At 36.5% G+C, this 57671-nt stretch carries 49 protein-coding genes and 1 tRNA gene (1 of these 50 only partly in view); 17 read left to right on the plus strand and 33 right to left on the minus strand.

From position 1 onward, the window contains the following. Positions 1–10: 10 nt before the first annotated feature. Complete coding sequence (locus ME5_RS07220; RefSeq protein ID WP_008039781.1) at positions 11–2896, plus strand: SPOR domain-containing protein; 2886 nt, start codon at positions 11–13, stop codon at positions 2894–2896. A 76-nt stretch (positions 2897–2972) separates the two neighbouring features. Here ME5_RS07220 and ME5_RS10650 read toward each other — a convergent pair whose 3' ends face one another. Continuing rightward, entirely contained in the window at positions 2973–3134 is a 162-nt protein-coding gene (locus tag ME5_RS10650) for a hypothetical protein (protein ID WP_008039783.1), read from the minus strand. Positions 3135–3381: 247 nt separating this feature from the next. Here ME5_RS10650 and ME5_RS07225 point away from each other — a divergent pair, with 247 nt between their 5' ends. Beyond that, entirely contained in the window at positions 3382–4479 is a 1098-nt protein-coding gene (locus ME5_RS07225; protein WP_008039785.1) for a branched-chain amino acid aminotransferase, read from the plus strand. Between the two features lie 292 nt (positions 4480–4771). Here ME5_RS07225 and glpX read toward each other — a convergent pair whose 3' ends face one another. From glpX to ME5_RS07245, 4 genes are all read right to left on the minus strand, one after another. Further along, positions 4772–5761: a class II fructose-bisphosphatase gene (gene glpX, locus ME5_RS07230; RefSeq protein WP_008039787.1), complete on the minus strand. Its 990-nt coding sequence runs from the start codon at positions 5759–5761 to the stop codon at positions 4772–4774. 164 nt (positions 5762–5925) lie between these two features. Next, a complete protein-coding gene (locus tag ME5_RS07235) occupies positions 5926–7248 on the minus strand; it encodes a homoserine dehydrogenase (RefSeq protein WP_008039788.1) in 1323 nt (440 codons plus the stop codon). 3 nt (positions 7249–7251) lie between these two features. Then, the gene (locus ME5_RS07240) at positions 7252–8445 is read right to left on the minus strand and encodes an LL-diaminopimelate aminotransferase (RefSeq protein WP_008039789.1); all 1194 of its coding nucleotides are present in this window, start codon (positions 8443–8445) and stop codon (positions 7252–7254) included. Positions 8446–8482: 37 nt separating this feature from the next. Continuing rightward, positions 8483–8824 carry a hypothetical protein gene (locus ME5_RS07245; RefSeq protein WP_008039790.1) on the minus strand — a complete coding sequence of 114 codons (342 nt, stop codon included), beginning with the start codon at positions 8822–8824 and terminating at the stop codon, positions 8483–8485. A gap of 413 nt (positions 8825–9237) precedes the next feature. On the opposite strand from ME5_RS07245, the gene ME5_RS07250 reads away from it, so the two are divergent. Both ME5_RS07250 and ME5_RS07255 read left to right on the plus strand, forming a co-directional pair. Further along, positions 9238–10278, plus strand: coding sequence for a YcbK family protein (locus ME5_RS07250; RefSeq protein ID WP_425338813.1), 1041 nt, complete (start codon positions 9238–9240; stop codon positions 10276–10278). Positions 10279–10351: 73 nt separating this feature from the next. After that, a tRNA-Glu gene (locus tag ME5_RS07255) sits at positions 10352–10426 on the plus strand. A gap of 315 nt (positions 10427–10741) precedes the next feature. On the opposite strand, the gene ME5_RS07260 is transcribed toward ME5_RS07255, so the two are convergent. The 6 genes from ME5_RS07260 to ME5_RS07285 form a co-directional block, all read right to left on the minus strand. After that, entirely contained in the window at positions 10742–11143 is a 402-nt protein-coding gene (locus tag ME5_RS07260; RefSeq protein ID WP_008039793.1) for an SUF system Fe-S cluster assembly protein, read from the minus strand. Then, entirely contained in the window at positions 11136–12380 is a 1245-nt protein-coding gene (locus tag ME5_RS07265) for an aminotransferase class V-fold PLP-dependent enzyme (RefSeq protein ID WP_008039795.1), read from the minus strand. Before ME5_RS07265 ends, ME5_RS07260 begins: the two co-directional genes overlap by 8 nt. A gap of 10 nt (positions 12381–12390) precedes the next feature. Then, positions 12391–13653, minus strand: coding sequence for a Fe-S cluster assembly protein SufD (gene sufD, locus ME5_RS07270; RefSeq protein ID WP_008039797.1), 1263 nt, complete (start codon positions 13651–13653; stop codon positions 12391–12393). Positions 13654–13670: 17 nt separating this feature from the next. Further along, complete coding sequence (gene sufC / locus ME5_RS07275) at positions 13671–14426, minus strand: Fe-S cluster assembly ATPase SufC (protein WP_008039799.1); 756 nt, start codon at positions 14424–14426, stop codon at positions 13671–13673. Between the two features lie 60 nt (positions 14427–14486). Then, a complete protein-coding gene (sufB, locus tag ME5_RS07280) occupies positions 14487–15998 on the minus strand; it encodes a Fe-S cluster assembly protein SufB (protein ID WP_008039802.1) in 1512 nt (503 codons plus the stop codon). Between the two features lie 173 nt (positions 15999–16171). Further along, positions 16172–17329, minus strand: coding sequence for a cysteine desulfurase family protein (locus ME5_RS07285; protein ID WP_008039804.1), 1158 nt, complete (start codon positions 17327–17329; stop codon positions 16172–16174). A gap of 187 nt (positions 17330–17516) precedes the next feature. Here ME5_RS07285 and ME5_RS07290 point away from each other — a divergent pair, with 187 nt between their 5' ends. Continuing rightward, the gene (locus tag ME5_RS07290) at positions 17517–18191 is read left to right on the plus strand and encodes an alpha/beta hydrolase (protein ID WP_008039806.1); all 675 of its coding nucleotides are present in this window, start codon (positions 17517–17519) and stop codon (positions 18189–18191) included. Between the two features lie 174 nt (positions 18192–18365). Here ME5_RS07290 and ME5_RS07295 read toward each other — a convergent pair whose 3' ends face one another. Then, on the minus strand, positions 18366–19496 hold the full coding sequence (locus ME5_RS07295; RefSeq protein ID WP_035000185.1) for an anhydro-N-acetylmuramic acid kinase: 1131 nt from the start codon (positions 19494–19496) through the stop codon (positions 18366–18368). Positions 19497–19594: 98 nt separating this feature from the next. On the opposite strand from ME5_RS07295, the gene tyrS reads away from it, so the two are divergent. Further along, on the plus strand, positions 19595–20851 hold the full coding sequence (tyrS, locus tag ME5_RS07300; protein ID WP_008039809.1) for a tyrosine--tRNA ligase: 1257 nt from the start codon (positions 19595–19597) through the stop codon (positions 20849–20851). 89 nt (positions 20852–20940) lie between these two features. Here tyrS and ME5_RS07305 read toward each other — a convergent pair whose 3' ends face one another. Then, positions 20941–24126: a YhdP family protein gene (locus tag ME5_RS07305; protein ID WP_245256506.1), complete on the minus strand. Its 3186-nt coding sequence runs from the start codon at positions 24124–24126 to the stop codon at positions 20941–20943. 370 nt (positions 24127–24496) lie between these two features. On the opposite strand from ME5_RS07305, the gene bcp reads away from it, so the two are divergent. After that, positions 24497–24970 (plus strand): thioredoxin-dependent thiol peroxidase, encoded by a 474-nt coding sequence (gene bcp / locus ME5_RS07310; RefSeq protein ID WP_008039819.1) that lies wholly within the window; start codon positions 24497–24499, stop codon positions 24968–24970. A 60-nt stretch (positions 24971–25030) separates the two neighbouring features. Further along, complete coding sequence (locus ME5_RS07315; protein WP_008039821.1) at positions 25031–25267, plus strand: hypothetical protein; 237 nt, start codon at positions 25031–25033, stop codon at positions 25265–25267. Between the two features lie 161 nt (positions 25268–25428). On the opposite strand, the gene prfB is transcribed toward ME5_RS07315, so the two are convergent. From prfB to ME5_RS07330, 3 genes are all read right to left on the minus strand, one after another. Further along, positions 25429–26557, minus strand: a protein-coding gene (gene prfB, locus ME5_RS07320; RefSeq protein WP_196793515.1) for a peptide chain release factor 2 whose coding sequence is annotated in 2 segments (ribosomal slippage) — positions 25429–26487 and positions 26489–26557 — 1128 coding nt in all. Because the reading frame shifts where the segments join, the coding sequence is not laid out codon by codon here. Between the two features lie 143 nt (positions 26558–26700). Then, positions 26701–29172 (minus strand): penicillin-binding protein 1A, encoded by a 2472-nt coding sequence (locus ME5_RS07325; RefSeq protein ID WP_008039823.1) that lies wholly within the window; start codon positions 29170–29172, stop codon positions 26701–26703. 169 nt (positions 29173–29341) lie between these two features. Next, positions 29342–30568: an N-acetylmuramoyl-L-alanine amidase gene (locus tag ME5_RS07330; protein WP_008039824.1), complete on the minus strand. Its 1227-nt coding sequence runs from the start codon at positions 30566–30568 to the stop codon at positions 29342–29344. 593 nt (positions 30569–31161) lie between these two features. On the opposite strand from ME5_RS07330, the gene ME5_RS07335 reads away from it, so the two are divergent. The 4 genes from ME5_RS07335 (at position 31162) to ME5_RS07350 (ending at position 36897) form a co-directional block, all read left to right on the plus strand. Continuing rightward, complete coding sequence (locus ME5_RS07335) at positions 31162–33936, plus strand: Rne/Rng family ribonuclease (RefSeq protein ID WP_008039825.1); 2775 nt, start codon at positions 31162–31164, stop codon at positions 33934–33936. A gap of 436 nt (positions 33937–34372) precedes the next feature. Continuing rightward, positions 34373–35086, plus strand: coding sequence for a transcriptional repressor LexA (lexA, locus tag ME5_RS07340; protein WP_008039826.1), 714 nt, complete (start codon positions 34373–34375; stop codon positions 35084–35086). 408 nt (positions 35087–35494) lie between these two features. After that, entirely contained in the window at positions 35495–36238 is a 744-nt protein-coding gene (locus ME5_RS07345; RefSeq protein WP_008039827.1) for an arginyltransferase, read from the plus strand. A 29-nt stretch (positions 36239–36267) separates the two neighbouring features. Next, on the plus strand, positions 36268–36897 hold the full coding sequence (locus tag ME5_RS07350; RefSeq protein WP_008039828.1) for a YrbL family protein: 630 nt from the start codon (positions 36268–36270) through the stop codon (positions 36895–36897). A gap of 307 nt (positions 36898–37204) precedes the next feature. Here ME5_RS07350 and ME5_RS07355 read toward each other — a convergent pair whose 3' ends face one another. The 11 genes from ME5_RS07355 to ME5_RS07400 form a co-directional block, all read right to left on the minus strand. Then, complete coding sequence (locus tag ME5_RS07355; RefSeq protein WP_008039829.1) at positions 37205–38635, minus strand: cytochrome c; 1431 nt, start codon at positions 38633–38635, stop codon at positions 37205–37207. Further along, on the minus strand, positions 38636–40225 hold the full coding sequence (locus ME5_RS07360) for a GMC family oxidoreductase (protein ID WP_245256507.1): 1590 nt from the start codon (positions 40223–40225) through the stop codon (positions 38636–38638). A 2-nt stretch (positions 40226–40227) separates the two neighbouring features. Then, the gene (locus ME5_RS07365; RefSeq protein ID WP_008039831.1) at positions 40228–40926 is read right to left on the minus strand and encodes a sugar dehydrogenase complex small subunit; all 699 of its coding nucleotides are present in this window, start codon (positions 40924–40926) and stop codon (positions 40228–40230) included. Positions 40927–41118: 192 nt separating this feature from the next. Beyond that, positions 41119–41361, minus strand: a complete 243-nt coding sequence (locus tag ME5_RS07370) for an SDR family NAD(P)-dependent oxidoreductase (protein ID WP_008039832.1) — start codon at positions 41359–41361, stop codon at positions 41119–41121. Continuing rightward, complete coding sequence (locus ME5_RS07375) at positions 41358–41549, minus strand: Rossmann-fold NAD(P)-binding domain-containing protein (protein ID WP_008039833.1); 192 nt, start codon at positions 41547–41549, stop codon at positions 41358–41360. The genes ME5_RS07370 and ME5_RS07375 overlap by 4 nt, the downstream gene beginning before the upstream one ends. 36 nt (positions 41550–41585) lie before the next feature. Next, complete coding sequence (locus ME5_RS07380) at positions 41586–42071, minus strand: amidohydrolase family protein (protein ID WP_008039843.1); 486 nt, start codon at positions 42069–42071, stop codon at positions 41586–41588. A 183-nt stretch (positions 42072–42254) separates the two neighbouring features. After that, positions 42255–42413, minus strand: coding sequence for a hypothetical protein (locus ME5_RS10655; protein ID WP_008039844.1), 159 nt, complete (start codon positions 42411–42413; stop codon positions 42255–42257). Positions 42414–42451: 38 nt separating this feature from the next. Then, positions 42452–43729 (minus strand): L-fuconate dehydratase, encoded by a 1278-nt coding sequence (locus ME5_RS07385; protein WP_008039845.1) that lies wholly within the window; start codon positions 43727–43729, stop codon positions 42452–42454. 67 nt (positions 43730–43796) lie between these two features. Beyond that, on the minus strand, positions 43797–45083 hold the full coding sequence (locus tag ME5_RS07390) for an MFS transporter (protein WP_008039846.1): 1287 nt from the start codon (positions 45081–45083) through the stop codon (positions 43797–43799). A 73-nt stretch (positions 45084–45156) separates the two neighbouring features. Next, positions 45157–45999 (minus strand): fumarylacetoacetate hydrolase family protein, encoded by an 843-nt coding sequence (locus ME5_RS07395; protein WP_008039847.1) that lies wholly within the window; start codon positions 45997–45999, stop codon positions 45157–45159. Positions 46000–46017: 18 nt separating this feature from the next. Continuing rightward, positions 46018–46770 (minus strand): SDR family oxidoreductase, encoded by a 753-nt coding sequence (locus tag ME5_RS07400; RefSeq protein WP_008039848.1) that lies wholly within the window; start codon positions 46768–46770, stop codon positions 46018–46020. 121 nt (positions 46771–46891) lie between these two features. Here ME5_RS07400 and ME5_RS07405 point away from each other — a divergent pair, with 121 nt between their 5' ends. Then, positions 46892–47608, plus strand: coding sequence for a FadR/GntR family transcriptional regulator (locus ME5_RS07405; RefSeq protein ID WP_008039849.1), 717 nt, complete (start codon positions 46892–46894; stop codon positions 47606–47608). A gap of 51 nt (positions 47609–47659) precedes the next feature. Here the strand turns inward: ME5_RS07405 and ME5_RS07410 are convergent, their stop codons facing one another. Next, positions 47660–48013, minus strand: coding sequence for a winged helix-turn-helix transcriptional regulator (locus ME5_RS07410; protein WP_008039850.1), 354 nt, complete (start codon positions 48011–48013; stop codon positions 47660–47662). Between the two features lie 98 nt (positions 48014–48111). Here ME5_RS07410 and ME5_RS07415 point away from each other — a divergent pair, with 98 nt between their 5' ends. Then, a complete protein-coding gene (locus tag ME5_RS07415) occupies positions 48112–49281 on the plus strand; it encodes an MFS transporter (protein WP_008039851.1) in 1170 nt (389 codons plus the stop codon). A 145-nt stretch (positions 49282–49426) separates the two neighbouring features. Here the strand turns inward: ME5_RS07415 and ME5_RS07420 are convergent, their stop codons facing one another. Together ME5_RS07420 and ME5_RS07425 are read right to left on the minus strand one after the other, a co-directional pair. After that, the gene (locus ME5_RS07420) at positions 49427–50617 is read right to left on the minus strand and encodes a GNAT family N-acetyltransferase (protein WP_008039852.1); all 1191 of its coding nucleotides are present in this window, start codon (positions 50615–50617) and stop codon (positions 49427–49429) included. Positions 50618–50791: 174 nt separating this feature from the next. Further along, a complete protein-coding gene (locus ME5_RS07425) occupies positions 50792–51547 on the minus strand; it encodes a YbaY family lipoprotein (protein ID WP_008039854.1) in 756 nt (251 codons plus the stop codon). A gap of 194 nt (positions 51548–51741) precedes the next feature. On the opposite strand from ME5_RS07425, the gene grxB reads away from it, so the two are divergent. The 3 genes from grxB to ME5_RS07440 all read left to right on the plus strand — a co-directional run bounded on the left by grxB (position 51742) and on the right by ME5_RS07440 (position 54080). Then, a complete protein-coding gene (gene grxB, locus ME5_RS07430; RefSeq protein WP_008039856.1) occupies positions 51742–52389 on the plus strand; it encodes a glutaredoxin 2 in 648 nt (215 codons plus the stop codon). Between the two features lie 48 nt (positions 52390–52437). Then, a complete protein-coding gene (locus ME5_RS07435; RefSeq protein WP_008039858.1) occupies positions 52438–52788 on the plus strand; it encodes a DMT family protein in 351 nt (116 codons plus the stop codon). Positions 52789–52865: 77 nt separating this feature from the next. Continuing rightward, complete coding sequence (locus ME5_RS07440) at positions 52866–54080, plus strand: NADP-dependent isocitrate dehydrogenase (protein WP_008039860.1); 1215 nt, start codon at positions 52866–52868, stop codon at positions 54078–54080. Positions 54081–54548: 468 nt separating this feature from the next. On the opposite strand, the gene cbiB is transcribed toward ME5_RS07440, so the two are convergent. The 3 genes from cbiB to ME5_RS07455 all read right to left on the minus strand — a co-directional run. Further along, on the minus strand, positions 54549–55529 hold the full coding sequence (gene cbiB, locus ME5_RS07445; RefSeq protein WP_008039862.1) for an adenosylcobinamide-phosphate synthase CbiB: 981 nt from the start codon (positions 55527–55529) through the stop codon (positions 54549–54551). Between the two features lie 12 nt (positions 55530–55541). Beyond that, positions 55542–56777 carry an MFS transporter gene (locus ME5_RS07450; RefSeq protein WP_008039864.1) on the minus strand — a complete coding sequence of 412 codons (1236 nt, stop codon included), beginning with the start codon at positions 56775–56777 and terminating at the stop codon, positions 55542–55544. Between the two features lie 159 nt (positions 56778–56936). Continuing rightward, positions 56937–57671, minus strand: the 3' portion of a protein-coding gene (locus tag ME5_RS07455) for a cobyrinic acid a,c-diamide synthase CobB (protein ID WP_008039866.1). The gene runs 561 nt beyond the window's last position; the window shows 735 of its 1296 coding nt (coding positions 562–1296); the start codon falls outside the window, past its right edge; its stop codon occupies positions 56937–56939.

Consider the following 57671-nt stretch of genomic DNA (forward strand, 5'->3'; position numbering starts at 1 on the left):
GAGAAACACTATGACAGAGAATGATCGCAACACCTCCCGTTCAACCGGGCAAGTACCAAAAGATAATGATCCACTTTTGGAACTTACGCGTTTGTTTGACTTTGAGCGCACAAACCCTTCAGATGCATCTGATGACGATACGGATGAATCTTCATTTCATCCCACATTGCAAGAAAATGATGAGAATGTATCGACTGACGAAGCTGTTTTATCAGACAATGATCTCACGGATGAGTTTGATTTATCCTTTTTGGAAATGGATTTAGAAGAAAGCTTAAACGCTGACCTTCCATTTGAATCTGAAAACATCACTGACAGTGAACGAACACTTGATCATTCATCTGATGCATATACATCTTCAACTCATCACGCAGAAGAAACAAAAAAAACTATTGATAGTTCTTTTGATGAACTTTATGATATGCCTTCTTTCACGCCAAAAACGCGTTTTAAAAGCACTGAAATGGAATTAAACGAGGAATCTGATCATTCTCCTCTATATAACAATAACACTGATGAAAAAATTTCGTACCAAAAAATATCCTCATCATTTCCTTTAGATGATATTCATAATTTTCAAGAACACAGCACTAAAACAAATATATATTCTTCAAATTCTAAAGAAAACACTGAAAAATCTGAATTTACTGAATTTTCATTTAATGTCGCTGATGAAGAAGATTTATTTTTATCTTTTAATGAAGATACAAAAGATCACAATGATGATGAAAATTTAAATGATGCTGAATCTTTTTTTAACGACGATGCATTTGATAATTTCGTCGCTCAAGGTCTAAAAGACGATGAAGTTCATCAAAATAAAATATTTAAAGATTTTAATTATAATGCTGATTTGAAACAATCTAATCATAATTATACACAAACAGATCATAGTAATGATATTACAGACATAGAAAATGAAGACAGTTTCGATACTGAGCTTGAAAATTTACTTTTAACAGATCCTTTGCCAGTTGAAAATGAGACTTCTCTTTTAGATACAAACAACGATCAAAAGTCATTGGATACATTCTCGTTTGAAGAAGATTTTGATCTTACATTTGAAAAAGAAACACTATCTACAGATCACCAAAACATTTCTCAGTCTGAAGTTAACGTTTTGCTTGATGAAGAAGATCCATTTGGTTTTGATGATATATTTTCTGATATGAGTAATTATGAAAATAACGATTCAAATGATAAAAAAACACCTGAATCATATGACCAATCATTTGCATCTGAAACCTTATCGCCATCAAACAATGATACATCATATTTTAAACAACCAGAAACTTATAGAGCAAATGAACATTTTCAACAAACAGATCAAAATTCCAATTTGGAAACAGACAATGAATTGATCGCTGAACTTTCTATGTCTTTGAAAGTTGATGCTAATGAAGATACATTTGAGCCATTACAAGACGAAAATCATCACTCTAGTTTTTCTCAGTCGAAACAAAATCAATCTTTTGTAGCTTCAGAACCATTAAATCCATCGACTGAATTGCCCCTCCCAGACAATTCTATTCCTGATGTTGATACATATAAATTTGCTGATAACATTGTTGAAACAACTGAAATACCTGATTTACCAAATATTTCTTATGAAGAAGAATTACAAAGACCATCACATGACGACTTTGAAAATGAGTTTTCTGAAGTATTTAGCGTTGGCAACAGAACAACACCATTAGAACAAACTCATACAGACACTTCATACCAAAACGAATTTTATCAAGAAACAACTTTTGAGCAAAATAATGATTTTGAAGAAAGTCAAATAAAATTTGAAATTGGTCATGACGAAAACTACGAAACAAATACAGCCGATTCTTTTGGTCAATTTCCGCATTTTGAAGACGCGATAAATCATGCAGAAGTGGATTTCATACCAGCTCATTTAACAAAAACTTCAACGACACGAAAAGTAGTGCTCGGAAGTGTAATCTTTTTGCTTGTTATTGGTGTCGCATATGCAGCTTCTAAATTTTTCTCATCATCTGATAATACAGATTCAGCAATGATAATCCAAGCTGACCAGACCCCAATTAAAGTTCATAATGATACAACACAAGCTCAAAACAATGCGGCAAATAATCAGGACGTTTATAATCAAGCGACTGGATTAGAAACGTCAACGATTGGAACACAAAATTCTCTTATAGACAAATCAGAAACACCAGAAGATCTCGCAGCATTAAACGAACAAGTCCCACAAACAGATGACTCTTATATGGATCCGTCAAACATTGAAGACGCTATAGCTGCAGCATCAAATCAAACGGTTCCCACACGTGAAGTTCAAACTGTTACAGTCAATCCAGATGGAACGGTCTCATCAGTGTCACCTGTTGTTGAAAACAATACACCTCAAAATCCATTAAATGATAATAAAATAATTACTACACAAACAAATAACCAAGTCTCAGCTAACGCAATTCTTAATAATACGATTTCAAATGGAACAAATACAAATGTTCATATTTCTTCTATAAATCAACAAAATACACAAGGTATTATAGCTGATGCATCACATACTGGTAACTCACAACAAGTGACGCAAACGACAACGACACCACCACAACAAAATAATCAAACGACATCACAAGCAAATGATGCAAGTGAAAATACATCTTCATCCAATACTTCAGGAGGGTACTATGTCCAGATTGCGTCGCACCCTACACAAAATCTCGCACAAACATCTCTTAATAAAGCAAAATCCCAATATAATACAATTATAGGAAATTTGCCAATGAACATAGAATCGGCAGAAATACCTGGTAGAGGAACTTATTATCGCGTGAGAATTCAAGTGGGTCCTAGAGATAACGCCATTTTGGTCTGCCAAAAAATTAAAGAGGCTCATGGTACGTGTTTTGTTGGGCGCTAGGTTAAAATTATTTAAAGTTTTTTAAAAATAATAAAACATTTTTTCAAACAATGCGAGATTTTGGAGTCATCACAGATTATTTAAAAAATATATCAGTTATTCCAATTGCAACAATAAGTACGACAATCGTACCAATAATAGGTATCATAGATCTTATTACCGATTTTTCTTTTATTTCATCATCTTTTGTACGAGATGTTTCGTTTTTTTGAAAATTTTTATTTTTCGGTATTATCATATTATCACCTTTTTATTAAAAAGTCACAATCGCAGCTTCATTTATTTTATTTAATTTGCAAAAATGAACAAAACGACAGAAAGTTCCTATAAAGACAACTTTTAATAAAAAATACGATCAAATCCAATTGATAAACGCTATTGTAGATTTTATTGACACACGAAGCCTACAAACATTAAAGTAAACAGCTAAGGCTCTTTAATAGACACAATTTTATTAAAAGAGATTTATATATAAGGCTTAAAAAATGACAACGTCTAACCCAAACATTTCATTTACAATACAAAAAAATACATCTTCATTAACAGATACACAACGCAGCGAATTGTTAAAAAACCCTGGTTTTGGTCAGGTATTTACAGATCACATGGCGCGAGCAGACTGGTCAGAAGAAAAAGGATGGCATAATGCACAAATAAGTGCAAAAAAACCTTTTGAAATCGACCCTGCAAGCGCGGTCTTACATTACGGACAAGAAGTTTTTGAAGGTTTAAAAGCTTATAGAGCTAAAGATGGTCGTGTGTTATTATTTCGCCCTGAAGAAAACGCCAAGCGTCTACAACAATCTGCCAAACGTCTTGCCATGCCGCAAATACCTGAAGAAATGTTTTTAGAAGCGATTTACAAGCTTGTTGATATTGATAAATTATGGATTCCGAATACACCCAATAGTAGCCTTTATTTGCGTCCCTTTATGTTTGCAAATGAAAATTTCTTGGGAGTAAGACCCGCAAAAAACTATATTTTTTGTGTCATAGCCTCACCTGTCGAAACTTACTTTAAAAATGGATCGGCAGCAGTCAATGTTTGGCTTGAAACAGAATATAGTCGTGCAGGACCAGGAGGAACAGGGTCGGCAAAATGCGGTGGAAATTACGCTTCTAGTCTATTGGCACAAAACAATGCCTACGCAAATAAATGCGATCAAGTTCTTTTTCTTGATGTTATAGAACACAAATGGATCGAAGAATTAGGAGGCATGAATGTGTGTTTTATTACTCAAGATAATCATTTCATAACACCACCACTTGATGGCACAATTCTTCCTGGTATTACACGGGATGCTATTTTAAAAATTGCCCGAGATCAAAATTTAATCGTTGAAGAACGTCCATATTCCTTTGATAATCTTAAGCAAGATGCAAAAAGTGGATATTTAAAAGAGGTATTTGCCTGTGGTACGGCCGCTGTTATAACTCCTATAGGATGCTTTAAATATAAAGATGGTGAGACTATCATTGGTAATGGTGAGGGTGGACTCATCACACAAAACATAAAAAAAGAATTGGTCAGCATTCAAACAGGTGAAAAACAAGATAAATACGGTTGGGTGAAAGAAATTTAATTTTGGTCCAATCAATCGTCAATAGTTCATATTATTATTTCGTATTTAAAAACTCTCAAGTCTCTGAGACGACATTTGATAGGTTCTGCTTACTTATGAAATAATATACTTATATTAATTATTCGCGTTTTATTCTCATTAAAACAAAGATTAAAAAATAAGTTAAAAAAGACTAATCGAATTCTTTCAGTCTTTTTATATACGATAAAAAACGGCATATTATATAAATATGCCGCCTCATAACTTTTATTTTTTATTGTTTCAACTTATTAATGAAATCGATAAAATGACCTTACTGAAATTTTTCATGATCTTGATGACGCGCTTTAATTGTACGAACAGTACCAGAATGAGACCGCATAACAATTGTTTCTGTTTGGATATAATTGCGTGTAAACTTAACACCAGAAAGCAAATTACCATCGGTAACACCAGTCGCAGCAAATAAGACATCACCTTTTGCCATTTCATCTTTTGTATAAATTTTATTTGGTTCTGAAATTCCCATTTTTGCCGCTCTGGCTATTTTTTCATCAGTATCCAAGATAAGTCGGCCCTGCAATTGCCCACCAAGGCAACGCAATGCCGCAGATGCCAATACGCCTTCGGGCGCGCCACCAATCCCCATAAAAATATCAATACCTGTCTCATCTGGATCCGTTGTATGGATAATTGCAGCAATATCAACATCATCAATAAGACGGATCGAAGCACCAAGACTACGGACTTCTTCAATCATTTTTTCATGACGAGGTCTATCCATAATGCAAGCTGTGATGTCACGAACATCAACACCTTTAGCCTTTGCCAATGAACGAATATTTTGTGTAGGAGAAGCATCCAAATCAACTGTACCCTCAGCATAGCCCGGTCCTATTGCAATTTTTTGCATATAAACATCTGGAGCATTTAACAAATTGCCTTTTTCAGCAATAGCAACAACGGCAAGAGCATTGGGTAAATTTTTTGCACAAATTGTTGTTCCTTCTAAAGGATCAAGGGCAATATCAACGGCAGGACCCTTTTTTGTTCCGACATTTTCACCAATATAAAGCATTGGCGCTTCATCTCTTTCCCCCTCACCAATCACCACTGTACCATCAATTGGCAAACGGTTAAGTTCCTTACGCATACCATCAACAGCTACCTGATCGGCAGCTTTTTCATCACCACGACCTCTTATACGTGCTGCCGCCACGGCTGCTCTTTCCGTAACACGTACAAGTTCGAGAGTTAAAATACGATCAAGACCGCGAGAATTTTGTTCAGCTGTTTTTGGCATAAGAAGAATCCTAACGAATTAACATGATAAATAAATACCACACTATGATGTGATATCAAGAATACCTCTTTTGCCAAAGACAATAGCCACTGACAAGGGGTATGGCTTATATTTTCCAGATTAACCAATTTTTGCTAAATAAGCAGGAAAATATTTTTTTAGTATTAAGCAGAACTCGGTCTTTCAATTCTAATCATTTGGGGTTTATCAATTAAATGGCCATCTTCTGTAATTGTTAAAAGCGCTTTACGAACAGCAGCTTCAGTTGTTTCATGGGTGACCAATATAATGGTTTTGGTGTTTGGTAAACAATCCTTTTCCATAGGACGTTGAACTATAGATTCCAATGAGATTTGATTATCAGCCATACGTTTTGCAACAGTTGCAAAAACACCCGCTCTATCGTGAACGGTTAAACGAATGAAATACCCCCCTGCATGAGCGCGCATACGTGCTTTCTTATAAGGGTTTAACATCACAGCGGGACGTCCAAAAACAGGACCATTTTGAAATCCAGGCCTTGCTTTTGCAATATCAGCAATATCTCCAATTACAGCTGAAGCTGTTGCATCACCCCCTGCCCCGGGTCCAGATAAAAGCAAATCTCCCAACAAATCTGTTTGAATAGAGACTGCATTTGTAACATCTTGAACTTGCGCAATGACAGAAGATGTTGGCACCATAGTTGGATGCACACGTTGTTCAATGCCAGTATGCGTTTTTAAAGCAACGCCAAGCAGTTTTATTCTATATCCAAGATCGTCTGCAGCCTGAATATCTGCTAATGATATATTGCTAATACCTTCTCTATATATATTTTCAAGAGAAATGACACTTCCAAAAGCTAAACTCGTCAATAAAGCTAACTTATGAGCAGTATCATGACCCTCTATATCAAAAGTGGGATCAGCTTCTGCATAACCAAGTTTTTGTGCTTCTATAAGACAATCCTTAAATGACATGCACTCATTTAACATACGCGTTAAAATGTAATTGCAGGTTCCGTTCAAAATACCATAAACACGCGAAATAGTATTTCCTGTTAAAGACTCACGCATAGCCTTTATAACTGGAATTCCACCAGCAACCGCTGCTTCAAAATTAAGAAGAACCCCTTTTTTTTCTGCAATCTTTGCTAAAGCAACACCATGCTTTGCTAATAAAGCTTTATTAGCTGTAACAACATGATGTCCTTTTTTTAAACCACTTTCAACACAGGCGCGTGCGATACCCTCTTCACCACCAATTAATTCAACAATAACATCAACTTTATCACTAATTGCCAGTGAAAGTGGATCATCAAACCACTCTATATTTTGAAGGTTTATTCCACGATCACGCTTTTTATCACGAGCACTTACAGCAACAACGTTTACTGGTCGTCCACATTGACTTTTCAGCAACTCTTGTTTTTCTTCAAGAAGACGAACGACAGAACTCCCAACCGTTCCTAATCCTAAAACACCCACCTTTAAAGGATCTGACATAACCTATATTGCCTCATGTTCATTATTTGAAAAAAAACGTTTTATATTACGAGCCGCTTGCCTTAACCGATGTTCATTTTCTACAAGTGCAATGCGAACATGATCATCACCATGCTCACCAAAACCCACTCCAGGTGCCACAGCAACATCAGCCTTTTCGATTAAAAGCTTTGAAAATTCCAAAGATCCAAGATGTTTATATTTTTCAGGAATCGGCGCCCAAGCAAACATCGTTGCTTCTGGGGGGGGAACGTAAAAACCTGCACGTTTAAAACTTTCAACCATAACATCGCGGCGCTTGCGATAAGTTTCACGGACATATTCTATATCAGAGCCACTACCATTAAAGGCTGTTGTCGCAGCAACTTGAATGGGTGTAAATGCTCCATAATCAAGATATGATTTCACCCGCGTAAGGGCTGCGATTAGTCGTTCATTACCAACCGCAAATCCCATGCGCCAACCCGGCATGGAAAAAGTTTTAGACATTGAAGTAAATTCAACTGCTACATCAATAGCACCGGGAATTTCCAAAACAGAAGGTGGTGGTGTTGTCCCAAAATATATTTCAGCATAGGCAAGATCTGATAGCAAAATGATGTCATGTTTTTTAGCAAAAGCCACAATATCACGATAAAAATCTAAATCCGCAACATATGCAGTTGGATTAGAAGGATAATTAAGAATAACAGCAATTGGTTTGGGAATCGAGTGTTTTACGGAACGCTCTAAAGCTCTCATAAATTCTTCACCAGGCGTGGCAGGCATAGAACGAATAACACCACCAGACATAATAAATCCAAAAGAATGGATAGGATAAGTTGGGTCAGGACATAAAACAACATCGCCAGGCGCCGTTATGGCTTGTGCCATATTTGCAAAACCTTCTTTTGAGCCTAATGTGGCCACGATTTGCGTATCAGGATCAAGATCAACACCAAAACGGCGTTTATAATAATTTGCTTGGGCACGACGCAACCCTGGAATGCCGCGTGAGGTTGAATATCTATGAGTGCGCGGATCTTGCACAACTTCTGTGAGTTTATCAATCACCTTTTGTGGTGTTGGAAGATCAGGATTTCCCATTCCAAGATCAATAATATCAGCACCACGCGCTCGAGCTGCTGCTTTTAAACGATTAACCTGTTCAAAAACATAAGGTGGTAAGCGACGAATTTTATGAAAATCTTCCGACATTTACGGATCCATTAAGTAAAAAAAATTTTGACATTCTTTATTGTTCACCTTGCTCAATTTTTCGCAAAGTTTCTTCAGCTTCTCGCAAAGCATCTTCCTTTGTTTTTGATTGATTCAAGGCTGGTTGCATAGAAGGACTTGACACATTCCTAAGAGCGCGTGCTTTATTATCAAGACTTTCGGTCAATTTTTGGCGTTCTTCTTCCGAAAATTGTTCTGTTGCTGCTTTGGGCCTGATTGTAAACTTCGGGTATTGACCTTGACGATTTGCACCCGGTTGATCCGTCACGGCAAACTCTGTTCCCCGAGCACAACCGACAATCACGAATCCAAACACACAAAGGCTAACTCCACGTGCCAAAATTGATGGCTTAAACATATGTATTTATTCCTGCAAACATCTATAATTTTTATATCATTCAGCTATTAACGTGCCAAGGTCAAGAGAGGATATTTAGTCTAAACCCAGTTTTTAAACACAAATTAAAAATGAATCATAAAAGAAACGTAAAATAGATATATTAAGCCTTTTTGTAATATTATATACGCCATTGAATGAAGAAACATTATATTTTACAGGCACAGCTAAAGACTTTATGCTGCAATAATTATTTAAAATTTAGTGATATTTTTATGAATGAGAGATTGTTTTTGCTTACGATAATATTCCATCGTCGCTTAAAAAGGAAAACACATGAACTTTCATGTCGTCACTTTTTTTTAGGATGTGTCAGTTTTTTCGCTCTTTCTATGCTAAATGGCTGCACAACTTCACAAAGCCTCTCTGATCAAATGATCGAGATAGCACAATCTGAGCAAAAAAATATTAAAAGCTCAGATCAAACAACACATTTCTCTGATGACAACACATTACAAAAAACGGCTACAAATGAACAAATAACCACGCCGGATCAAAATCAAACAGATGATATGGAGCAATCAATTCTTACGACAGATGCGTCTCATGTAGACGATCACACTATGCAGACTGATTCGTCCCCTCCAAAAAGAACATCTTTATTTTCATTTAGTCGCAAAGCTAAGAATCCAACTTTGCAACAAAAAAATATTGAATCTAAAAATGATCAATTATCCAATGATATGCGTGATAATAAAACTATGAACAATACATTATTAGGCAGTGAAGCACCATCAACTGATAAAACCAACGATGAAAACGTTCAAATAACACCAGTTCGCAATCAAAACAGTCAAAAACAAGGTAGCATTATGCGTCTTTTTGGACAAAACAAAGGAAACAAACCGCAGTCACCAAATATCCAAAAAGATACCTTAGCTCTTGCAGAACCACTAAAAAAAGGTCCTCGTGACTATAATGATGAACTACCCGGTGTACGTCCTAATGCAGGAATTGTCATACAACATAGAACCACACAATATGATGATACAGATATTGATGCGAATGAAAGCGATTCAGATACTGTATACACACTTGCTTCTGTCGGTATTTACGGTCGTTCTTTACCTAATGGATTAAAAGTTGCACGTAAAGATGTTGAAGTTGCCTGTCTTAAACCACAACTTATTACCTTATTAAAAAACGTTGAAAGACGATTCGGAAAACCCGTCATTATTACATCAGGTTATCGCAGCCCATCGCACAATCGCAAAGTTAATGGCGCAAAAAGATCTCTTCATATGTCTTGTTCTGCCGCCGATATACAAGTACCTGGAGTTAATAAGATGGAAGTTGCCAATTATGTTCGCCGTTTACCAGGACGCGGTGGAGTTGGCACGTATTGCCACCAATCTATCCATGTCGATATCGGACCAAAACGGGACTGGAATTGGAGTTGTTCAGCAAAAAAATGATTTTTTTTAAAAAAAATTGATTATAGGGCTTGCGAAGAAAAACTAACCTCTCTATAAGCCCTTTCACTGGTCCGCGCCCATCGTCTAGCGGTTAGGACGCCGCCCTTTCACGGCGGAAACAGGGGTTCGATTCCCCTTGGGCGTACCAGTATTTTTTTAAATTTATATTTATTGATTGAAATGGCAAATCGAACGCATTTAAAAAACGATTGTCATAAAAGATTTAGAATATTTGCTTTATAGCGTTTTAATAAAAGATATTATATTACGTTTTACAAATAAGTACTGAGCAAATTATTGTTTATTCATAAAATAACATTCATTGTTACATTACTAGGGTTACTATATATTGAGGTAATTATAATGATTTTATAATTATAAAGAAATGGATGAGCATATTTCTATCCTAAATCACTAAATTCAGCGTTATAATTCTTTTGCCAATTTTGTTTATAGAATTCTTCTAATACCATCCAACAGCAACTTGCGCTTCTTCAGACATACGTTCAGGCGTCCAAGGGGGGTCAAATGTCATGTTGACTTCGACAAAAGCAACGCCTTCTACTGCGCTGACTGCATTTTCTACCCAACTTGGCATTTCACCAGCAACAGGACAGCCTGGTGCCGTCAGGGTCATATCAATCTTCACGGAGCGATCGTCTTCAATATCGATACGATAAATCAGTCCCAACTCATAAATATCAGCAGGGATCTCTGGATCGTAAACTGTTTTCAAAGCGGCTATGATATCATCAGTTAAACGATCAAGCTCAGCAGCAGGAATCGTTGAAATATAAGGTTGCACCTCACCATTCCATGAACCCACTGGTTCAGCAGCACATACAGTGTTCAAAGCATCAGTCATTAAAAAAAATCCTTGCCTTCTCAATGGCATCAACCAATTGGTCAATATCATCATAATTATTATACATTGCTAATGAAGCACGACATGTTGATGAGACTCCAAACCGTTGTAATAAAGGTTGAGCACAATGCGTTCCCGCACGTATAGCAACACCTTGTCGATCTATATACATAGAAACATCGTGCGCATGAATGTTCTTAATATTAAAGGAAAATATTCCACCCTTATCGGGTGCATTACCGAAAATTTGCACATTTTCAATCTTAGAGAGCTTGTCATGAGCATAATGTGCAAGTGCTTTTTCATACAAAAATAATGATTCTCTTCCTATTTGCATCATATATTTAAGAGCAGCACCCAATCCAACAGCTTCAACGATCGGTGGAGTACCTGCTTCAAAACGATGTGGTGGCGCATTATACGTTACGCTATCCATCCGTACTTCTTCGATCATTTCACCGCCACCTTGAAATGGACGCATGGCCTCAAGGCGTTCTTTTTTTCCATAAAGAACACCAATACCCGTTGGTCCATATAATTTATGACCCGTCATAACATACCAATCACAATCAAGATCTTGTACGTCAACTGGCAAATGAACTGCACCTTGTGCACCATCAATCAAAACTGGAATATCATGCTCATGCGCAATTTTAATCATTTTTTTTATCGGAAGAATGGTGCCTAGCATATTCGACATATGCGTTATTGCGACCATGCGTGTACGATCAGATAAAGCTTTTTGAAACGCTTCCAAGTCAATGGCACCATTTTCATCCACGGGAATAAAAACGAGCTTTGCCCCCTTAATTTCTCTGATAAAATGCCATGGAACAATATTAGAATGATGTTCCATAATAGTAATAACGATCTCTTGATCTTTTCCTATATGAGGCATGCCCCAACCATAGGCAACTGTATTAATCGCTTCAGTGGCGTTTTTCGTAAAAACGATAGTGTCAGGGCTTGGAGAATTTAAAAATTGTGCTGTGATTTTGCGTGCATTTTCATATGCATCCGTTGCCGCATTCGATAGATAATGCAGACCACGATGAACATTGGCATATCCTGTTTCATAAAGCGCATTCATCGTATCAAGAACAATTTGTGGCTTTTGAGCAGACGCACCATTATCAAGATAAGCCAGTCGTTTTCCATAAACTTTTGTTTGTAATATGGGAAAGTCGCGACGAATTGCCTCAACATCATAGGTCATAGTTGATGAATTCACCGCCATATTTGTCTTCCTATAAATTACGCTCTAACCAAGAATCTATGATGCTTTCTAAAACACCTTGCTGATCTTCCTGAGCGATATCATCAATCAATTCAGAAACAAATGCTTTTACAAGAAGTCCTCTTGCTAAAGGTAAGGGAATACCCCTTGCCATCAGATAAAATAAATGATTGTGATCAATCTCTGCAACCGTTGCGCCATGTCCACAAGCAACATCATCAGCAAAAATTTCTAATTCTGGTTTTGCATTAAATTCAGCAAAATCAGACAAAATAAGACTATTACATGCCATCCGAGCATCTGTTTTTTGTGCTTTTTGTGAAACCTTAATCATACCTTGAAAAGCACCCTTTGCATGATCGGTCACGACATTACGAATAATTTCGTTTGATGTACTTTGTTCCTCACTATGGCGCACCACCATCGTAATATCACTATGTGTTTTATCAGCAAGAAGATTAATAACACGCAATTGAAAATCTGATTTTTCTCCTTGTAATTCGACTTCAATTTCTTGTCGGTTAAGTTGGCTCGCAACATTAATAACATAAAGAGTAAGCTTTGCACCCTTTGCCAAAACAGATTGAAACTTCGAAAATCGTAAAGAATGATCATCACGATCACGCACAATAACCCAACTGACTTCACTATTTTCGGCTATTGTCAATAAGTTGATAGAGCTAGTGAGAGAAAGTTGATCATCGCCCAAATCACGTTCAACAATGGTCACTCTACTATCACCACCAATTGTAACATGAGAACGACTATGCGATTGCCCTTTCGTATGGATGTTTTGTAGCTCAATTGGATTTTCAAAATTTGTTTTTGCGTTTATATTTATAAGCCAACCGTCAGTGACAAAAGCCGTGTTTAATTGGCCAATAAAATCATCTTGAGCTATTTCTTCATTGAATACATACTGATCTTGCGCCAAAGCTTCGGCCAAACGGTATGAATTCACCCCTTCTAGTTGAGGATTATTAAGCGTTTTTCCGTTAAATGTTGCAAAGATTGGAGACTTTGAAAATAAAGGCGTAACCGCACTGCCTTTGTCTTCATTTTCAAATGCAGGTATCGTTTTTATAAGTGTTGGTAGATCTGTATAATGCCAATATTCAATCTTACGAGAAGGGATCCCAACCTCTTTCATCTGTTCAATAACATTATCACGAGCGGAAATGACAGATGCCCCTCCTGGAAGACTTCCAAGACTTGAATGATAACACTCTATCAGCGATGACAATATATGGGGCATTTCGAGCTGTTTATCCACGCTTATGCTCCCTTTTATCAAGCTGCTTCGCCGATTATATCGGCATAACCATTATTTTCTAAATGCAATGCTAAAGATTTATCACCACTTTTAATGATACGACCTTTATAAAGAACGTGAACGCTATCAGGCACAATGTAGTCTAATAAACGCTGATAATGCGTTATCACTAAAAATGAACGATTTTCATTTCGCAAAGCATTCACACCATCTGCAACAATTTTTAAAGCATCAATATCCAGCCCTGAATCTGTTTCGTCCAGCACGCAAAGATTGGGTTGTAATAAAGCCATTTGAAGAATTTCTGCCCGTTTTTTTTCTCCGCCAGAAAAGCCAACATTCAAGGGACGTTTCAACATATCCATGTCCATTTCCAATGTTGCAGCATTTTCTTTAACCATTTTTAAAAATTGTGGAATTTTCAACTCTTCTTCACCACGGGCTTTGCGCTGTGAATTCATGGCCACTTTTAAGAATTCCATTGTTGCAACACCTGGAATTTCCATAGGATATTGAAATGCCAAAAATACGCCCAGTGCTGCACGTTCAGCAGGATCTAAATCCAACAAAGAATGCCCATTATAAAGAATTTCTCCCTCTGTAACTTCGTAATCGTCACGTCCTGCTAAAATATATGAAAGTGTTGATTTGCCTGATCCATTTGGCCCCATAATTGCAGCCACTTCCCCATCATTTACGGTAAGATTTAAACCGCGAATAATTTCTGTTTCAGTTTCAGCAATACGTGCGTGAAGATTTTTAATTTCTAACATAGTTTAAATCCTATTTTTCAGCAGCGTTCGAAAACGCCGTAATACTTCCTCGCTTGGCGTTTATCCAACACTGCCTTCAAGACTAATTCCAATCAGCTTTTGAGCTTCGACAGCAAATTCCATCGGCAATTCTTGAATAACTTCTTTCACAAAACCATTCACAATCAAAGCAATCGCCTCTTCTTCAGGAATACCGCGCTGCATCACGTAAAAAAGCTGATCCTCAGAAATTTTTGATGTAGTTGCTTCGTGCTCAAATTGCGCTGTCGCATTTTTTGCTTCAATATAAGGTACAGTATGTGCACCACATTCATTACCTATCAAAAGGCTGTCACATTGCGTGAAGTTTCTTGCATTCGCCGCTTTACGATAAGCGGTCACCTGTCCGCGATAAGTATTATTTGAAAATCCAGCAGAAATTCCCTTCGAAATGATACGGCTTGATGTATTTTTTCCCAAATGGATCATCTTTGTTCCAGAATCAATTTGTTGATGGCCATTGGAAACTGCGATTGAATAAAATTCACCTCTTGAGTTGTCACCGCGCAACAAACATGCTGGATACTTCCAAGTTATAGCCGATCCAGTTTCAACTTGCGTCCATGATATTTTCGAATTATCACCGCGGCAATCACCCCGTTTGGTCACAAAATTATAGATCCCACCGTTGCCATCTTTATCTCCCGGGTACCAATTTTGGACGGTCGAATATTTGATTTCTGCATCCTTCATTGCCACAAGTTCAACAACTGCGGCATGAAGCTGATTTTCATCACGTTGAGGTGCAGTACAGCCTTCAAGGTAAGAAACATAAGCCCCTTCATCCGCAATAATAAGTGTGCGCTCAAACTGTCCTGTGTTGCGTTCATTAATCCGAAAATAAGTTGACAGTTCCATAGGGCAACGAACACCTTTAGGAACATATACAAATGAACCATCTGTAAAGACAGCAGCATTTAATGCCGCATAATAATTATCTCCAGCAGGAACTACAGATCCTAAATAGTCTTTTATAAGATCTGGATGTTCACGAATTGCTTCTGAAATAGAACAAAAAATAACGCCTGCTCTTGCTAACTCTTCTTTAAAAGTCGTAACAACTGATACAGAGTCAAATACAGCATCAACAGCAACACGACCCGATGAATATATACTGTCATCCATAGCTGAGGGTTCTGTTTGTTTGCGAACACCTGCCAATATTTCTTGCTCTTTTAAAGGGATACCAAGCTTTTCGTATGTTTTTAAAAGCTCTGGATCAACTTCATCTAATGATTTAGGCCCAGTTTGATTTTTAGGTGCAGCATAATAATAAAGATCTTGAAAATCAATTTTAGGATAGTTCAATTTTGCCCATTTAGGTTCAACCATATCCAACCAACGACGAAATGCTTGCAGACGCAAATCCAGCATCCATTCTGGTTCACTTTTCTTTGAAGAGATGAAGCGAATAATATCTTCGTTTAAACCTTTTGGTGCCTTATCCGTTTCTATATGCGTTTCAAAGCCATATTTATATTGATCAACATCAATATCACGCACTTGGCTGATAGTTTCCTGCACTGCAGGCATGAGCGTTCTCCATCCTGGCCGGGTCAAAGTTCGGCAGTTGTCGACTATATTTATTCGCAAACAAACGTATTTATAGTCTAATTTAGGATTAATTGAACCAGACTTCAATAATAAAACATGATAAATCTAGTCAAGGTTATCATTTGCTTTTTAAAACAATTCTAAAGTAGATTTCAAGTGGTCTTTTTTATTTTTTTATGAACAATCAATTTTTCAACTGTTTCAATGAAACGATCAATATCCCGAAGATTTGTCGTCCAGCCAGTTGAAACGCGAATAGCCCCTTCAGCGATTTCAAGTCCCATTGCCGTTAAAACACTACTTTGTTTAACTTTACCTGAAGAGCAGGCTGAACCAGCAGAAACAGAAAATCCCGCAAGATCTAATCCTATTTGCAATGTTTCAGCTTTAATGTCAGACACAAAAAAATATGTTGTGTTTGGCAATCGTGGAGTATTATCCGCAATAATTGTCACATCATTACTGAGCGCACGAAGCTTTGATTCAAGATGATGGCGCAAATTTAGCGCTTTTTTATACTCATCATCTGAAGGTTCTTTTGCCATCGCTTCGCCAAAAGATGCAATGAGAGGCAAAGCTTCCGTTCCACTGCGAAATCCACGTTCTTGCCCACCCGCAACGATAAGCGGTATCGGCATTAACATTTCACCTTTAGATACAAAAGCACCCACCCCTTTGGGGCCGCCTATTTTATGAGCTGCCAATATAAAAAAATCACCTCCAAATTCGTTTATATCAACAGAAGATTTCCCAATATATTGTACCAAATCAACGATAAGAACACCACCAGATTTTTGAACAATTTGAGCCATTTCTTTTATAGGTTGCAAAACACCAGTTTCACCATTTGCAGCTTGGATGGCAACCAGTGGCAAACCTTTACTTTTATCATGATTTTCAAGCTTTTGGATCAAATCAATTTTATTTATAAGACCTTCTTGATCCACCTTAATGTATGTTCGATCATTAACTGCAAAACGCCCACCTTCATAAATACATGGGTGTTCCGTCGATCCAATATAGAGATGAGAAAAAAACACGTCGTTACGCCCCATCTTAAAATGAGGCGTTAAAAGTGTCATTGCTGCTTCACTGGCACCTGATGTAAAAACGACATTATCTGGACGTGTCTTTAATCGATCAGCAATTTGACGCCGAGCTTTTTGTAACAAAGCTTTTGAGGCACGTCCTTCCTGATGAACAGAAGAGGGATTGCCAAATAAATCAAGCGCTTCAATGAGGGTGAGACGAGCTTCATCTGACAAGGGTGTTGTTGCATTAAAGTCGAGATAACAGCGTTGCAATGACATAATTTCATCCTAAACATCAAATTTTTCAGTTTTATTTTCAATAATTAACGCAATTTTCTTGAAATGTGCACCCATAACAGACTATCTAGGCTTAAGAAAACACACCAAGGTCAAATACGGCATTAAATTATCATCGTTTCACAATACAATAAAATGTGAAGTGAGCCGTTATAGTAAGGAGCGCTTTATGCCTGAAGTTATTTTCAATGGTCCAGCTGGTCGTTTAGAAGGGAGATATCAACCTTCTTATGAAAAAAATGCACCAATTGCCATTGTTTTGCATCCCCATCCTCAATTTGGCGGAACCATGAATAATAAGATTGTATATGATCTTTTTTATATGTTTCAGCAGCGTGGATTTACGACATTACGATTTAATTTTAGAAGCATCGGTCGTAGCCAAGGAGAATTTGATCATGGTGCAGGCGAACTTTCTGATGCAGCCGCAGCTTTAGATTGGGTTCAGGCTTTGCATCCTGATTCTCAAAATTGTTGGATCGCTGGTTACTCATTTGGTGCGTGGATTGGTATGCAACTTTTAATGCGACGCCCAGAAATAGAAGGATTTATTTCTGTTGCACCACAACCCAATATTTATGATTTTTCATTTTTAGCTCCCTGCCCTTCATCAGGCTTAATTATACATGGTGACAATGATCGTGTAGCACCTTCTAAAGATGTGCAAGGTCTTGTTGATAAACTAAAAACACAAAAAGGTATCACCATTACTCAAAAAACTCTTGAAGGTACTAATCACTTCTTTTCAGGTCAGGTTGAAACTTTAATAAAAGATTGTTCAGAATATCTTGATCGTCGCATGGCTGGAGAATTGTCAGAACCAAGAATGAAGCGATTACGCTAATAACGTATTTTTTAAGATTTTCTAACTAAAATGCATAAAATAAAAATGACTTATTAAAACATGTAGAAAATTTAAAACTTTATGTTTTAATAAGTAATTGTTTAAGAATGTCATAAAATTCTAGGCACATATTTATTTAAAATACATTCCAGCTATTAATATTTGGAATGGAATTTATCTCGTATTTTGGGGCGAAACCCAGACACCACCGCTCACAGGATGTGAGGTTCCTGTGGTTGTGTGATATGTCAAGGGAAGGTGATAAAAAGACCGAATGGCAAGATAAGCCCAAGCTTCTGCCTCCATAAAGTCAGCATGAAAACCCATATCTTCTGCTGTAAATAATTTACTTTGAAATTTACCTGCAAACCATTGTAACCATTTCATAATTGACAAATTATGAACACCGCCACCAGAAACAATTAATGTCTTGGGCAAACGCGAAACATGACGAAATGAGTGAAAAATACCATAAGCAGTTATATAACTTAGTGTCGCTGCACCGTCTTCAACATTGACGTCATCCGTAGAAAGTGACTGAAAACTGCGCCAATCCAAAGAACGAGGTACCGCATCTTGAAAATAGTCATGTTTCAGATAGTACTCAATGATATTTTTATTAAGCTTTCCTCTTATCCCAATCTTACCATTTTTATCAAAAAACTTTTTTGTCTTTTGACGTATCCATTGATCGATGAGTGCATTACCAGGTCCACAATCAAATGCATAAATTTTCTCACCATCAATCCATGTTGTATTGGCAATTCCGCCAATATTGACAAAAGCGATCGGATTATGAATAGAAGAAGATAATTTTTTTGCTAGAGCTTGGTGATAAGCTGGAACAAGTGGTGCACCCTGCCCACCATGCTTCATATCATTTGCTCGCATATCAAAAACAACATCAATACCAGTCTTATCGGCTAGCCATTGTCCATCACCAATTTGAACTGTAAGTGCTTGATCAGGTTTATGTAACAGCGTTTGTCCATGAAAACCTATAAAATCAACATTTTGGGATTTCATTCCTGCTCTGTTTAATAATCCATGCACCGCTGTTACATGTTTTTCAGTCAATTCACGTTCAATTTTTTTAAGATTTCCAGGACGTTCAAGACGATTTTTAATATCTCGTGAATCATCAAGACTTGCTTTTAATGATTTTTGGAATGATTTTTCATATGAAAGAGAAAAATGCGCAAGAATATCAACTTTATCATAACCATCACTTTTCAACAGTGCGGCATCAATTCCATCCATTGAGGTACCACTCATTAAGCCTATCGCCATTTTTATGGAAGACATGATCTGCTTTCTTGTTAATTACGTTTATTTTATGATAAATCGAATTTTATAAAATTTACTTATCGTTTTCTCTAAGGTTTTATCAAGGAACAAAATTAATGTCCCGTTTCAAATCCGAATTTTTAAATATTATGAATGAACGCGGTTTTATTCATCAAATGTCTGATGAAAAAGGATTAGATGATCTCTTTAACACAGAGATTGTCACGGGTTATATTGGTTTTGATCCGACAGCCAACAGTCTTCATGCTGGTGGGCTCATTCAAATCATGATGTTGCATTGGATGCAAAAAACTGGTCATCGTCCTGTTGCACTCATGGGTGGCGGCACTGGTATGATTGGTGATCCATCTTTTAAAGATGAGGCAAGACAACTTTTAAGTGTTGAAAAAATTGCTGAAAATATTGCTGGTATTAAAAAAGTATTTTCTCACTATATCACTTTTGGTGATGGACCCACTGATGCTTTGATGGTCAATAATGCAGATTGGCTTAAAGATTTAAATTATCTTGAATTTTTACGTGATGTTGGGCAGCATTTTTCCGTCAATAGAATGTTATCATTTGACTCGGTGAAATTACGCCTAGAACGTGAACATTCTCTCTCCTTCCTTGAATTTAATTATATGATATTACAAGCCTATGATTTTGTTGCTTTAAGCAAACATTATAATATGCGCTTACAAATGGGCGGTTCTGATCAATGGGGAAATATCGTGAACGGTATTGAACTTGGCCATCGTATGGGATCAAAACAACTTTATGCCCTCACCTCCCCTTTATTAACCACATCTTCAGGTGCAAAAATGGGGAAATCATTAAACGGAGCAGTTTGGTTAAACGCTGATCTTCTTTCTCCTTATGATTTTTGGCAATATTGGCGAAATACAGAAGATGCTGATGTTTCAAGATTTTTAAAACTCTATACAACTTTACCTATGGATGAAATTACCAAATTATCCGCTTTAAAAGGGTCTGAACTTAACGATGTTAAAAAAATATTAGCAACGGAAATAACAGCATTATTGCACGGAAGAGAGGCGGCTGATAAAGCCGCAGAAACTGCACGTCAAACATTTGAAGAGGGCAGTTTAGGCTTTGATTTACCACGAATTTGTGTTGAAAAATCAAGATTAAACAATGGTATTGGTCTGCTCGCATTATTAGTGCAATCGGGTCTTGCAAAATCAAATGGTGAAGCACGTCGTCATGTCCAAGGTGGTGGTGTGCGTATCAATGGTAACGCAATTGACGATGATACTTATATCGTTTGTGATAAAGATTTAAATGACCAAGATATTATCAAGCTATCATTTGGAAAAAAACGTCATGTCATCGTTGAAATAGGCGGATAGCCTATTTCAACGAAATAAGAGAAAAAATATGACTTTTTTCTCTTTATCTTATCTACGCTTTATTTTATTTAAAATGATTAACGTATTTCTCATTGAAATTCAAAAATAGACCGAAAAATACCAGGCGCAATTGCTGAGATCGGGTTTACAATTACTTGTGGTTTTTTGGTATTTCCTTCTATTTTAAATGTTATACCAAATAAACCACGATCACGTCCATTTCCTAAGACGTGACCAATCAATGGTACTTCACCAAATAAACGATTTAAACCATATGCTGGCATAAATGTTCCGGTTATCGACATATTTCCAGCTGAATCATAAACAATCCCTTGAAAGGTTGCGCCGACTTTTGGTCCTCTTACAACCCCTTGATCTAAAACAAGATAATTACTTCCTTTACCAATATTGGCAAATGCTACATCAAAATCAACACGCGAACTATCTATTTGACCATTAACATCATCATTAAAACTTCTACTATTTTGCGATGGGCTCGATGAAACTAATTTTGCGAGTTTATCTTCGTTAACAACAGAAAAATTTGCAACACGAACAGGACCAGATAAAGCTGTATTTTGTGATGAGGTTAAGCTTGCACTGAGGTACCCACCGCGGACTTTATCATAATAGTTCATGAATCTTAGAATAGCACCAGCATTACCGCTTGTGACGTCAATATTTTGTTGTCCTTGTCCATTTGAAATATGAACATTCACAGGTAAATTATTTTGTGTATTTGCTGTTGCTTCAATATTAAGACCGATGTTTGGTTGAATATTCACTGAAGCATTAAGAGTGTTTAGCTCTTCATCATAAAAACCCAAAACTTTGGCTATGTTTGCTTTTATTGAAATGGCTTCATTACCTGAAGTGTTTGATGAAGGTTTCCCCATTTTTTGTATAAGGGCTCGTGCATCAAAACTTTGTCCACTTATTGCAAGATCATAAGATTTTGTATTTCGACGAATTGTTAGACTTATATCATCATTTCGACTTAAATTTGCTTTTGTAAAAGTGGCACTCGAAAGTTTTTTATTAACAATATGTATTGCACCATTTACTTGCAGATTTAATCCTGAAAGCTCAAAATTTTCAATTGTATATGCTGATTGATTGGATATATCTGCAGGAATATCTAAGGAGACATTGGTCGCAACACCTTTACCTTTTTTCCATCCAATCCAAGGAATATCAACATCAGCATTTGTCAAATCAGATTGAATGTGACGTTTCCCATTGATTTGCGAACCAATATTAACTGTTATTGGACCTGATAGAAAATTATTTAAAAATGGGAAATATTTTGTTCGAATATTATCATCAATATTTAAACTTATTTTCTCACTTTTTTTTATTTTTGAATTTGTGAATGGTTGTACGATTTCTAGATTTGCGGGCAGTTCATTTAATAATGCTGATGCCTCAATTTTGGCCCCAAGTTTATCAATGATTGCATGCCCATTTGCTTGTGAAAGAAGAATACCATTCATAGGCTCGGCAAGCGTTAAATCTGAAAAAGCAACATCAGCAGTATAGCTTATTTGTCCACGCGGTGTATCACGTGTGACAGGAAAACGTAAATTCAGCTCAACGTTTATATCCCCAGTTGCTTTATCTGGATCAAAAGGTAAGCGTGAACGGGCATTGATAGGTTTATATTGAATAATTTCACCTGCCGATGCAACCGAACCGTGCGCCATAAGATTCATTTCTGCATATACTGGACGCTGAAAGCTCCAAGGAATAACCATAACGCCTTTTGAAGCGTCTAATCTTTTACCATCAGAAAGATACGCTGTTGCTTTTTTTAAATTAAGTGTCGTTGTCGCACCATCAACCGCTATCGTGCCTGAAATATCATGTAATGATGGTAAATCACCAACCAAATTCGCACGCGTCTCTCGTATCTTACCTCGCATACGAAATTCATGTTCACTTAATAATGGCGCTGGTTGTCCTGGACGAAAAAAACCAAGTGGCAAAGCAATTTCAATTGTGCCATTTTCTATCTTACCGCCAGAAATATTCGCGCCAATCCATCGTCTTGCTCCAGCTGCAATATTAACTGGCCAAAGTTGTTTGGCCGCACTGACATCCATATGAGGTAGGATGAAACTAAAATTCGTTTCAGGACTTCCCTCTCCAAATCTTAAATTACCGTGTCCAATCAAATTTCCAAAATTTGTCTGGATTGTCATTTGGTCAAATATTGCTTTTTTATCCAATGCATTAAATTGACCAGCAATATTTAAAGAAAAGGATAAAGGCTTTTCTGGCATATCACGCGTCGATGCGACAGCCTTATTTGAAATAATATTAAAGCCATAATCATTTTCAGGTTTATGACCTTGTTCTAAAACAGGTAATAATCCAATCGTCCCTTCTAAAGGAAGGTAAACGCCGCCCAGTGTTAATTCAGAATGGGTTATATTTATATTTCCACTTTGAGGTTTATGCAGCATTGTAATATCGAAATTTGCAGGGATATTTTGTGCTACGCCTAAATCCAATTCACCTTTTTTCATTAAAACATGCAATTCGATAGTGGGCGCTTCAGTAATTGATTGCCGCGTTGCATGTAATTGAATGTCAGTATTACCTTTAAGACGAAAGTGACCGTTATTTATTTGTCCATTTGGCAAATAAGGCGATACACCATCTGCTGCACCCAAGTGAAGAGGTATTGATCGTAGACCTAAAACAATATTTTTTGCCGATTGATTTTGATAATCAGCATGCCCCATCATTTCAAAAGCATGACCATCCCAACTTAAACGCGAAGTGAGAGTAGTTATATCGGATTTGTGCAAAAAACGTAAATCATCAATATGAAGCGGTATACTATCAGTTGCTGGCAAACGAAAAGAAACATTTTTCAAAACTATAACATCTACTGACATACGGCGAAGTGCATCTGCCCCCATATCAAATGATGGAAAAAGTGTATATATAGCAGCATCAGGATCAATGCGACCAAACTGATCTTTGGGCAACTTATTAATAAAATTATTATCTTTGCTTGGAGGAAGAATAATATTGGTATCATGAAGTTCAATTTGATCCATTTGCAATTGCCCTAAAAGCAATCCCAATGAAGATAAACCAACTTTGATCGATCCGATTTTATCCACCTGAAAATCATAACGAATATCACGTAGTGTTACATTTTGTGCTTCAAATGCAATATGATAATTTTCATCCAATGATAAGCGCACATCGGAAACTTTAATATCAGCGATATCTTTGAGTTGTCGCGATAAAACCGTCTGCATTTTCGAAGTTAAAAACGCTCCACTGATTCCTACCTTTAATAAAACGAAAAATAATAAAAGAAAAATAACCAAAGTCAGTGACAACCAAGTGCACAATTTTCTTATATGGTATAATCTTTTTTTTCTTAAGCGAGGTGTTTTAATCCTTATACAGTCTTCATGATTTGCGGAAGGAAATTGATCGAGTTTTTTGATATCGTGTTTACGAAAACGAATTTGTTTATGTGAATCAGACAAACTAAAAAAACCCCACGATGATTCAACGCAAATAATCAATAAATTATCAATTACAACGACACTATGATCTATCAAATAGATATCATTACAGTTATATGTATGAAACGTTTATCATGAAAAGAAAGGCAGTGATATGACGATGCTAAAAAAAGGCGATCATGCACCTGATTTTCAACTACCGCGTGATGGTGGTGAAACAATTCAATTGACACAATACATAGGTCATCTTGTTGTCTTGTATTTTTACCCAAAAGACGACACCAGTGGCTGCACAATTGAAGCACATGATTTTACTCAATTAAAACCTGAATTTGAAAAACTTGGCGTTATCGTGATTGGCATGTCACCTGACAAAGTTGACAAACACAATAAATTTAAAACCAAACATGATCTTGATGTTATATTAGTATCGGATGAAACAAAGAGCACACTTGAATCTTATGGTGTTTGGGTAGAAAAAAGTATGTATGGTCGAAAATATATGGGTGTCGAACGAACAACGTTTTTAATTGATAAGAATGGTAAAATCGTTGAAGTTTGGCCTAAAGTCAGCGTGACAGGCCATGCAGAAAACGTTTTAAAAGCTGCAAAAAGTCTCAAACAATAAATTAAGATATTTTTAATAATTTCATGTATACAATAACTTTTTTATAAAAGGTTAGGCACAATGAAATATGCATTAAGAGTGACAACAATTATCGCTGTATTTGCTCTATCTGCGCTTTCAACAAGTTTTGCACATCGCAATCATTTAATTGATGATAATTATTCAATTTTTGAAATACGACAAACTATTCCACCTAAAGTTCAATTCTCACTCAATAACGAAAAGATTGATAGAGAAAGCTCTATTATATTTAAAGAAGAGACTTCTATAGATTTTTTTGTCGTCAGCGAGACTTAATTTTTCATTTAACAAAATTTTATATTTATTTTGATACTCTTAAAATCATATTATCTTTCATTAATCAATGAAAGCTTTTGGTTATCAATATAAGACAGAATAATATTTTAATATTAAACCCAAAGCTTTTAATTTTTTTTTCTAAGAACATCATAAATTCTTTACTCAATATCCTCAATAGCTTTATCTCCACCATGGATGCGTTGAGATAAAGAAGCCTCCATAAATCGATCTAGATCACCATTTAAAACATTTTGCGGGTCAGTACTTTCTACACCCGTACGCAAATCTTTTACTAGTTGATAAGGTTGCAAAACGTAAGAACGAATTTGATGTCCCCAACCGATATCGGTTTTTGTTGCTTCAACCGCATTGGCTTCATCTTCTCTTTTCTTTAATTCTTCTTCATAAAGACGTGCGCGCAACATCGACCAAGCAGCAGCACGATTTTTATGTTGTGAACGTTCCGCTTGACATTGAACCACAATACCTGTCGCAATATGTGTGATACGCACGGCAGAGTCTGTTGTATTGATATGTTGTCCACCTGCACCAGACGCACGATAAGTATCAATTCGTACATCCGATTCTGAAACATCAACTTCAATATTATCATCAATGACAGGGTAAACCCATATACTGGCAAAGGATGTGTGACGTCTTGCATTTGAATCAAACGGTGAAATACGTACCAATCTATGGACACCAGATTCCGTTTTTAACATACCATAAGCATTATGACCTTTAATCAATAAAGTCGCTGATTTAATTCCTGCTTCTTCACCGTCATGTAATTCTAAAAGATCAACTTTCATTCCATGTTGTTCTGCCCACCGCGTATACATACGCAACAACATTGATGCCCAATCTTGGCTTTCGGTTCCACCTGCACCAGCATGAACTTCAAGATAACTGTCATTTGCATCCGCCTCACCTGATAAAAGAATATCAATCTGACGCTTTTCAATTTCTATTTTAAGATTTCTAATAGCATCTTCAGCATCATTTACGATTCTCTCATCGTCTTCTTCTTCTCCCAACTCAATAAGTTCAATATTATCATGCAGTGTTTGGGTTAAATAATTTATGCCATGAATACTATCATCCAAACGTTGACGCTCACGCATCAGCTCTTGAGCTTGCTGTGCATCATTCCACAAATCTGGATCTTCTGCCCTTTGATTAAGAAATTCCAATCGCTTTATAGAATGATCCCAGTCAAAGATGCCTCCTCAGCAGCGTAATTGCTTGCTTTATTTCATCAATGAGTGTTTCAATTTCTGCGTTCATTTTAAACCGTTTCAAATTCAATTATGATTATTAGGAATGAAATTATATACATTAAAACAAATATAGAAATTCATCTTTCGGTCATAGTTTCAACAGGGGACATAAATCATATGTCCCCTGTTTGTCAAAACTAATGATTGAGCTTAATAAAGACCGCCTGCTCCACTTTCTATAGCATTATTGACTTGTGGTGAAGTTGGAGCAACACGTACACCTTCTTGAAAAGATTCAGAACCACCAATAACTTGGTAAACATCAGCAGGACCCGTTCCTGGTTTAAAGGCCTCAACAATGACATTGCCTCCACCTGAATTGGCACGCATTCCTGTTTTTCTATCTATAGCGACCTGTAGCATGCCATCAGGTATTTTAAAATCAACATCTGGTTGATCCTTCATGGCATTTTCCATAAATTCACCAAAAATAGGAGCAGCTAAAGAACTTCCTGTTCCACCATATCCAAGTGAAGCTGGTTGATCATATCCTATAAAAACGCCAACAACAATATTAGGCGTAAAGCCCATAAACCAAGCATCTTTGGAATCGTTTGTTGTTCCTGTTTTCCCTGCAATATGACGCTTAAGAGCACTTAAACGCGCTGCAGTTCCGCGTTGAACAACACCTTCCATCATTGACGTAATCTGATAGGCTGTCATTGGATCCAAAACCTGATCTCGGTCATCAATCAATGTTGGTTCGGGCTGATTATTCCATGATGAAACATTGCAATTTTCACATTGTCTTTGATCATGCCGATAAATTGTTTTTCCATAACGATCTTGTATACGATCAATCATTGAAGGTGAAATAGACCGGCCACCATTGGCAATAACAGAGTAAGCCGTTACCATTTTTAAAACAGTTGTTTCACCTGCCCCCAAAGCCATTGGCAAATAAGGCTGCATTTTATCGTAAATACCAAAACGTTCGGCATATTCAGCAACAATCGGCATACCTAAATCATTTGCAAGTCTTACGGTCATCAAATTTCTTGATCGTTCGATACCGTAACGTAAAGTGGAGGGTCCCGCGAATGTTCCGCCATAATTTTTGGGTTGCCATACATTACCATTATCTTGACGGATAACCACAGGACCATCAAGAACAACAGAAGCAGGCGTATAGCCATTATCAAGTGCTGCCGCATAAACGAAAGGCTTAAATGCTGAACCTGGCTGTCTTAAAGCTTGCGTTGCACGGTTAAATTCAGATTCTGAAAAAGAAAAACCGCCAACCATTGCAAGCACACTTCCTGTACGAGGTTCCATGGCAACAATTGCACCTTCTACCTTAGGTGCTTGCCTTAATAAATAAGCATTATTTTGATCTTTTTTCTTTTCGACAAAGATCACATCACCGACATTTAATACACCTGTAGGATTATTAACACTTGTACGACGACCATGATTATCAACCAAACGCAAAGCCCATTTCATATCTGTAGCACTAATGCTTGCCACATCACGCTCTTGAGAAAGAGCACCAGAAACTTCTTTTTTAGGCTGCAAACCAATTTCAACATTAGTGGCAGATGTCGATAAAACTACAGCCAAACGCCACTCTGGAACATCACTATAACCAGCAATCTTACCAAGTTCAACGCCCCAGTCCTGTCCTGCATCGATATGCTTATAAGGACCGCGCCAACCATGATTTTGATCAAATTTAATCAAACCATCTAAAAGCGCACGTCGCGCCATAATTTGAAGCTGTGGATCTAATGTTGTCCTGACAGATAAGCCCCCTTCATAAAGGACTTTTGAGCCATATTGTTTCATCAGTTGGCGGCGTACTTCTTCAGTAAAATAATCAGCTGCAAAAACATATGTATCATCACCACGCAATGTTACACCTAATGGTTTTACTTTAGCTTGTTCCCCTTGCTCAAAGGTCACATAGCCATTTTCAACCATGCGATCAATCACCCAATTTCGTCTATCAAGCGCACGCTGGGTATGACGGAAAGGATCATAATTACTTGGACCTTTTGGTAAGGCAGCCAAATAAGCACTTTCTTCAAGTGTTAACTCATTCACTGACTTATTAAAATATGTCAAAGCAGCTGCCGCAATACCATAAGCACCACGACCAAGATAAATTTCGTTCAGATATAATTCTAAAATATGATCTTTAGAATAAGCACGCTCTATACGCATTGCCAAAACAGCTTCTTTGACTTTACGATCAATTGTTGCGTCAGAGCTTAAAAGAAAGTTTTTTGCCACTTGTTGAGTAATGGTCGAAGCGCCTTCAGGACGTCTGCCCGAACCAATATTGCGCACATTACTCACAACCGCACGTGCCAATCCTTCGGGATCAAGACCAAAATGATTATAAAAATTTTTGTCTTCAGCAGAGATAAAAGCAGACTTGACCAAATCTGGCACAGACTGAATAGGCAGATACAGACGGCGATTCGTCGCAAATTCTGCCATCAAACCACCATCTGCTGCATGAATACGTGTCATGACAGGTGGTTCATAATTTTCCAACACTTCATAGTCTGGCAAATCATCATCTTGAGATTGATTTTGTGCCATTGCATCTTGAAATGAAGGCACAATAAGGCTCATTGCCACACCAGCACCAAGAATATATCTAAAAAACTTCATCATCGTATTAGGATGCCGCCTTCTCTCAAATTTCCTATAGCAAAACGATTATTTCACTGATCTATTGAATCTAGCCTACAATCTACAATAGGTTTATAGATCTTATATTATATATTTCATGTCAAAGTTAAGACTTTTCAAAAAATTTATTTAAAACGATTATAATCTTCATTTATTTTGTATAATCACTTCCAATACGATATTGTGCGAATTCGATAACTGATTGCGCAATAGTTCCTGCCATCTTAAATCGCCAAGCAGGATCAGAAATTAATTTTTCATCATGTTTATTGGAGAGATAACCAAGTTCAACCAAAACAGATGGAATGTCATGTGCTTTTAAGACTTGAAATCCTGCATATCGATGAGGATTTTTTATAAGCTTAATATTGTTTTGAGATAAATTTTGAACCAATTGATCCGCAAAACTTACTGAAAATGCATGTGTTTCTCTGCGTGTAAGATCAATTAAAATATCGGATATTTCTGGAAATTTATCGGCAGGTAAACCATCAAGCAAGTCGGTCTTATTTTCACTCTCAGCCAAAACGCGCGCAACATTATCTGAAGCCTGATCTGAAATTGTATAAACCGTTGCCCCACGCAAAGATTGCGTATTTATTGAATCTGCATGAATAGATATAAAAAGATCAGCACAATACTCTCTTGCTTTTTCCACTCGTTCATTTAACCGCAAAAAAACATCGGAATCTCGTGTTAAAAAAACATCAATCAAAGTATTTTTTTCCAGTTCTTCCCGCAGAGCGCGTGCAAATGCGAGGGTTACATCTTTTTCTAATATTCCAGTCACACCTTGTGCGCCGCTATCTATACCACCATGTCCAGCATCGATCACAACACGAAAAGGCGACTTTTCATTGTTTTTTGACACATCAATGGAAGAGAAATTTTGAGTATTTTGTCTTTTTAGCAAATTATCGAAAGTTTGTTCGCTGTCTTTTTTAAGGTCAACTATCACTTGCCAAAATCCGTCATCCAATTGCTCCACCTGTTGATTTTCGACCGAAAAGCTAGTATTGATAGTGAGTATGATGCGTGATGAATTCTGACTAACAAGTCCGTAGCGTATACTGGATAACATTCCAACAGGAGTTGGTTTTTGTTTTTGTTCTGAAAAATCCACCGTTGGTAAATTGATAACAAGACGCTTTGGCAAATTAAAATATTGTAAATTATACGTCGGTTTTTTATCAAAAACACTTATAAATCTTAATCTTGACTCATCCCCAACCACGCGCAAATTAATCAGCCCCAAACGACTTGTATTTTGTGCATGTGCAGAAAAAAGAAAAAAAGAGACAAGAGACACATTGATAAAAGCAAACAGCCATAAACAATGCTTAAGAGCGGTCTTATCTCTCAATTTCATCGCATTCATATTGAGGTGGCGGTTCATCATATTTATTCACTATTTTTAAAAATATACGTCTTCATAAGTGACGGGCAGTTTGTTTTCAAGAAATTGTTAAAAATAAAAAAGCTTTCAAATACAATAGACTGCTCAGGTTAATAACGAATAAATGAATGAAGTCTATGATTGATACTTGTTTTCAACACTTTAAAGACTTAAAAGAAATAAGAACTTTTACGGAGTTAAACAAATCGACAAGCGTTAGCAAACACAATGTCGGCTTTAACAGCCCCTTTAAGTTTGTGAATTTGTCGCAGTATGATTGCACAGACAATTTATGGTAATTGCGAACAAATTCATCATTTTAAGTTTCGCTCGTCCGGTATTCCGGGCTATTTTAATATGATTTTACCGGAGACTCGCTTTTATCATGAGTCGCATAAAACATTTGGTGATGAATTATCAAAGAGCAGCCTTAATAAATAGGCAAAACCGCTCCACCGTTTATGATGAACAATCGGTAAGTCATCTTTTCATCGGCAGACAGCAATATCTAAACGTAGCATTTCTTAATGTGCGTAAAGATTTTTTAATGCTTGTCGCCCGCAGGATTTTACATAATGTCAAACAAAATGCTTATAGACGCCTCCCACCCGGAGGAAACTCGCGTAGTTGTTGTACGTGGTCATAAAATTGAAGAATTTGATTTTGAATCAGAGCATAAAAAACAATTAAAGGGAAATATTTATCTCGCCCGTGTGACGCGCGTAGAACCGTCCCTACAAGCCGCCTTCGTTGAATATGGTGGCAATCGCCATGGTTTTTTGGCGTTTTCAGAAATTCATCCAGATTATTATCAAATTCCAGCTGCTGATCGTCTTGCACTTTTGGAAGAGGAAGAAAAAGCAGCAAATGATGACAATGATTTGGATTATTCTCATGAAGAAAATATACAAGAATTAAAACGTTCGAAAAAAACGAAGTCTAAAAATCTTAAAGATCTTGCCTCTGAAGATTTTGAAGAAAGCATTTCGGAATCACTTGAAATCGATAATGATGACGACAATGATCAAGATAACGATCATAATGATGAAGAAAACATAGAAATGGTAGGGGCGGAAGATGCCCTTGAAGAAGTTCCGCGCCATCAAAACAATCAAAGACGGCAATATAAAATACAAGAAGTTATTAAAAGACGCCAAATTTTGCTTGTACAGGTTGTCAAGGAAGAACGCGGCAACAAAGGTGCGGCTCTCACAACCTATCTCTCGCTTGCAGGACGGTATTCTGTTTTAATGCCAAATACAGCACGCGGTGGCGGTATATCGCGTAAAATCACTAATATTCAAGATCGTAAACGTTTAAAAGATATTGTTAAAAACCTAGATGTTCCAAAAGGTATGGGCGTAATTTTACGAACCGCAGGAGCCAATCGCACCAAAGCTGAAGTTAAACGCGACTATGAATATCTTATGCGATTGTGGGAAAATGTTCGCAATCTCACATTAGAATCAGTAGCACCTTCACTTGTGTATGAAGAAGGCAGTCTTATAAAACGATCTATTCGTGATCTCTACAACAAAGATATAAACGAAATATTAGTATCAGGTGATTCTGGATATCGTGAAGCAAAAAACTTTATGCGTATGTTGATGCCAAGCCATGCCAAAGTTGTACAACCTTATCGCGATCCATTTCCTATTTTTACGAGAAATGGAATTGAAACGCAGTTGGACCGTATGCTTCAACCACAAGTAACCCTAAAATCAGGCGGTTATTTGGTTATTAATCAGACAGAAGCTTTGGTTGCTATTGATGTGAATTCTGGACGTTCAACAAAAGAACATTCAATTGAAGAAACCGCATTTCAAACGAATCTTGAAGCTGCTGAAGAAGTCTCGCGACAATTGCGTTTACGTGACCTAGCTGGTCTCGTCGTAATTGATTTTATTGATATGGAAGAAAAACGAAATGTTCGTGCGATAGAAAAAAAACTAAAAGACTGTCTTAAATTTGATAGAGCGCGCATACAAGTAGGACGCATCTCACATTTCGGTTTAATGGAAATGAGTAGGCAACGTATTCGTGCATCGGTTTTAGAAAGCACAATGCAGCCCTGCCCTCATTGTGGAGGCACAGGACATATACGTTCAGATTCATCGGTTGCACTTCATGTTATTCGCGCGATTGAAGAATATCTTTTACGGCATCCAAATTTTAATATTGTGGTACATACACCAGTTTCTACCGCGCTTTATGTTCTTAATCATAAACGCCAAGTCATCGGTGATCTCGAATTACGCTTTGGTTTAACGATAAGTATTGAAGCAGACGAAAATATTGGTTCACAACATCTTAGTATTCATAAAGGATCACCAGCAGAGGGAACGCCAATCATACCTGCACCCCTTCCTGTTTTAGAAGATGATATTGACGAACCAAAAATTGAACTCACGACTGAAATTATTGAAAAGACAAATACAGAAGAGACAGCTTCAAAAAGAAAAAAGAAAAAACGTGGCAAACGTAATAATCGTGATGATGAATCATCACCTAATGCACATCACGCACACAATGATGATGATATTGCTGTAGAAGACAATAAACGTCGTAGAAGACGTGGACGTCGTGGTGGAAGACGACATCGCGATAATGATTTTAATCGTCGTCATCTTCCCTATGCAGAGCCAGTAGGTGAATTTGCAATTCGTGCATTAGCTGAAATAAAACAAGCACGACGCAAACGCCATATACCCGCGGCAGAACCTGTAGGATTCACAAACGTTATAAACATTAAAATCGATCAGTCAGATTCTGTTTCTCCATCAGTTACAGTCTCTAAAAAACGTAGGCAAAAAACAAAAAAAGGCTTTGATACAAAATTGCCTGAAATCAATGAAAATAAAGGTGATCTTATATTAAATGCCGCGGCAACAGTTGAAGGCGACACAGTAAAAGAAACTTCAAAACCAATCGCTAAACGCGGACGAAAACCAAAAATACCCTCAACATTAAAGACACATGATGTTTCTGAGAAAGACTTGCAGCAAGCAAAAGCAGAAAAAGAACAAAATACACAAGAAATTATTGAGGACGATAAAATTGTAAAACCTGCGAAAAAAACGCGCAAAACAACAGTAAAAAGAACAAAGACTGCGAAAACTTCGGTGCAAAACACCTCCCTTTCACCTATCGAAGAAAACGCAGAAGAGCCTTCTCAAGAAAGAAAAAAAAACGTTAGAAAAAGTCGTACAGTAAAAAAAACTGATTCACAAAACGCCAAGAAGATCGATGACGCAAAAACCTCAAACGAGCCTATCTTAACATCATCTTCAAATGAACCAGATGAGGTACCTAAAAAAGCTGGTTGGTGGCAAAAAAAAGGCTTTTTATAAATTTAAAAAATTCATACTGCCGTAAAAACTGCGGCAGTATGATATGAATCTGTTGATATAGAAACAGAATAAAATTTTATCACTGGTATGATATCTTTTACATCATATAACTTTAAAGAATAACTCACAGTAAAAATATATATTTATTGTGTTGGTTGCATTTAGTCATTGTTCGATCGATGTAAAAATGACGATAAATAATCGATATTTTTATTTTACCGAAATGAAAACCAGAGTTTTAACCTATTATTTCTTCTTTTAAATTGGCGGTACTGATGTTTCTTTAAAACAATTCACACGACATCTTACTTAATAAAAAATTTTTGAATAATAAATATTTTTCCATGAAGTTAATATTTTAACTTGTAGAACAATCAATGAACATATAAAAATTGTTCTGGTTTTGTTTCAATGCGATTCGTAAAGGGATTTAAAAATGCTAACGCGCAAGCAATATGAGCTTCTTTTATTCATTAATAATCGCCTAAAAGAAAGTGGTATTCCGCCTTCCTTTGATGAAATGAAAGAAGCACTCAATTTAGCTTCTAAATCAGGTATTCATCGTTTAATCACAGCGCTTGAAGAACGTGGATTTATTCGAAGACTCCCTAATCGTGCGCGCGCTTTAGAGGTTGTTAAATTACCAGAAAAAATATCGTCCCATCATTCTATACAACGAAAATTTTCATCTCAGGTTTTAAAAAGTTCGAAAACAGATAATTTATCCAAACAAACACGTGTCATTGTTGAAACTCAAAACAGAGATAGCACAACAGTTCCGGTCATGGGGCGCATTGCAGCAGGTGTTCCTATCTCAGCCATTCAACACCAAACCAATGTTCTTTCTTTACCTGCCGATATGATCGGTTTAGGGGAACACTATGCTTTAGAAGTTAAAGGAGATTCTATGATTGATGCTGGTATTTTTGACGGAGATACTGTTATTATAAAGCGTAGTGAAGTGGCAAATTCAGGAGATATCGTCGTCGCTTTAGTCGATGATGAAGAAGCTACTTTAAAACGCTATCGTCGAAAAGGTGCGTCAGTAGCACTTGAAGCTGCCAATCCTGCTTATGAAACAAGAATTTTTGGTCCTGATCGCATCAATCTCCAAGGAACTCTTGTTGGACTTATTCGTCGATATACATAAAAATTACATCCATCTATGTATTTTAATATCTATATATTTCAAAAATTTTTATAATCTCAAAATTATTTATTAGCTAATATTTGATATTTTATCATATTAATATTGTGAAAAAAATTTACAGTTTATTTAATAAATATGACAAATTTATTAAGGTTAATATTTTCAATCATTACTTACATGAGCTTTAATTTAATAACTTTTTCATAAGTGAAAATGAACGATAAACTATAACCGATCTTATAAAACTTGTAACTAAAATTAATGCTGTTGTTGCATTAAATAAATTATATAGCGTTAATATAATCTGTTATACAATTTACTGTTACGCTTTCATATGTTTACGTCAAGATCCATTAACATCAATTTTTAATTTAACGATAAGAAAATAAAGCTGGTATACTATATTATATGACTAAGAATAACGACGATCATCTTCAATTTTTTTTAACAGCTCCCCAACCTTGTGCATATCTTAAGGATCGTTTTGAGCGAAAGATTTTTGGATATTTATCAGATGATAAAGCTACAGAATATAATTCAAATTTAACAAAATACGGTTTTAGACGATCACAAAATATTATTTATCGTCCTGTTTGTGAAGGTTGTAAAGCTTGTATATCCGTAAGAATATTAGTTGACCATTTTAAACTTACAGCTTCCATGTCACGCGTTATGAAAAAAAATGCTCACCGAGTTGGCACAGTATGTCCTGCAAAAGCGACATCAGAGCAATATTCACTCTTTAAAGATTACATTAATTCGCGCCATGTAGATGGTGGAATGAGTAATATGTCTGCCTTAGAATATCAAATGATGGTGGAAGAGAGTAAAACGAAAACAAATATAATTGAATATAGAAATCAAAATACGGATAATCTTATTGGCAGAGTAAGTAATGAACCACTTATTGCTGTGGCATTAACGGATATTATTGATGATGGTCTTTCAATGGTTTATTCATTTTATGATACAAATGAATTGAATACTTCACTTGGTATGTTTATGATTTTGGATCATATTCAAAGAGCCAAAACATTAGGTTTGTCTTATGTTTATCTTGGTTACTGGGTCGAAGGTTCAGCTAAAATGAATTATAAAGCCCGTTATCAACCACAAGAGCATTTGACTGAAAATGGTTGGGTTTTAAAATAATTTAAAACATACCAAGGATATAATAAATTATGATAAAAGATCGGGTTATTTTATCTAAGATGACACCTATTTTTAAAGGTAATGCTCGCTTGGTCTTTGTTCATCCAACGAATTCAGATGCGCTCATCAAAGTACCGCGCCCTGAATGGATTTCAAAAACACAAACCATTCCGCATTGGAAGAAAAGGTTTAAACCTTTTGGCGCTAATTCAGTTAATTTACATGAATTACGTGAAATTATACGCATAAACCCTGATGCGGAAATGTACCAGAGTCATATGTTGACTGTTTTAGGATTTCAGCCGACTGATCTTGGTTGGGGACTGGTTGTCCGTGCAGAAAGAGGTGAAAATGGTGATTATGCGCAACCTGTTGCGCATTATGCCCAAGATTTAGCACATATAAATTATGCCTTAGAAGCCTTTGAAAATTGGATAAAAAAAACAAATGCTGTTTTGTATGATCTTAATCCTTGGAATCTTGTCGTTAGTCAACGTAAGAAAATATTAGAGATTGTTGTCATCGATGGAATAGCAGAAAAATCTGCACTTCAGACAAGAACATATTTTCCAACATTTAATAAAAAGAAAAATCTTGAAGTCTTTGAACGTTTTAAAAAACATCTTGAAAAAATCAAAAATGAAGGCATGTATCAATAAGATAATAAATTATATCAAATTGATTATTTGCAGCTTCATAGTGCGATAAACATATAAAAGCATTGTTGCTTTATTCAACAACGCTTAAACTCCTTTGAAAAGAAAAACAGACGGAGACTTATGTATTTTTTTCGTACGATTTACGATAAGATAGCTGTACTTTTTTACAATTTTTCATAATTACAGTTTTTACCATTATACATATAAATTCATATACTTATGGATATAAAAACAATCACTATTTAAAACCAAAAATTGAAGGAATTCTCGTCAAATTTATAGCTTTTGTTATTTTATGACCTCTCCTTTAAACTGAGTTACGTTTCAAAAAAATACGTCGCAAAATTGCAATAATTATAAGAATTGCAATCACGATAGCTCCAACGAAAAGCCAAGCTGCATTTTTAATCAAAAATGAACTTGGAATCCCCTTTTCAATAGTTTTCAAGGTCTCATAGGTAATTGTTTGTGAACCATCGCCAAAATGTCCGCGTACATAATTAGCAACTGCAATGATCTGGTCGTCATTTAATGGATGATAGGATGCACTAGGCATAAAAACTCTTCGATCTCCGTCATATCGATCCACACCTAAACGGATAACTCCAATTAAATTTCGAGGATCGTCCATTCCCACAGTCGCATTATGAGTGAGTGAAGGATAAAATCCATCTTGTGTACCTTGTCCATTAATACCATGGCAGCTGGCACAAACACTATTATATAAAAATGCCCCATTCGTTGTGTCAGCAGTTGTAAACCCTCGAGGATTTTTTTGATTACCATATTCAATCTCACTTAATGCCAGTTCTTTTCCATCATACTCATAAGCTGGCATAGTCTGTTCAGGATTGTTTATGGCAGGCACATTTTTAAGATAAACCGCAATAGAGGTAATATCTTCCTCACTAAGATAACGCAAAGAATGGTTAATTGCTTCTGCCATCACACCAGCCGCCCCGCCTTTTTCCGCTACATTTTGCCCTTTTAAATAGGCGATAATCTCTTTTTCGGACCATCCACCAATTCCTGAAATATCATCTGATGTAATATTGGGTGCACGCCATTGATCAGCATAACCGCTTGAAAGATATTTAGCACTATCTTCTGCCATCAAAGTATTACGAGGCGTATGGCATGTTCCGCAATGACCTAAACCATCAACCAGATATTGCCCACGCTTTAATTCTTGTGAGGCGTTATCTGGTAGTTTTATGCTTGCTCCTTGGCCATAAAGTATATTCCATCCTATCATTAAGGTACGAATATTAAATGGAAAGGCAAGATTGGTTTCCTGTTCAGGTTTTATATCGACGGGTTCAACACCCAACATAAAATAAGAATAAAGTGCTTTAATATCATCATCATTAATACGACTAAATGCGGTATAAGGCATGCCAGGATATAAATTGGTACCGTCTTTTCGAATACCCTTACGAACAGCATTCGAAAAGTCCTCCAAAGAATATTCCCCTATTCCAGCCTTTTTAGAAGGCGTAATATTAGAAGAAATAATATTACCCATTGGTGTTGATATTGCTAAACCACCTTGAAAAGGTTTTCCTGATGGATCAGTCGCTCTATGACATGCCATACAATCAGCAGCTTTAGACAAATATTCACCTTTTTGCACCAATGAAGGCAATGCATTTTGTGCTAAAGAGGAAGAAAAAAAAGCACTTAGAGATATAAAACATAAAGATGCACCAATTAAAATATTTTTAAATACAACGCGCATTTATACCTCCCTCAGGATCGTATCAGCAGCTTTTAACGCAAGTGCAATACCGGTGAGCGTTGGATTTATAACGCCTGCAGCAGGTATAACACCTGTAGTTGTTAAAAAAAGATTATCATGATCATAGGTACGGCAATTTCCATCAACAACAGAATTTTTAGGATCATCACCCATTATAACTGTGCCCATAATGTGGTCACGGTTTTGCCAGCCCGTATTCATATTAATCACTTCAGCATTCATACCTTCAGTAAAATTTTGATAGTCATTCATTGCCAAAGGTAAAGCATTCTTAATATAATCGCTTACATCATAATGAACACGCAACATAGGTATCCCAAGGGCATCTTTTTTGTCAGGATTAGGAGTAACTCTATTCTCAGGAAACGGCAATTGTTCAAAAAAAGTTGAAAAACTTATGTAACGAGAAGCTTGATCTTTTAACTGCCGATCCAGTTCACTGCCAAGCACGCCTTGTTGCAATAAACGAGACGTAATAAAAGCATTAGGAACAGTATTATTGAGAGAATGTTTAAAACATGAATGCTCAGAACGAAAATGACCATCCCGCCAATTGAAAATTCCACCCTGTTGGGCTTGTCCACGCCCAGTCCACAAGGGTTCATCAACAAGTGCCAGATAACCAGCACCTGTATGATCCATAAGATTGCGTCCAACCATATCTGAAGAATTCGCAATCTCCGACATCAAAAGAAGTTTTGGTGTTTCAAGACCATGCGCTGCAACGATAAAATAGCGTGCGGAAATTTTTTTATCATCCCCTTCAGGCGTTTTATAATGAACAGCGGTTATTTTATTACTTTTTCCTTTTTCAAGTTTATACACAGTCGCACGTGTAATAAGTTTAGCACCAGCTTTTTCGGCATGTGCAACATGAATATCACCACTATACATTGCCCCAATAGGACACACTGGCATACAGCTATTATTTCCCGCACAAACTGGTCGACCATCGTAAGGTTTGGTTGCTTTTGCTACAGGCTCATGAATAAAATTATACCCCATGGGTGCAAGTCGTGCCTGCAATCTTTGTATGGCATAAGTTTTTGCTTCAGCTTGTAAAGGATAAGGTTTTGAACGAGGAGGAAATTTTTTTCCGCCTTGACCACTTTGATCTTCTTCATCGCACCCTGCTGATCCAACAGCAGCTTCTGCACGACAATAATATGGCTCTAATTCAGCATATTCTATAGGCCAATCCCGTCCAACACCGTAAACTGATTTTAGCTTCATATCATTAGGAATATAACGCCAAGTTGCCGCGGCCCAATGATGCGTTGTACCACCTGCAAGTTTTAACATACCGGGACGAAATGAAAACGAACCAACATTATCTATATAATCCTTTTCATAAGATGTATGAGCCCAAGGTTCATTTGGATAAGGAGCGTTATTATTACCCTGATCGGATGAGTTTCGAAAATTTTGAACAATTTTCCAACGTGGTACCCGATCACCTGCTTCAAGAATGATAACGGATTTACCTGCTTTTGCTAATTCATAGGCTGCATTGGCGCCAAGAGCACCTGAACCAATCACAACCACGTCTGCGTCAAATTGTTGAGTCATTTTCATTCAGTTCCTGGTTCATTGCCATAAGGATTAAGTGGAGTATCAAGACCTATAGGACGACGTAATAACGTTCCATCTGCGCTTACTCCAGGTATTTGCCCATGTCCTTTTGGTGAGCGATTGCCCCATTCTCTAATACCGTCTGGCATTGGCGGTATTTTTACTGATTGAGGCGGATTAATCCAATAATTGGTGCCAGCATGCGCATAGGTTGGAGGATTTGTTATACCTTTTGTGGGTTCATACATAAGGGCATCGGTAAAAGTAATAAAGCCAGGATGACCATTCTTTTGAAGAGGTGAAATACCCAAATACCAACTAGAAACAATCGCCATTATGGCATCTTGTAGTCCCACATCGAGTTTTTGTGCTGTTGATAAAAATTCATCAATATTATGTGCTTCAGACTGTTTAATGGCTTGATTAATTTTGTTAACTTTATCATCAAATCCTTCATCAATAGTAAGTATAAGATGACGAGCACGCTTAGCAAGATCCGATTTTAAATTTTGTCTATTTGTTAAAAAACAACTTACTTGCAAGAATTTTTGATCTTGATCTGTAAAATCTGTTGCTGCCAACGCATTAAAACGTGAAATGCCCATAGTTACAACAGCAAGAGTGAGCGAACCAGTTTGCAAAAACAATCTCCGATTAAGTGTTTTCTCACTATTTGAAGTGTTAAGATCTTCGGTCATACCAACCTCTTAATAGTATTTCACATATTAGTTACTCTAAAGTATTGGCAAAATCCTCTCCGAATACAATACACATAGATGTGATAAAAAGAATAATTTCAAACATGAGAACATTTTATCGAAATAAATTCAGGCTTATAATCACTTCTAAAAATAAGCTTTTTTAAATCAGCACATATAAAATCCTTATAATCAGCAGTCATTGGATGACATCATCAATAAAACCACTTTTTTTGCCCATATACCTGTTAAAATTGGAACCAAAATAGATGTTATAACAAGACATGTTACCACCAAAGAAAGAGCAGAAGCTGAAACATTATCTTCCAAACCTACATTATCATTTGCACCAGCATTATTAACCAAGCCATCTATTCTACCAAATTCTTTCGCCACATTAGCAACTGCATCAGCGCATGATTTTGCATCACTCAAATCAAATTGATAAAAGAATAGCGCGCATCTCGTCTATTCAAATCTTTTATAAAGACATCATTTAAGGGTGAGCGTCCTATGATCACAACCGTGGCCTTTTCATCGGCAAGATGTCGCGTTATTGCACCACCAATACCAGAACCGCCACACGTAACAATATAAACTTTGTCTTGTAAATTTAACTCCACAATACGATTCCTCAAAACCTAAACCATCTTCATAAATTACAAATGATAAATCCGTTGAGGATTTATTTCTTCAACCATATATCTTTCATCAATAGTCCAGTTTTTTATCCAATAATTCCATAGCGATAACACTTTTTCATAGCTGGCTTTTGACGTTACAACGGGCCAATCTGAACCCCACAAAAGTCTTTTCACTCCTACTGTTTCATAAAGAATATCAATGTGACGTTGAAAAGTATTTGCATGAAAATTTCCTTTAACTTCAGTTATGAGACCTGAAACTTTCAGAAAAACATGCTGTAAAGATTTTAATTCATTTATAAGCGTGCACCATTGGTCGAATGCACATTCATCTTCAAAAATTGGTTTTGCGAGATGATCTATCACAATATGCGCTTTATCATATCTTTTGCAAAACTCTATACATGCAGAAAGATCTTTTTGATGAATAAAAACTTCATAAACATAATTTTGCGATTTTATGAAAGGCAAAGCGCGATTGAAACCTTCATGCTCCAACAAATAAGCACTAGGATCAGATCCATCCTGAATAAGATGTCGAAAACCTTTGATAATCGGTCAATGAACAGACTGATCTATTTGCGGTTCGATCGCAAAATTAAAATCAAACCAACCAATAACAGCAGCAATTTTTGGTTGATATTGTGCAAGTTGACACAAAAAAAGGGTTTCATCCCATGTTGGTCATGCCTGCACAGCAATAACACGATCAACATGATGACTCATTTGTTGCCATAAATGTTCAGGCAACAAATCTTGTGCAAGAAAGGAAAAAAGATCATCCTTAATCCAAGGAAAATCTGATTGATTATATGACCAAAAATGAACATGACAATCAATCATTTTATCTCCCCCTTTTTTATCTCCCCCTTATAGTGTATTTATGCGTGATGTTTATAGTCTTTCAAAGTTGATGGTTTCATTTCAATTGAGAAACCAGCATCCATTGGCGGCATATAGGCTGCATTACGTACATCACATGGGGTGACAAAATGCTCATGCAAATGATCAACATATTCTGTCACACGACCTTCTTTTGTTCCTGAAAAACAAAGATAATCTATCATTGCAAGATGTTGTACATATTCACAAAGTCCAACACCACCTGCATGTGGACAAACAGCAAGATTATATTTAGCTGCCATCAATAAAACGGATAAAACTTCATTGACACCACCCAAACGACATGCATCAATTTGCACAATATCAATTGCTTCACGCATCATAAATTGTTTAAAAATAATTCTATTTTGACACATTTCCCCTGTAGCAACTTTAACAGGTGCAACACCAAACCGTATAGCTCTATGGGCTTCAACATCATCAGGACTGGTTGGTTCTTCAATAAACCACGGTTTTGCAAATGAGAGTTCTTTAACCCAAGATATAGCTTGATCACGTTCCCAGATTTGATTGGCATCAATCATCAATTGACGCTCATCACCAATAATATCACGAGCGATTTTTACGCGTTTTTTATCCTCTTCTAAATCCCGTCCGACTTTTAATTTAACGTAATTAAATCCTTCATCGACGGCTTCTTGACAAAGACACGCTAATTTTTCATCACTATAACCAAGCCAACCTGCTGATGTTGTGTAACAAGGATATCCCTCCTGCATTAAAATATTTACGCGTTTTTCTTTATTTTTTGCGCGCTCTTTTAACAAAGTAAGAGCTTCTTCTTTTGTAATGCAATCCGTGAGATAACGAAAATCAATGCAATTGACCAATTCTTCCGGTGTCATATCAGCAACAAATTTCCAAACAGGTTTACCAACATTTTTTGCACACAAATCCCAAAGTGCATTTACCACTGCGCCTGTCGCCAAATGAATAGCTCCTTTATCTGGACCAATCCAACGTAATTGACTGTCAGATGTCAAATAACGCCAAGTATCAGCAGGATTTTTCATCATTTTTTCAAGATCAAGCCCAATCACAAGATGACGCATAGCTTCAATAGCGGCACAGCAAATTTCATTGCCACGGCCAATTGTAAAGGTTAAGCCATGTCCCGATAAATTCTCTTTGTCTGTTTTTAAAATTACATAGGCAGCTGAATAATCTGGATCAGGATTCATCGCATCCGAACCATCCAACTCCTGAGAAGTTGGAAATCGAATATCTAATACATCCATATCAATAATCTTAGTCATTATATTCTCCCTTATTTCTTTCATTAGTTTTTAAAATTTTTAATGTTCCGTTATCATTTCATTGACATTAATTGTGAGATTTTTTGGAAAAACCAAAAATCATTGCCGCACAAATTAATGAGAAAATTGTAAGTGTAATTAATCCAGCTGTTTCATTTTGAAAAAAATTTTCTGTTTCTGCACGAATAATGGGGGCAAAAAAGCTACCAACTGCACCAATCATTGTACAAAATCCAATCCCAGCTGCAAGCGCAGCCCCTGACAAAACCTGAGGTGGAAAAGTCCAAAAAATAGGCTGAACAGCAATAAAACCAACAGCTGCGACAGATAAACCAATGAGCGCAATAAAAGCAGGCGCAAAAGCCGAAACCGTCAATCCAATCGCTGCCAAAACAACAATGAATGTTGAAACAGATATACGTCTTGATGGTAGTTTATCTGTGAAACGGGGAATATAATAAACCCCAAAAAAAGCAGCAATATAGGGTATAGCAGCAACAAGTGAAGCTTTAAAACCAAGAGTTGTTCCCATTAATGTTGCAACTTGTGAAGGTAAGAAAAAAATCATACCGTAAACACCAATTTGCAAGAAACCATATATCAATGCTAAATGCCAAACCGCTGGACTTTTAATCGCATCTGAAACTTTACTTATCTGCTGTTTTTTGTTTTCTTGATTAATCTGTCCAGACAGCACTTTTCTTTCTTCATGTGTAAGAAAGCGCGCTGTTGCTGGTTTATCATCAAGATAAAAAAAACAAAATATTCCAATAAATGCTGCAGGTAATCCTTCAAGAAAAAACATCCATGTCCAACCAGCATGACCTAAAAATCCATGAAGTTCTAATAAAGCACCTGAAATAGGAGAGCCAAGTGCTAAGGCAAATGGTACAGCAAGGACAAAAGCACCCACAACAGATCCACGCACTTTATCTGGAAAAAATATCGATGCCATCAGAAGAATTCCTGGATAAAAACCAGCTTCTGCAAGACCAAGTAAAAAACGCAAAACAATAAATTGGAATTCGCTTGTTATAAAACCAGTCAATGCTGATAAGACACCCCAAACAGCAGTCGTCAAGCTGATCCAGATCCGCGCTCCAATCTTGTTGAGAATAAGATTGGCAGGAACTCCAAATAATGCATAAGCTGCAAAGAATATACCCGCTCCAAGCGCATAAGCACTATTGGAAAGATGAATATCAGATTGCATCGCATCTTTGGCAAATCCAATATTAACACGGTCAATAAATGCAACAAAATAAAGAATAAAGAGAAGCGGCATAAGCCGCAGCCATGTTTTGCTAACAGCTTGATTTAGCAACGGGTTTTCATAAGCCGTCGTCGTTTTCATACGATCTCCTCCCTAATTATCAATTTTATCTGCCACATTCCCACATGTGACAGTGTCTTAAATTTTTTATATTTTAATCCGCAGATACCACTTTTTGTGTTTGAAAACCTAAACCGTCAATCCCAAGTTTCATGGTTTGCCCCGCTTTCAAATAAACAGGTGGTTTTTGACCAAGACCAACACCTGGAGGCGTTCCTGTTGAAATAACATCACCAGGCTGCAAACTCATAAAACGACTTAGATAACTGACAATCGTTTGGACAGAAAAAATCATTTTATTAGTGTTACCATCTTGATAACGTTTCCCATCAACCTCTAACCAAATATGAAGATTTTGTGGATTAATAATCTCGTCTTTTGTAACAAGCCAAGGACCTATGGGACCAAAAGTATCACAGCCTTTACCTTTATCCCACGTACCGCCGCGTTCTAATTGATACTCACGCTCAGAAACGTCATTTATAACACAATAACCTGCAACATGATCAAGAGCATTGGCTTCATCAATGTAACGCCCTCCTCTTCCAATGACGACACCAAGTTCAACTTCCCAATCGGTTTTTGTAGAACCACGTGGTATCTCCACATCATCATTAGGCCCTATAATTGCACTCGTCCATTTATTAAAAATAACTGGTTCTTCAGGAATAGCCGCATTCGTTTCAGCTGCATGATCAGAGTAGTTCAATCCAATACAGATAAATTTACCAATATTTGCAACACATGCACCGATACGGACATTGTCTTCAACCATTGGCAAAGTTGAAATATCAATTTCACGAATTTTATGAAGCTCATTGGCCAGCATATGACCATCAATATCTTTAACGATTGAAGAAAGATCACGAATTATGCCATGATTATCCACAATAGCTGGCTTTTCATGTCCTTTGTTACCGTAGCGCATCAATTTCATAGTATTTCTCCCGAATTATTAATTGGTCCAACCACCGTCAATCATATTGATTGTTCCAGTCGTAAATGCTGATTCATCACTGGCAAGATAAACTGCCAAAGCTGCAATTTCATCAACGTTGCCGATACGCCCCATAGGTTGACGCGCAACAAATTGCTCATACACTTCTTTTTCTGATCTATTTTCCTCTTTGGCTTGAACGGATATACGTTGACGCAATGAGGGTGAATCAACTGTTCCTGGACAAATGGCATTACATCTTATGCCTTTTTTGACATAATCCGCTGCAACAGCACGCGTAATACCAAGCACGGCGGCTTTTGTTGCACTATAGGAAAAGCGATTAGGAACACCTTTTATACTAGAAGCCGCAGAAGACATATTAATAATTGAACCGCCACTATTTTTTAACATCAAAGGCAAAAAACCTTTAATCAAATGATACATAGGATCAACATTTATGGCAAAAGCCCGTTTCCATTGCTCTTCATCACACTCTTCAATTGTGCCGGCAGGTACCCATCCTGCACAATTGAACAAAACATCAATTACACCTATTTTTTCTATAAATGACGTAATCGCTCCAACATCAGTCACGTCGAGCTTTGATGTTTCAATGGACGGATTTTCTCGGCGTAAACTTGCCAAATGTTCTTCATTAATGTCAGTAGCGATAACTTGCGCGCCTTCGGCTGCAAATTTCAACGCTGAAGCACGACCTATCCCTTGTGCTGCAGCTGTAATGACACATCTTTTTTTATTGAGACGCATCTTTCCTCCTATTATGACTTCATTGTCATTTTTCCATATTGGTTAGACCAATTTTTTCTGCCATACCAGTTAACAATGAAATTGTTTGTTTGGCAAGAACGTTTTTAAAGAAAGATTTTTTATGAATACAGCCAGATTATACCAAAATATTGTACGCGCCATAAAAGAAGATATTAAAAAGGGGCTTTATAAACTCGGCGAAAAGCTCCCTTCAGAACGAGAGTTGGCTGAAATTTTTAATGTTAGCCGCACATCCATAAGAGAAGCCATTATTGCTTTGGAAGTTTCGCAAATCGTACAAGTAAAGGTTGGCAGCGGTGTTTATATCTCTAGAACCAAAATGACGCATGAAACCCATTTAGCACCAAAAATTCATCCACTATTAGAGCCATATTTAAAAGATCATAAAGAAATAACACCTTTTGAGCTTTTAGAAGCTCGTCTAAATCTTGAACCCTTCCTTGCACAAAAAGCCGCACAAAATCGAACAGAAGAACAGATACAAAAGATTAAGGAAGCTTATCTCATGAATGTCGCAGATAATCTTGAACAATCAACAGATCATATAGGTGATCGACTTTTTCATATTCGAATAGCCGAAGCTGCTCAAAATGCAGCCTATGTTTTTTTTCTAAAATATCTTTTAGGACAACAATACACTGAAATTTTTGGTGGGTTGCAGAAACTTTATACACCACAGGATATGCCTTTACGTTCACAATTAGAACACTATGAAATTCTTTTGGCTATTCAACAACGTAACTCACAATGCGCTTATGATGCAATGAAAAAACACATCCAAAATGTTATTAATATTTTTTCAAGAGGAATAGATTAAACTATTATTATAAAAAAATAAGAAGATAAAAATCGTTAAAGTTTATTTTTTTCATAAATATCCAATGTTTCTGAGTTTTTTCCCCCATGAAAATAAAAACTCAATAGGCCCGCTAAACCTCAAGCCAAGTGGCGTTAAAGCATATTCAACGTTTGGCGGCACAACAGTATAGACATGACGGCTAATGAGACCATAGGACTCCGTCTCACGCAATGTTTGCACAAACATTTTTTTTGAAATTCCAGGAATAGCACGCTGTAATTCACCCGTGCGGCATTTACCTTCAGGCCAATGGTAAAGAATATGCAGAACGATGCTTGTCCGTTTGCTTGAAAAAATTTCCATTACACGTCGTGCAGGACAATTTTCTTCAAAAACAAAGCGACCATCAATAAATTTAGTCATAGGTAACCTTTTAGTGTCTATTTACCTAAAAAGTACCTTCTAGCATATTCTTCTCTATCGTACTAGATTTTACCCATATATCAAAGAAAGGAAACATCATGCCAAAAGCTTTATGGGCCTTAGCAATAGGCGCATTTGGAATCGGTACGACAGAGTTTATCATTGCTGGACTTTTGCCGGGAATTGCCAATGAGTTTAAAATTTCGGTATCAAGTGCTGGAAATATGGCGACTACATACGCATTAGGGGTTTTTATTGGTGCCCCTTTACTCATGATTTTGGGTGCAAAAGTCGAAAAGAAAAAAATGCTCCTCATTGCAATGGGACTTTTTATTATCGGTAATTTTCTTACCACTTTTTCATTAAACTATCCTATGGCACTGGTTGGTCGGGCGGTTACAGCACTTTGTCACGGCGTCTTTTTTGGCATTGGCTCTATATTGGCTGCTGACATTGTTGCACCAAACAAGCGTACAAGTGCCATAGCCTTTATGTTTAGCGGACTTGCCGTTGCCAATCTAGTCGGCATACCAGCAGGCACGTGGTTCAGTCATATGTGGAGTTGGCGTGCAACTTTTTTTGTGATCATGATAATTGGTGTAGTTTCTTTCATTACAACACTTATTCTGGTTCCAAAAACCAAAAATCATCAACCGCCCTCATTAAAAAAAGAATTATTTGCTTTTGCAGATATTCATGTCTTGCTTGCTATGGGAATAACTATTTTAGGACCAGCAGCTTTTTTTACATCAATCACTTACATTGCCCCTATGGCATCCAATATTTCTGGTTTTTCAGAAAATGGTGTCACAGTCCTACTTTTACTTTTTGGTTTTGGTCTGTTCATAGGAAATTATATTGGTGGAAAACTTGCTGATAAAGCACTCATGCCTCTTCTTTATGCAACATTGATTGGACAGGCTGTTGTCTTGTTTATTTTCTATTTAGTTGTTGAAAGTCAAGTGGCGACGGCTCTTTGTGTTTTTCTTATGGCAGCTTTTGGTTTTGCAACTGTTTCACCAATACAACGTCTTGTTATGGATAATGCAACAGCAGCAGGTGCAGCAAATCTCGCATCGGCAGTCAATATTGGATTCTTTAATCTTGGCAATGCGCTTGGTGCATGGTTAGGTGGTCTTGTCATCGCAACAGGTTTTGGCTATGCCGCACCAAATTGGGCAGGAGGTTGTCTTTCAATCGGTGCTTTTATTCTTGCAGTTTTATCATCAATTATATCGAAAAAGAAAAAAACAGAAAATTTGTCTTAAAAGACATTTTTCGAAATATTATGAGAGAATAAACAATTCTCTCATAATATCATATTTTAGAATTACACTTCATGAATTTCTGATTTTTTGAAAATTAGCATTATTTGAATGAAAACAAAAAACTTAATCATCAGTCATTTTTCAATCATGATTTCGAAATTTTATCCAAAGATTTAAAAGGAGAAAGTTTTAACAGCTCATGATGAATTTCATAAAGTGCTTTTGTTTCTTCTTTTAAAAATCCCTTGACTGCATTTTGCATGCTATCATTCGTAAAGTAATGTGCTGAATATGTTTCGATGGGTAAGTAACCACGCTGTATTTTATGCTCCCCTTGCGCGCCTGCTTCTACAACGCTTATTTTATGTGCAATTGCATAATCAATGGCTTGATAGTAACATAGTTCAAAGTGAAGAAAGGGGTGATCTTCTATGGCCCCCCAATGTCGTCCATAAAGACGATCTGCACCAATAAAATTAATCGCACCAGCTATGCGTTTTCCATTGCGTTTTGCAATCATTAAAACAATATCATCGCCCATTTCCTGTCCAATAAGTGAATAAAACATCCGTGTTAAATAAGGATACCCCCATTTTCGTGATCCTGTATCTTGATAAAAAACAAAAAAATCATCCCAAATTTCTTCTGTTAAATCACGACCTGAAAGCCATTCTATATCTATGCCTTGTTCAAGAACCGCACGACGCTCTCGCTTTATGACTTTGCGTTTACGCGAAGAAAGATTTTGCAAAAATTCATCAAAATTTGAATAACCTTCATTACAAAAATGATATTGACGATCCTTTCGAATAAGAAAGCCTTGCGTCTTTAATAATTCACATTCATTTTTTTCAAGAAATGTTATATGAGCAGATGATAAACCATTAAAATCAACAAGCTGTTTCAAATAATCGGTTAAAGCTATTTGATTCTGTTTCCTATGTTTTTTAACACTGAGCAATTTTGGTCCCGTTACTGGAGTAAAAGGGACAGAAATTTGTAACTTTGGATAATAATGGCCCCCTGCTTGTTCAAAAGCATCTGCCCAAATATGATCAAATACATATTCTCCCTGTGAATGCGTTTTTATGTAACAGGGTACAAGAGCGTTTAATTGTCCGCTTTCATTATAAAGTCGCAAGAATTGAGGATCCCATCCAGTCCCCTGTCCTACTGAATGTGAGCGTTCTAAAGCTGATAAAAACGCATGAGATAAAAAGGGATTAAAATTTGAATGAAACCGCTCTGTTCCGCAAAATTTCCAATCAGTTTTATGAATATGACTGGCTCCACCACCAACGCGCAATTCCAAACCATTTTGCTCAAGCGCAGTCATAAAAGACACCTATCACATATTCATTAATATCCATTTTAGTATGTTTTTAAATTAAATATTAAATTTAATATTGTCATTAAAAAATTAAGAAACGATAGAGATTTTAAATAGAGTATATTCAATATCCTTTATAAAAACATGCGCGCTAAATCACGCGCATGTATGTAACAAAAATCATTCACGAGATAAAACAAGTAAAGGTTTTGATTGAGCATCAAGTAAGGTTAAAGTACCATCTTTTAAGGTGTAGTTTTGTACACGACTGATAATTTTAGAAAGTTGTTGTTCTTGCTTCATCAAAACATCATCACATGCCATTCTCGTCGCCATAATCGTACCGAATACCATTTTTGAGGCATCAATCGTTACAGCCGAAGACATTCGATTACATCCAGCATAAATACTAGAAAGGCCATCTTGAGAAAACGTAATTGTTAAAGGGGCGCTACCTTCAGATTTTTTATCATCTATGTCTTTAATAATCCAATCTCCAACAAGTTGCATACGATTAAATGTTTCAGGTGCTGCTGCTACCATCTTAACAAATATTTGCGTGTCATTATCATCTCCTGCAAAAACGGCATGGTTTTCAGTTGTAACAAAAAGTAACTTTCCATCAACACTAATTCTCGCCTGCAAAGCATAACGATGTTTTGGATCAATAACAGCAGAATCAAACTTTAATTCATAAGGAATAGGACTTGATGCATGAGGTTTAAATATAGCTGATGAAATTGTCGTCGATGGTGCATCCGCCAAGGACACATCATTTAGTGAAACCTCTACCTCTGCGTTTTCGGGTAATGCCATACGTTCACGATAGACAACATCACCTTTCAAATATAAGGTTGTTGCATGCGCGCTTATAACAGACCCCGTAATTGCGCTAAGAGCAACACCTGCTATGAATAGACGCCGCAAAAAAAGCATGATAGTATTCCTTTCTGTGTAAGTTTATAAAGCCATAATTATTGACATGGCAAATTGTTCGATCAAAATCAAAATATAAATAAGTGAAAAAAATTTTTAAATTATGGCAAAAGCAAAGAAAATTATCTTAAAATTTTGTTATATTTATATCTTCTTACAAAAAACAAAAACTGAGGAATAATTGGGAGTTAATAATGAAACTTTATTATTATGATCACTGTCCTTTTTGCGTTCGTACACTCATGCTCGCTCATTATAAAAATATAGATGTAGAAAAAAATATTTTACAAAATGATGATGTTGAAACATGTATGCGTCTGATCAATTCAAAACAAGTTCCTATACTCGAATTTGACGATAAAACAGCAATTGCTGAAAGCCTAGAAATTGCGCATATATTTGATGAAATCGGTACAAAAAGTCAAAGTGTGCTACCACAAACAGATAAAGAAAAAATAATAACTAGTCATATATTTAGCGCATCCAAATCTATATATGCGCTATTATTTCCACGTAATGTTAAGGCTGGACTTCCTGAGTTTTCTACACAATCAGCAATCAACTATTTTCAAACAAAAAAAGAAAAATTACTTGGTATGACCTTTGATGAAGCAATAAAACAAACCCAAATACACAAAAAGAGTGTTGAGAAAATGTTAAAGACTTTACCAAATTTACCTGAAAAAAAGGAAAACTTAAAATGGGATGATGTGATGATATTCCCGCATTTGCGCAATTTAACAATTGTTAAAGATTTATACATTCCAGAAACTGTGAAAGACTATATTGAACATATTTCGCATTTGACAAATGTTCATCTTTATTTTGATCGTGCTCTATAATAAAGGCGAACCAACAGCAATTTCATAAATCTTAGGATTTACAACAAAATGACATTATTTCCTTATCTCGCACCAATTGGACTGTTGTTGCTTTCCAATATTTTCATGACATTTGCGTGGTACGGGCATTTAAAATTTACCAATAAACCTTTGTTACTTGTCATTATTGTGAGTTGGGCTATAGCCTTTTTTGAATATTGTCTTGCAGTCCCCGCCAATCGTCTTGGACATGATGTTTATAGTGCAGCTCAGTTAAAAACCATACAGGAAGTGATCACCTTATTGATATTTGCAATTTTTTCTATTCTGTATCTTGGTGAAAAATTGACTATAAATCATTTTGTGGGTTTTGGATTCATCATTGTCGGTGCATATTTTGTGTTCAAAGGTCCGTTATAATCCTTAATATGCCTTTTGACTCAAGATTTGTGAATGATATACTTATCTGTAATTTAAAATTGAAAGAGGAACATCTTATGGCAAAGATCAAAGTCGAAAATCCCGTCGTTGAGCTCGACGGCGACGAGATGACACGTATTATCTGGCAATATATTAAAGACAAACTCATTCATCCCTATCTTGATATTGATCTGAAATATTATGATCTTTCAATCGAAAATCGTGATGCTACGCAAGATCAAGTCACAGTTGATTCAGCCAATGCAATTAAACAATATGGTGTTGGTGTAAAATGTGCGACCATTACACCTGATGAAGCGCGCGTTAAAGAATTCAATCTTAAAAAAATGTGGAAGTCCCCTAACGGAACAATCAGAAACATTCTGGGTGGCGTTATTTTCCGTGAGCCCATCATTTGTGAAAATGTTCCACGCCTTGTTCCAGGATGGACAAAACCAATTATTGTTGGACGCCATGCTTTTGGGGACCAATATAAAGCTACAGATTTCAAATTTCCTAGCAAAGGCAAATTATCGATTAAATTTGTCGGGGACGATGGTAATGTTATTGAACATGATGTCTATGATGCACCAGGCGCAGGTGTTGCATTAGCAATGTATAATTTAGATGAATCAATTCGTGATTTTGCACGTGCGTCATTTAATTATGGACTTCAAAGAAATGTGCCTGTTTATCTTTCAACCAAAAATACTATTTTGAAAGCCTATGACGGTCGGTTTAAAGATATTTTCCAAGATGTTTTTGATGCTGAATTTAAAGACGAATTTGAAAAACGCAAACTCACTTATGAACATCGTTTGATTGATGACATGGTAGCATCAGCACTTAAATGGTCTGGTGGTTATGTTTGGGCATGTAAAAATTACGATGGAGACGTACAATCAGACATAGTTGCTCAAGGTTTTGGCTCTTTAGGTTTGATGACTTCTGTTTTATTAAGCCCCGATGGACAAACAGTTGAAGCAGAAGCCGCTCACGGCACAGTAACCCGTCATTATCGCCAATATCAAAAAGGCGAAGAAACTTCAACAAATTCTATAGCATCTATTTTTGCATGGACGCGTGGGCTTGCGCATCGTGCCAAGTTGGACAAGAATGATGCACTGAAAAAATTTGCTGAAACACTGGAAAAAGTATGTATTGAAACTGTCGAATCTGGGTTTATGACGAAAGATCTTGCACTTTTGATTGGTCCTAATCAAAAATGGCTTTCAACAACTGGTTTTCTAGATAAAATTGATGAAAATCTACAAAAAGCGATGGCTGCTTAAAGGTAATATTTCGCTTAATCAACGAGGACATATATTTTTTAAAAAACCTCAAAAAGTCTGAGTAAACTTAATATTGAAACCCATTGTTTCCGACAGTGGGTTTTATTTTATGAAAGTCTCTTTTTGTACAGTTGTCATTGGAGATATACTGTTAAATTTTTTGGCTTAGACAGATCAAGAAACGTTATGTTTTCAACCATTCCCTATATGACCCATAACTAAAAAATGAGTATTGTCTGTTAAGCTTTCATACTGATTTTTTCTTATATTTATGCCGCCTTTATTTTAATAACAGACGCATTTTTTCTCTCAACTTGTTCACCATGGTGGTGCAATTATTAAAATATCGGCATCTCCTGCCTTATTTGGATTTTTTATCCTTCTTTTAATCATCAACATTCCATGTGCTTTAAAAGTTGTAAAAGATATACAAAGAGATCCCACTGGTAAAAATAGTGATTAATATTTTCAAAGTGAAATCAACGAATATATAACAAGGCTAAAAATTAATAGACTAAGCAACACATTCATAGACTGATAAAATAGATGTAAAGCACGTGTAATGTCATTTGGTTTTGCTATGGTGCCATTAAAATTTTGGAATGGTTCATTTACATGAACACAATCATAATATCGAGGTCCTGCGAGCTGAATATTCAAACCTCCTGCGTAAGCACATTCTGGCCAGCCTGCATTAGGTGAACGATGATTATTAGCATCTTTAAGGATAACATGGAGAGCTCTATAAAATGATGTTTTATGATGCCAAAATTTTAAAGCTATTAAAGTAATCAAAGCTGTTAATCGCGCTGGTATAAAATTTGCAACGTCATCTAAACGTGCCGATGCCCAGCCAAATTCTCGGTAACGGTCATTTTTATAACCAATCATCGAATCCGCAGTATTTAATGTTTTATACCCGATCAAGCCTGGCAGACCAAACAGAATATACCAAAAAACAGGTGCAATAACACCATCAGAACTATTTTCAGCCAAACTCTCTATTGTCGCGCGACAAATAGCACTTTCATCAAGCATTTCAGTATTGCGCCCAACAATCATTGAGACAGCTTTTTGCGCTTTTTTTAAACCATCTTGTGAAAAAGCTTCTTTCACATTCAAAACATGATCGCTTAAACTTTTTTGCGCAAAAAATATACAAGCAACACAAGCTTCAATCAGCAAACCAAACCATGAAGCATATAAAATTATAAGATGAATTACCATTCCAAATGCAAATGCTCCGAATAAAAGAAACAAAAGCATAAAAAAACCCAATACGCGTTTTAATCGTGAAGAAAACCTTTTTTTATTTATTTTTTTTTCTAAAAAAGCGATCAAATGTCCAATAATTGCAACAGGATGAGGGATTCTTTTCCATAAGCAATGCGGATCCCCCACAATGCGATCAATAATTAACGCCAAAATCAAAATTAAAAGGCGTTCCAAGAAAGTATCATCCTATTTTAATGCGCTTTGATCGCGCTTTTCCAAATACCATGAAAAGGTAAAAATCATCAAACCTGTAAAGGTTAAACCGCTCGCCAAAAGGGCTGTATATTGATAATGATACCCCATTTTTAAAAGTGTCGCTCCTGATTCAGCACCTAAGGCATTTGCCACATTAAACGCAGACTGTACTAATGCTCCTGCAAGTGTTTGCGCTTTACCTGCTACATCCATAATTCGCGTTTGAATAGAGGGCATACTGGCAAAAGCAGTACCTACTAAAAAACAACCAATTGCAGCTGTAATGCCAGAACGTGAAAGAAAGAAAAACAAGAAAAAGGCAAAACTACTCCATAACATAGCGAAAAATATTGTACGCATGCCACCAAATCTTATAGCAAGACGCGGTCCAAATATATTTCCAGCAACCATACCTATTCCAAGAAGAGGCATGATCAATGGTACCCAACCAATCGACACGCCAGAAACTTCCATTAGAATGGATTTGATATATGTAAACACAGTAAATAAACCCGCAGAGCCAATTGAGACTGTGGCTAACAGTAACCAGACCTGTTTTTGTTTTAAAGCGCCAAGTTCGGTTAATGGACTGGCACCAATAGCTGTCGGCATATAAGGCAAAAATCGCCAAATAAGGAGTGCTGTTAAAAGAGCTATGCCACCAACAATAATAAAAGCAGACTCCCAACCAATCTGTTGACCAATCCATGTTGCCAAAGGCGCGCCGACAACAGTTGCCACTGTTAAACCTAGAACCACACTGCCCACAGCTTTTGCACGCTGTTTTACTTCAACCATTGAAGCTGCCGCTATTGCTGCAACACCAAAATAAATCCCATGAGGTAAACCACTAATAAAACGCAATGTCACTAAAGCATCAAAATTTGTTGCAAAAGCACTTGCCGCATTAAAGAGTGCATAACAAAGCATTAACGCAATTAAAACAAATTTACGTGATAATTTGGCTGTTGCAACAGCCAATACTGGTGCGCCAACAACCACGCCTAAAGCATATGCAGAAATATATTGCCCAGCAGTAGGAATATCGACATTTGTACTTACCGCCATTTCAGGTTGCAGTCCCATAGCCACAAATTCTGCCGTACCAATGGAAAAACCACCAACGGCTAAGGCAAACATGGCAATACGACGCGATCTTGGATCAATATCATTTGCTGGATTGATTTTGTTTATTTCATATTCCGCCACTGGTAAACCCATTCTCATATTTAGGTTGTGAGCCATTTGTATTGGTAATTATATGTCATTTTAAAACATCAAGACAATCGAACCTTGTAAACTATCAATTATCTTAACACACTGCCCGACTCTTATCGGAGTATTTTTTCAATTTAATGAATGCTCTATTTAAACCGACTTTTGCTTTCATTCAATATCCATAATATGCATAAATGAACCTGCAATATTTTTATTATGCATGCCGACATATCCAAGAGGCTTATTTAACGCATCAAAGGCCTCAAATAATGGTTGAGCATGACCTTGTGATACGATTGAAGCATAATGAAATTCATGAGCACGAAACCATTTGTCACCTAAAAAACTACTTTTAGGTTTGAGAGTACGATAACCTAAATGAAGTTTTGCTTCTTTAAAACTTGTTTTTAATGGTAAAAATCCAAGTTGTGGATGGTGATGACCATTGGAATCTTCTATTGATTCACCCAAAACCATATAGCCACCACATTCACCATAAATACGTGTACCTTCATTTTTTTTTGCTTTCATGACTTTTTTAAAATGCACAGCTACTGATAATCTTTCTGCGTAAAGTTCTGGATAACCTCCACTTAAATAAACCGCATCACAATTTAAAGAAGGACCTTCATCATTTAATGGTGAAAAAAAAGATATTTCAGCACCTTTAGCATGCCACCCATTAAGCAAATGTGGATATACAAAACGAAAAGCATCATCATGTGCCACAGCTACATGATGACCTAAAGGTGCAAATTGTGGGAGTGTTTGTGGAAAATATCGATCACTTCTTTTTTGAGATAAATTAATCAGTGTTTTTAGGTCTACACTTTGTGTTATGATTTGGGCCGCATTTAAAATAAATGACTCAAGTTCACAATATTCACTGGCTTGTATTAAGCC

The sequence above is a fragment of the Bartonella tamiae Th239 genome, from assembly GCF_000278275.1.
Lineage (GTDB): Bacteria > Pseudomonadota > Alphaproteobacteria > Rhizobiales > Rhizobiaceae > Bartonella > Bartonella tamiae.

Excerpts from the sequence above, each read along its gene's own strand:
- ME5_RS07220 (WP_008039781.1), top strand. The coding sequence starts at position 11 with ATGACAGAGAATGATCGCAACACCTCCCGTTCAACCGGGCAAGTACCA.
- ME5_RS10650 (WP_008039783.1), bottom strand. The coding sequence starts at position 3,134 with ATGATAATACCGAAAAATAAAAATTTTCAAAAAAACGAAACATCTCGT.
- ME5_RS07225 (WP_008039785.1), top strand. The coding sequence starts at position 3,382 with ATGACAACGTCTAACCCAAACATTTCATTTACAATACAAAAAAATACA.
- glpX (WP_008039787.1), bottom strand. The coding sequence starts at position 5,761 with ATGCCAAAAACAGCTGAACAAAATTCTCGCGGTCTTGATCGTATTTTA.
- ME5_RS07235 (WP_008039788.1), bottom strand. The coding sequence starts at position 7,248 with ATGTCAGATCCTTTAAAGGTGGGTGTTTTAGGATTAGGAACGGTTGGG.
- ME5_RS07240 (WP_008039789.1), bottom strand. The coding sequence starts at position 8,445 with ATGTCGGAAGATTTTCATAAAATTCGTCGCTTACCACCTTATGTTTTT.
- ME5_RS07245 (WP_008039790.1), bottom strand. The coding sequence starts at position 8,824 with ATGTTTAAGCCATCAATTTTGGCACGTGGAGTTAGCCTTTGTGTGTTT.
- ME5_RS07250 (WP_425338813.1), top strand. The coding sequence starts at position 9,238 with ATGATCGAGATAGCACAATCTGAGCAAAAAAATATTAAAAGCTCAGAT.
- ME5_RS07260 (WP_008039793.1), bottom strand. The coding sequence starts at position 11,143 with ATGACTGATGCTTTGAACACTGTATGTGCTGCTGAACCAGTGGGTTCA.
- ME5_RS07265 (WP_008039795.1), bottom strand. The coding sequence starts at position 12,380 with ATGGCGGTGAATTCATCAACTATGACCTATGATGTTGAGGCAATTCGT.
- sufC (WP_008039799.1), bottom strand. The coding sequence starts at position 14,426 with ATGTTAGAAATTAAAAATCTTCACGCACGTATTGCTGAAACTGAAACA.
- sufB (WP_008039802.1), bottom strand. The coding sequence starts at position 15,998 with ATGCCTGCAGTGCAGGAAACTATCAGCCAAGTGCGTGATATTGATGTT.
- ME5_RS07285 (WP_008039804.1), bottom strand. The coding sequence starts at position 17,329 with ATGTCATTGCAACGCTGTTATCTCGACTTTAATGCAACAACACCCTTG.
- ME5_RS07290 (WP_008039806.1), top strand. The coding sequence starts at position 17,517 with ATGCCTGAAGTTATTTTCAATGGTCCAGCTGGTCGTTTAGAAGGGAGA.
- ME5_RS07295 (WP_035000185.1), bottom strand. The coding sequence starts at position 19,496 with ATGTCTTCCATAAAAATGGCGATAGGCTTAATGAGTGGTACCTCAATG.
- tyrS (WP_008039809.1), top strand. The coding sequence starts at position 19,595 with ATGTCCCGTTTCAAATCCGAATTTTTAAATATTATGAATGAACGCGGT.
- ME5_RS07305 (WP_245256506.1), bottom strand. The coding sequence starts at position 24,126 with ATGCAGACGGTTTTATCGCGACAACTCAAAGATATCGCTGATATTAAA.
- bcp (WP_008039819.1), top strand. The coding sequence starts at position 24,497 with ATGACGATGCTAAAAAAAGGCGATCATGCACCTGATTTTCAACTACCG.
- ME5_RS07315 (WP_008039821.1), top strand. The coding sequence starts at position 25,031 with ATGAAATATGCATTAAGAGTGACAACAATTATCGCTGTATTTGCTCTA.
- ME5_RS07325 (WP_008039823.1), bottom strand. The coding sequence starts at position 29,172 with ATGATGAAGTTTTTTAGATATATTCTTGGTGCTGGTGTGGCAATGAGC.
- ME5_RS07330 (WP_008039824.1), bottom strand. The coding sequence starts at position 30,568 with ATGAATGCGATGAAATTGAGAGATAAGACCGCTCTTAAGCATTGTTTA.
- ME5_RS07335 (WP_008039825.1), top strand. The coding sequence starts at position 31,162 with ATGTCAAACAAAATGCTTATAGACGCCTCCCACCCGGAGGAAACTCGC.
- lexA (WP_008039826.1), top strand. The coding sequence starts at position 34,373 with ATGCTAACGCGCAAGCAATATGAGCTTCTTTTATTCATTAATAATCGC.
- ME5_RS07345 (WP_008039827.1), top strand. The coding sequence starts at position 35,495 with ATGACTAAGAATAACGACGATCATCTTCAATTTTTTTTAACAGCTCCC.
- ME5_RS07350 (WP_008039828.1), top strand. The coding sequence starts at position 36,268 with ATGATAAAAGATCGGGTTATTTTATCTAAGATGACACCTATTTTTAAA.
- ME5_RS07355 (WP_008039829.1), bottom strand. The coding sequence starts at position 38,635 with ATGCGCGTTGTATTTAAAAATATTTTAATTGGTGCATCTTTATGTTTT.
- ME5_RS07360 (WP_245256507.1), bottom strand. The coding sequence starts at position 40,225 with ATGACTCAACAATTTGACGCAGACGTGGTTGTGATTGGTTCAGGTGCT.
- ME5_RS07365 (WP_008039831.1), bottom strand. The coding sequence starts at position 40,926 with ATGACCGAAGATCTTAACACTTCAAATAGTGAGAAAACACTTAATCGG.
- ME5_RS10655 (WP_008039844.1), bottom strand. The coding sequence starts at position 42,413 with ATGATTGATTGTCATGTTCATTTTTGGTCATATAATCAATCAGATTTT.
- ME5_RS07385 (WP_008039845.1), bottom strand. The coding sequence starts at position 43,729 with ATGACTAAGATTATTGATATGGATGTATTAGATATTCGATTTCCAACT.
- ME5_RS07390 (WP_008039846.1), bottom strand. The coding sequence starts at position 45,083 with ATGAAAACGACGACGGCTTATGAAAACCCGTTGCTAAATCAAGCTGTT.
- ME5_RS07395 (WP_008039847.1), bottom strand. The coding sequence starts at position 45,999 with ATGAAATTGATGCGCTACGGTAACAAAGGACATGAAAAGCCAGCTATT.
- ME5_RS07400 (WP_008039848.1), bottom strand. The coding sequence starts at position 46,770 with ATGCGTCTCAATAAAAAAAGATGTGTCATTACAGCTGCAGCACAAGGG.
- ME5_RS07405 (WP_008039849.1), top strand. The coding sequence starts at position 46,892 with ATGAATACAGCCAGATTATACCAAAATATTGTACGCGCCATAAAAGAA.
- ME5_RS07410 (WP_008039850.1), bottom strand. The coding sequence starts at position 48,013 with ATGACTAAATTTATTGATGGTCGCTTTGTTTTTGAAGAAAATTGTCCT.
- ME5_RS07415 (WP_008039851.1), top strand. The coding sequence starts at position 48,112 with ATGCCAAAAGCTTTATGGGCCTTAGCAATAGGCGCATTTGGAATCGGT.
- ME5_RS07420 (WP_008039852.1), bottom strand. The coding sequence starts at position 50,617 with ATGACTGCGCTTGAGCAAAATGGTTTGGAATTGCGCGTTGGTGGTGGA.
- ME5_RS07425 (WP_008039854.1), bottom strand. The coding sequence starts at position 51,547 with ATGCTTTTTTTGCGGCGTCTATTCATAGCAGGTGTTGCTCTTAGCGCA.
- grxB (WP_008039856.1), top strand. The coding sequence starts at position 51,742 with ATGAAACTTTATTATTATGATCACTGTCCTTTTTGCGTTCGTACACTC.
- ME5_RS07435 (WP_008039858.1), top strand. The coding sequence starts at position 52,438 with ATGACATTATTTCCTTATCTCGCACCAATTGGACTGTTGTTGCTTTCC.
- ME5_RS07440 (WP_008039860.1), top strand. The coding sequence starts at position 52,866 with ATGGCAAAGATCAAAGTCGAAAATCCCGTCGTTGAGCTCGACGGCGAC.
- ME5_RS07450 (WP_008039864.1), bottom strand. The coding sequence starts at position 56,777 with ATGAGAATGGGTTTACCAGTGGCGGAATATGAAATAAACAAAATCAAT.